The organism is Shewanella sp. Isolate13 (genome assembly GCF_022398325.1).
In the GTDB taxonomy this organism is placed as follows: domain Bacteria; phylum Pseudomonadota; class Gammaproteobacteria; order Enterobacterales; family Shewanellaceae; genus Shewanella.
Genome location: NZ_JAKEVD010000027.1, coordinates 1 through 57,671 on the forward strand (window position 1 = coordinate 1; position 57,671 = coordinate 57,671).

The 57,671-nt window shown below is 45.1% G+C and carries 41 protein-coding genes; 21 read left to right on the forward strand and 20 right to left on the reverse strand.

What is annotated here, in order from left to right; all coding sequences use genetic code 11:
* Positions 1–546 precede the first annotated feature (546 nt).
* The 3 genes from L1D44_RS15760 to ackA all read right to left on the reverse strand — a co-directional run bounded on the left by L1D44_RS15760 (position 547) and on the right by ackA (position 5,289).
* On the reverse strand, positions 547–1,011 hold the full coding sequence (locus L1D44_RS15760; protein WP_239892147.1) for a hypothetical protein: 465 nt from the start codon (positions 1,009–1,011) through the stop codon (positions 547–549).
* Between the two features lie 827 nt (positions 1,012–1,838).
* Positions 1,839–3,986, reverse strand: a complete 2,148-nt coding sequence (gene pta / locus L1D44_RS15765; protein ID WP_239892149.1) for a phosphate acetyltransferase — start codon at positions 3,984–3,986, stop codon at positions 1,839–1,841.
* A gap of 106 nt (positions 3,987–4,092) precedes the next feature.
* Positions 4,093–5,289, reverse strand: a complete 1,197-nt coding sequence (ackA, locus tag L1D44_RS15770; protein WP_239892150.1) for an acetate kinase — start codon at positions 5,287–5,289, stop codon at positions 4,093–4,095.
* A gap of 195 nt (positions 5,290–5,484) precedes the next feature.
* On the opposite strand from ackA, the gene yfbV reads away from it, so the two are divergent.
* On the forward strand, positions 5,485–5,928 hold the full coding sequence (gene yfbV, locus L1D44_RS15775; RefSeq protein ID WP_220770092.1) for a terminus macrodomain insulation protein YfbV: 444 nt from the start codon (positions 5,485–5,487) through the stop codon (positions 5,926–5,928).
* A 28-nt stretch (positions 5,929–5,956) separates the two neighbouring features.
* Here the strand turns inward: yfbV and pflA are convergent, their stop codons facing one another.
* The 3 genes from pflA to L1D44_RS15790 form a co-directional block, all read right to left on the reverse strand.
* Positions 5,957–6,697, reverse strand: a complete 741-nt coding sequence (gene pflA, locus L1D44_RS15780; RefSeq protein ID WP_239892152.1) for a pyruvate formate lyase 1-activating protein — start codon at positions 6,695–6,697, stop codon at positions 5,957–5,959.
* A 64-nt stretch (positions 6,698–6,761) separates the two neighbouring features.
* Complete coding sequence (pflB, locus tag L1D44_RS15785; protein WP_239892154.1) at positions 6,762–9,044, reverse strand: formate C-acetyltransferase; 2,283 nt, start codon at positions 9,042–9,044, stop codon at positions 6,762–6,764.
* Between the two features lie 557 nt (positions 9,045–9,601).
* Positions 9,602–11,134: a DUF3360 family protein gene (locus tag L1D44_RS15790; RefSeq protein ID WP_220770089.1), complete on the reverse strand. Its 1,533-nt coding sequence runs from the start codon at positions 11,132–11,134 to the stop codon at positions 9,602–9,604.
* 952 nt (positions 11,135–12,086) lie between these two features.
* On the opposite strand from L1D44_RS15790, the gene focA reads away from it, so the two are divergent.
* On the forward strand, positions 12,087–13,538 hold the full coding sequence (gene focA, locus L1D44_RS15795) for a formate transporter FocA (RefSeq protein WP_239892228.1): 1,452 nt from the start codon (positions 12,087–12,089) through the stop codon (positions 13,536–13,538).
* 47 nt (positions 13,539–13,585) lie between these two features.
* Here the strand turns inward: focA and L1D44_RS15800 are convergent, their stop codons facing one another.
* Entirely contained in the window at positions 13,586–14,491 is a 906-nt protein-coding gene (locus tag L1D44_RS15800; RefSeq protein WP_220770087.1) for a LysR substrate-binding domain-containing protein, read from the reverse strand.
* Between the two features lie 615 nt (positions 14,492–15,106).
* On the opposite strand from L1D44_RS15800, the gene panF reads away from it, so the two are divergent.
* Together panF and yfcC are read left to right on the forward strand one after the other, a co-directional pair.
* Positions 15,107–16,549 carry a sodium/pantothenate symporter gene (gene panF / locus L1D44_RS15810; RefSeq protein WP_239892158.1) on the forward strand — a complete coding sequence of 481 codons (1,443 nt, stop codon included), beginning with the start codon at positions 15,107–15,109 and terminating at the stop codon, positions 16,547–16,549.
* A gap of 79 nt (positions 16,550–16,628) precedes the next feature.
* Complete coding sequence (gene yfcC, locus L1D44_RS15815; RefSeq protein WP_239892160.1) at positions 16,629–18,173, forward strand: putative basic amino acid antiporter YfcC; 1,545 nt, start codon at positions 16,629–16,631, stop codon at positions 18,171–18,173.
* Between the two features lie 73 nt (positions 18,174–18,246).
* Here yfcC and L1D44_RS15820 read toward each other — a convergent pair whose 3' ends face one another.
* The 3 genes from L1D44_RS15820 to L1D44_RS15830 form a co-directional block, all read right to left on the reverse strand.
* Positions 18,247–20,970, reverse strand: a complete 2,724-nt coding sequence (locus tag L1D44_RS15820) for a TonB-dependent receptor (protein ID WP_239892162.1) — start codon at positions 20,968–20,970, stop codon at positions 18,247–18,249.
* 504 nt (positions 20,971–21,474) lie between these two features.
* Complete coding sequence (locus tag L1D44_RS15825; protein WP_239892164.1) at positions 21,475–22,470, reverse strand: TDT family transporter; 996 nt, start codon at positions 22,468–22,470, stop codon at positions 21,475–21,477.
* Between the two features lie 130 nt (positions 22,471–22,600).
* The gene (locus tag L1D44_RS15830) at positions 22,601–23,674 is read right to left on the reverse strand and encodes a methyltransferase (protein ID WP_239892166.1); all 1,074 of its coding nucleotides are present in this window, start codon (positions 23,672–23,674) and stop codon (positions 22,601–22,603) included.
* Between the two features lie 172 nt (positions 23,675–23,846).
* Between L1D44_RS15830 and L1D44_RS15835 the strand changes: the two genes are divergently transcribed.
* Entirely contained in the window at positions 23,847–24,512 is a 666-nt protein-coding gene (locus tag L1D44_RS15835; RefSeq protein WP_239892168.1) for a TetR family transcriptional regulator, read from the forward strand.
* A 66-nt stretch (positions 24,513–24,578) separates the two neighbouring features.
* On the opposite strand, the gene cysK is transcribed toward L1D44_RS15835, so the two are convergent.
* A complete protein-coding gene (gene cysK, locus L1D44_RS15840; protein WP_220770080.1) occupies positions 24,579–25,547 on the reverse strand; it encodes a cysteine synthase A in 969 nt (322 codons plus the stop codon).
* 237 nt (positions 25,548–25,784) lie between these two features.
* Here cysK and L1D44_RS15845 point away from each other — a divergent pair, with 237 nt between their 5' ends.
* A complete protein-coding gene (locus tag L1D44_RS15845; protein ID WP_239892170.1) occupies positions 25,785–27,029 on the forward strand; it encodes an RDD family protein in 1,245 nt (414 codons plus the stop codon).
* A 189-nt stretch (positions 27,030–27,218) separates the two neighbouring features.
* Positions 27,219–28,466, forward strand: a complete 1,248-nt coding sequence (locus L1D44_RS15850; RefSeq protein WP_239892172.1) for a diguanylate cyclase — start codon at positions 27,219–27,221, stop codon at positions 28,464–28,466.
* Positions 28,467–28,559: 93 nt separating this feature from the next.
* On the opposite strand, the gene L1D44_RS15855 is transcribed toward L1D44_RS15850, so the two are convergent.
* Positions 28,560–30,896, reverse strand: a complete 2,337-nt coding sequence (locus L1D44_RS15855) for a DUF5916 domain-containing protein (RefSeq protein ID WP_239892174.1) — start codon at positions 30,894–30,896, stop codon at positions 28,560–28,562.
* A gap of 240 nt (positions 30,897–31,136) precedes the next feature.
* Entirely contained in the window at positions 31,137–31,910 is a 774-nt protein-coding gene (gene cysZ / locus L1D44_RS15860; protein WP_239892176.1) for a sulfate transporter CysZ, read from the reverse strand.
* Between the two features lie 192 nt (positions 31,911–32,102).
* Between cysZ and L1D44_RS15865 the strand changes: the two genes are divergently transcribed.
* The 13 genes from L1D44_RS15865 to L1D44_RS15925 all read left to right on the forward strand — a co-directional run bounded on the left by L1D44_RS15865 (position 32,103) and on the right by L1D44_RS15925 (position 49,443).
* Complete coding sequence (locus L1D44_RS15865; RefSeq protein WP_239892178.1) at positions 32,103–35,525, forward strand: chromosome segregation protein SMC; 3,423 nt, start codon at positions 32,103–32,105, stop codon at positions 35,523–35,525.
* 23 nt (positions 35,526–35,548) lie between these two features.
* Positions 35,549–36,508 carry a cell division protein ZipA gene (gene zipA / locus L1D44_RS15870; protein WP_239892180.1) on the forward strand — a complete coding sequence of 320 codons (960 nt, stop codon included), beginning with the start codon at positions 35,549–35,551 and terminating at the stop codon, positions 36,506–36,508.
* A 100-nt stretch (positions 36,509–36,608) separates the two neighbouring features.
* Entirely contained in the window at positions 36,609–38,615 is a 2,007-nt protein-coding gene (ligA, locus tag L1D44_RS15875; RefSeq protein WP_239892230.1) for an NAD-dependent DNA ligase LigA, read from the forward strand.
* Positions 38,616–38,778: 163 nt separating this feature from the next.
* Complete coding sequence (locus tag L1D44_RS15880) at positions 38,779–39,261, forward strand: DUF2919 domain-containing protein (RefSeq protein WP_239892182.1); 483 nt, start codon at positions 38,779–38,781, stop codon at positions 39,259–39,261.
* A gap of 560 nt (positions 39,262–39,821) precedes the next feature.
* A complete protein-coding gene (locus tag L1D44_RS15885; RefSeq protein WP_239892184.1) occupies positions 39,822–41,018 on the forward strand; it encodes an HD-GYP domain-containing protein in 1,197 nt (398 codons plus the stop codon).
* A gap of 103 nt (positions 41,019–41,121) precedes the next feature.
* On the forward strand, positions 41,122–41,976 hold the full coding sequence (locus L1D44_RS15890; protein ID WP_239892186.1) for an SDR family oxidoreductase: 855 nt from the start codon (positions 41,122–41,124) through the stop codon (positions 41,974–41,976).
* Between the two features lie 106 nt (positions 41,977–42,082).
* Positions 42,083–42,661, forward strand: a complete 579-nt coding sequence (locus L1D44_RS15895) for a thiol:disulfide interchange protein DsbA/DsbL (protein WP_239892232.1) — start codon at positions 42,083–42,085, stop codon at positions 42,659–42,661.
* Between the two features lie 133 nt (positions 42,662–42,794).
* A complete protein-coding gene (locus tag L1D44_RS15900) occupies positions 42,795–43,697 on the forward strand; it encodes a serine/threonine protein phosphatase (protein WP_239892189.1) in 903 nt (300 codons plus the stop codon).
* Positions 43,698–43,885: 188 nt separating this feature from the next.
* Positions 43,886–44,269 (forward strand): hypothetical protein, encoded by a 384-nt coding sequence (locus L1D44_RS15905; RefSeq protein ID WP_239892191.1) that lies wholly within the window; start codon positions 43,886–43,888, stop codon positions 44,267–44,269.
* 421 nt (positions 44,270–44,690) lie between these two features.
* Positions 44,691–44,957 carry a DUF4212 domain-containing protein gene (locus tag L1D44_RS15910; RefSeq protein ID WP_220770866.1) on the forward strand — a complete coding sequence of 89 codons (267 nt, stop codon included), beginning with the start codon at positions 44,691–44,693 and terminating at the stop codon, positions 44,955–44,957.
* A gap of 29 nt (positions 44,958–44,986) precedes the next feature.
* Positions 44,987–46,705, forward strand: a complete 1,719-nt coding sequence (locus L1D44_RS15915; RefSeq protein WP_239892193.1) for a sodium:solute symporter family protein — start codon at positions 44,987–44,989, stop codon at positions 46,703–46,705.
* Between the two features lie 156 nt (positions 46,706–46,861).
* Complete coding sequence (locus L1D44_RS15920) at positions 46,862–48,709, forward strand: DUF294 nucleotidyltransferase-like domain-containing protein (protein WP_239892195.1); 1,848 nt, start codon at positions 46,862–46,864, stop codon at positions 48,707–48,709.
* Between the two features lie 56 nt (positions 48,710–48,765).
* Positions 48,766–49,443, forward strand: coding sequence for an exonuclease domain-containing protein (locus tag L1D44_RS15925; protein ID WP_239892197.1), 678 nt, complete (start codon positions 48,766–48,768; stop codon positions 49,441–49,443).
* 20 nt (positions 49,444–49,463) lie between these two features.
* Here the strand turns inward: L1D44_RS15925 and L1D44_RS15930 are convergent, their stop codons facing one another.
* Positions 49,464–51,203, reverse strand: a complete 1,740-nt coding sequence (locus L1D44_RS15930) for an ATP-binding protein (protein ID WP_239892199.1) — start codon at positions 51,201–51,203, stop codon at positions 49,464–49,466.
* A gap of 14 nt (positions 51,204–51,217) precedes the next feature.
* Positions 51,218–51,754, reverse strand: coding sequence for a heme NO-binding domain-containing protein (locus L1D44_RS15935; protein ID WP_239892201.1), 537 nt, complete (start codon positions 51,752–51,754; stop codon positions 51,218–51,220).
* Positions 51,755–52,028: 274 nt separating this feature from the next.
* Here L1D44_RS15935 and L1D44_RS15940 point away from each other — a divergent pair, with 274 nt between their 5' ends.
* A complete protein-coding gene (locus L1D44_RS15940) occupies positions 52,029–52,613 on the forward strand; it encodes a lecithin retinol acyltransferase family protein (RefSeq protein ID WP_239892203.1) in 585 nt (194 codons plus the stop codon).
* Between the two features lie 92 nt (positions 52,614–52,705).
* Here the strand turns inward: L1D44_RS15940 and L1D44_RS15945 are convergent, their stop codons facing one another.
* The 5 genes from L1D44_RS15945 to L1D44_RS15965 form a co-directional block, all read right to left on the reverse strand.
* Positions 52,706–53,770 carry a ketoacyl-ACP synthase III gene (locus L1D44_RS15945; protein ID WP_220770859.1) on the reverse strand — a complete coding sequence of 355 codons (1,065 nt, stop codon included), beginning with the start codon at positions 53,768–53,770 and terminating at the stop codon, positions 52,706–52,708.
* A 100-nt stretch (positions 53,771–53,870) separates the two neighbouring features.
* Positions 53,871–54,542: a GntR family transcriptional regulator gene (locus L1D44_RS15950; RefSeq protein ID WP_239892205.1), complete on the reverse strand. Its 672-nt coding sequence runs from the start codon at positions 54,540–54,542 to the stop codon at positions 53,871–53,873.
* Between the two features lie 108 nt (positions 54,543–54,650).
* On the reverse strand, positions 54,651–56,216 hold the full coding sequence (locus L1D44_RS15955; protein ID WP_239892207.1) for an aldehyde dehydrogenase (NADP(+)): 1,566 nt from the start codon (positions 56,214–56,216) through the stop codon (positions 54,651–54,653).
* Between the two features lie 42 nt (positions 56,217–56,258).
* Positions 56,259–57,260, reverse strand: coding sequence for a 4-hydroxyproline epimerase (locus tag L1D44_RS15960; protein WP_239892209.1), 1,002 nt, complete (start codon positions 57,258–57,260; stop codon positions 56,259–56,261).
* Between the two features lie 112 nt (positions 57,261–57,372).
* Positions 57,373–57,633: a hypothetical protein gene (locus L1D44_RS15965; protein WP_239892210.1), complete on the reverse strand. Its 261-nt coding sequence runs from the start codon at positions 57,631–57,633 to the stop codon at positions 57,373–57,375.
* Positions 57,634–57,671: the final 38 nt, after the last annotated feature.

The following is a 57,671-nucleotide window of genomic DNA, read 5'->3' on the forward strand; positions in this document are numbered from 1 at the left end:
GGTTAACTAAAAGCCTTGTCTGCTGTGGTGCACTTTCGCTAAACATACTTTTTAGATATATAAAAATAGCGGTTAAGCTAATTTTTGAATTAAAAACTGAAAGCCTTTCAGTTTTTGCGACCTATTTTGGCTGTGATTTATGATTTTTTGTGGTTTTAGGCCGGTTTCGGCATCTAATTCTGAAAGTTTTCTGTAAGTGGTGTGCCTAAGCTGTTATACTCGCCCCATAAAGACAATGCATAATTGGCATGTTTTTAAAAAAGGCGAAATGTCACATATTGATGACATGCCTTTGCACCCTACACCTTAATCAAAGATCTGGAGTCGTTATGGAAGTTCAGGAATACGAAGGCGCATATTATCAACTACAAGATGAGATGTTAGAGTCTCTACCAGTTGAAATGGACGAAGAAGCGTTTTTGGATTAAGGAAAATCGCTTAAAGCCCGTTACAGAGCTTTAATAGTAAAATAGCAACCATAAGGTTGCTATTTTTTGTTTTGGAGGAGCATTTAGCGTAAACAAGTCAGTTTCTGCTCGAAAGTCACTAGCCGTTCACTTGACGTTTTTCAGGCATGATCTCCACGATTATCCAGTTACCATTGCGTTTATGTAGACGTAAGGTTCTATCATCGATCCACTCCTGTCCACCTCGCAGCCCTTTTATTTTCACTATAACGGTTACATCATCGGTAAACTTGCGAAAGAAATCGATATCCACCTCATCAACTTCTAGCTCGACATCCGTCATTGATAAGTTTAATACATAACGTTGCACCGAAGAGGCAATGTAATAGTGGCCTAAGATCTCTTTAAGCGATTCATCAACATATAATTTGGCTTTATCTACATCTCTATCAACGTAAATCGCACTTAAAAAGCCTAGAGACGTTAACTCAGGGCTGCGAAGGGAAGCACTCTCTGAGCTGTTAATATTGCTGCTATGCTCTTGTGAGGGGCTGCAAGCCACGATGGAGATAAGTGCGGCGATGAGTAGAAGAGGTTTAATCATAATTTTAGGAATGAAGAATTTAGTGCAGTATTACGATTCTTAGGCGTTAACGCAAGATTTTCGTTTTGATCGAATGAAAAGCTTGACCTGAGTAGCGATCTGAGGCATATCTGTATGAATGACTTATTTAGGTTATCCACAGAATCTGTGGACAAGTATGTTGAAGACTATTTTTAACGTGCTTAAGCTATTAATATATAAGCATTAAATCTGCTGGTTGTTTTTTGACTCATTCCCGTGTAACTCCGTTTTTCTCTCAAAATGATATATCGAATCCCCTCAAGATTTATTCCATTAACGATCTAGCGATCATTTTCTGAACACTTGTTGATAACTGATATTAAGCCATGATTATTGTGGTCATTATATTACCCAAGTTGAGCCGTTCGTCCTTGCAGATGATAACTGCTTTCATTACTCCTCTTTCACTGATAACTCTCTCTGCTATTATTAGGTTATTGAATAAAAAGTAATTTGTTTGGGTATGTTGGGCTAAGTTTAAAGGCGAAGACAGGGGGGGAGAGGTATTTCATCGTTGTTGACCCACAAAATGACTCCCCCAGTGTGAGAGCTGATGATTAGCTAGCAGTGTTTAATCAGAATTACGAGGCTAAGGTCTGTGAGGGCATTTAACTAAAGCAAGTTCAACACTTCTGTGTAACCACCTCTTAGGGAAATGCGGTGTAGTGGAGGAGGTGATGAACGCAGCTTTATAGCTATGGTGCTCATCATTATGGCCGTTCAACCTATTAGTAATGAATAAGTTTACGATAGATACAAAAAAGCCTGCAAATGCAGGCTTTTTATTGGGGTTAAAACGAGGCTAATTAAGCTTGTTCGTTTTGAGCCGCTTGAATCGCAGTTAGAGCGATGGTGTAAACGATATCGTCTACTAGCGCGCCGCGTGATAGGTCGTTCACTGGCTTACGCATACCTTGAAGCATTGGACCAATAGAGATCAAATCAGCACTACGTTGTACCGCTTTGTATGTTGTATTACCCGTGTTTAGATCTGGGAATACGAATACAGTTGCTTGACCAGCAACAGGGCTGTTCGGCGCTTTTGAACGTGCAACGTTTGGCATAACTGCAGCATCGTACTGTAGTGGACCATCGATCATAAGATCTGGACGCTTCTCTTTTGCGATACGTGTAGCTTCACGTACTTTATCAACATCAGAACCCGTACCTGAGCTACCTGTTGAGTAACTGATCATAGCTACGCGTGGCTCAATACCGAATGCAATTGCAGATTCTGCAGATTGGATTGCGATATCAGCTAGCTGCTCTGCATTTGGATCTGGGTTAATCGCACAGTCACCGTAGATGTAAACTTGATCTGGCATCAACATGAAGAAGATTGAAGATACAAGGCTTGAACCTGGTGCAGTTTTGATTAACTGTAGTGGCGGACGAATGGTGTTCGCTGTGGTGTTTACTGCACCAGAAACGATACCGTCAACTTCGCCTTGAGCTAGCATCATAGTACCGAGTACCATGTTGTCTTCTAGCTGCTCTTTAGCAACAACTTCAGTTAGGCCTTTGCCGCGGCGTAGTTCAACCATAGCTTCAACATAACGGCTACGTGATGCTTCTGGATCAACGATTTCAACGCCTTCGCCTAATACAACGCCTTGCTGGTTTGCAATACGCTCAATCTCTTCACGGTTACCTAGAAGTACACAACGTGCAATACCACGTTCAGCACAAATAGCTGCCGCTTCGATGGTTCTTGGCTCATCACCTTCTGGTAGAACAACGGTCTTACGCGCAGCACGAGCAAGTTCTGTTAGCTTGTAACGGAATGCTGGTGGCGATAGACGGTGTTCGCGTGGTGAATTTTTAGTGATGCTTTCAACCCAGCTTTGATCGATGTGGCTAGCAACAAACTCTTGAACTTGTTCAATACGTACTGCGTCATCAACAGGCACTTCGTGATCGAAACGCTGGATGTTTAGGGCTGTCTGCCAAGTGTTAGTATCGATTAGGAATACAGGAAGACCCGTTTCGAATGCTTGTTCACAAAGCTCCATGATCTGTGGCTCTGGCTCATAGCCACCAGTTAGCAGCAAGGCACCGACTTTAACACCGTTCATTGATGCAAGACATGCAGATACGATAACGTCAGAGCGATCGCCAGAAGTCACAAGTAGCGAATCAGTTTTAATATGGGTAACCATATTTGGAATGCTGCGAGCACAGAAAGTCACTTTACGCATACGACGAGTGTTCATCTCACCAGCGTTGATGATCTTAGCGCTTAAGTGCTTAGCAAGATCTGATGCACGTGGGGCAACAAGATCTAGGTTGTAAGGCACGCTACCTAAAATACGTAGTGGGCTCTTACCTGGAAGTTGGAACATGCTTGCTGCATCTGGACGTGGCATTTCGTCATGATCAAAAACTTCTGATAGGTCTGGACGCGCACGGCCTTCGTCATCAACTGGAGCGCCGATCTTGTTGATAATGGCGCCAATTAGACGTTTGTTTTCGCTGCCACCCCAAGAGTTATGAGAAATCTCTAGGCGGTTCATCAATGCTGTTGGGCTTTCATTGCCAGGAGTTGCAACAAAAATGATATCAGCATCGAGTGCTTTAGCGATAGCATGGTTAACATCATCAGAGAATGGGTGATTACGAGTCTGAACCAAACCTTCCACAATTAAAGTTTCAGTATCGTCAGCACACTCAGTTGCGCGAGCAATGATCTGTTCCATTAACACGTCAGTTTGATCCGCACGGATCAGCTTTTCTGCGTGCTCCATCTCGAAAGGCTCGAGAGGATTAACCGTTGGAGACTTGCTCAGAATCGTTGTTGAACGCTCTGGGCCAGTATCAGTTGGACGCTGTTGGGCGATAGGCTTGAAAAAGCGTACTTTAACGCCGTGACGCTCTAGTGCACGAACCATACCTAGGCTTATAGAAGTTAAACCAACTCCTGTGCCTACTGGAATGAGCATGATGTTACGAGACATAATGACCTCTTAAAACTCGATGATGTCATACATTGTATGACTAAAAACTAAACTGCGCTAACAGCAGCTAATACAAAGTATTAGCTGCATCGATGTTAAGCGTCAGTTACTTGATCAACTCGATTGCGTCTTGTGCAATAACCCACTCTTCGTTAGTAGGAATTACCAAAGCAACAGTACCTTCGTCAGATGTGATCTGGCCACCGTTACCAAAACGTGCAGCAGCGTTACGCTCTTTGTCTACGTTGAAGTTGAAGATAGCTAGAGAGTTAAGTACTTTCTCACGGATTAGGTCTGAGTTTTCACCGATACCACCAGTGAATACTACAGCGTCAAGACGCTCTAGTGGCACAGTGTAAGAAGCGATGTACTTAGCTAGGCGGTAGCAGAAGATCTCAAGTGCTAGAGTAGCGCCTTTATGACCTTTTTCGAAACCTTCTTCGATGCCACGGCAATCGTTAGTTAGTTCAGAAATACCTAGCAGACCACTTTGTTTGTTCAGTACAGACTCAACTTCATCCAATGTGTAACCTAAACGGTTAACTAGGTGGAAGATAACTGAAGGATCAACGTCACCACAACGCGTACCCATTACCAGACCTTCTAGTGGGGTTAGACCCATAGAAGTATCAACACTCTTACCGCCTTTAATAGCAGTAACAGATGCGCCGTTACCTAAGTGAGCACAAATGATGTTTGTGTCAGCTTCGTCTTTACCTAGTGCAGCAGCAGCTTCACGGCTGATGAATAGGTGGCTAGTACCGTGCATGCCGTAACGACGGATTGCGTTTTCGCGGTATAGCTTGTATGGAAGCGCATAGATGTACGCTTTTTCTGGCATAGTTTGGTGGAACGCAGTATCAAACACAGCAACTTGTGGTAGTGATGGGAAAGATGCTTGTGCAGCACGAATACCGATCAAGTGAGCTGGGTTGTGAAGCGGTGCTAAAGTGGCACAATCTTCAATACCTTGAACAACAGTTTCGTCAATAATTACTGAGTGAGTGAACTTTTCACCACCGTGAACAACACGGTGACCAACAGCTTGGATCTCTGCAGCGATTTCTGGGTAAGCACCTAGAATGTCGTTAACAATGTATTCAACAGCTTCTCTGTGAGCGGTAAAAGCACCTAGGCTAGCTTCACTCTTTTGGCCGTTAACTTTCCACTTGATTCTTGAATCTTCAAGACCAAAACACTCAGCTAGACCTGAAATTTGATCATCGCCAGTTAGCGCATCAATTACTGCAAACTTTAGAGATGAACTACCACAGTTAAGCACCAATACCAGTTTGTTTGACATGTTTAAACCTTTCGCAATAAATGGTGAAGCCGTTTGACTCACCGGATAACAAAACTTCATATGGCAACTATAGCCGAAGTCGTAAAGTATGCTCTTTAAAAGAGCAAAATGGTGTCATACTCAGTGCTAGCCCTTGGGGCAGACTGAGTGTTTATGCTAAAGTTAGGCTGTTAATTTTATTTATAGGTGCCATCGTTGAGCATTCAAGTTCTCAAAACATTGGGCGAGGGTCGACGTTATATGAAGACCTGGCCTATGGTTCGACAACTCAGTTATTACTTTCCTGAGTATCGCGTTATGCGAGCCACTAAACTAGCATTGCCGCTAATGCCATTACTGGCGCTTTTGGCTGCAGCGAGTCAGTTGTATTTGCATGGCTGGAGCTATCTGCCCCAGGCGATAACTATCGCATTGTTCTTTATGAGCTTGCCTGTTCAAGGCTTACTCTGGCTCGGTTGGCGTTCTCGCCATCCCTTACCACTCTCATTACTTGACTGGGGTAACCAGTTATCGACTAAGTTAATGCAATTGGGCGTTAATTGTCGGCCCCTTGGCGCTAAAGCGTGTTACTTCGATATGGCACTCATATTAAAAGCGGCTTTCGAACGCTTAGACGCCAGTTACTGGGAAGAGCTTTAGCTTATAGGCTATAAGCATTACAACGCGGTTAATAAACCGCGTTTATTCCCATATCAGTAAAGACTTTCTTAATTTGTTCCATGGTTTCGGTGCTTGGTGGAGAGATATTATTTAACTCATAGTCCACACCCATAGCTTCCCATTTGTGCTTACCTAGTTCGTGGTAGGGTAATAGTTCGACTTTTTCCACGTTAGTCATAGGTTTGACAAATTCGGCTAGTGCCTGTGCTGATGGGATATCATCGGTATATCCGCCAACAACCACATATCTAATCCATGTTTTTTGCCCACGCTTATGCAAGTGTTCTGCAAACTGTAGCGTACGCTGGTTACTGACATTGGTAAGATCGATATGCTTTGCATCATCAATCTGTTTGATATCCAGTAACACTAAATCTGTGTTATCGAGTAATTCATCGATAATGGGTGTGTGCTTTCTAACAAAGCCGTTGGTATCAAGACAGGTATGAATACCTTCTTTCTTACAGGCTTTAAAAAGTTCAGCAACGAATTCAGCTTGTAGTATCGCTTCTCCGCCGCTTGCGGTTACACCACCGCCACTGGCTTCGAGAAAAGGTCGATAACCGATGATTTGAGTCATCAGGTCATCGACTTTCATTTCTTTACCACCGTGTAAGTCCCAAGTGTCGCGGTTATGACAGTAGAGACAGCGCATTAAGCAGCCTTGCATAAAGGTGATAAACCGGATGCCTGGCCCATCTACTGTTCCGAAGGATTCAATTGAATGAATACGACCGATTACTGCCATTTTTACTCCTGTGAGGCTGATGAACGCTTAGCGTTGCATCAGCCGAATCGACACTTAAATTAACTTACAGACCTTTAGTGAAGGTACGTGTGATAACGTCTTGCTGCTGCTCTGGTGTTAGCGAGTTAAAGCGTACTGCATAACCTGAAACACGAATCGTTAGCTGTGGGTACTTATCTGGGTTAACCACTGCATCTTCAAGCATTTCGCGGTTCATAACGTTAACGTTTAAGTGTTGACCACCTTCACGGTTATCGTTGTGAGCGAAGTAACCATCCATAAGCGCTGCTAGGTTAGCCTTACGTGCATCATCATCTTTACCTAGTGCGTTAGGTACGATAGAGAAGGTGTAAGAAATACCGTCTTGTGCGTGAGCAAATGGTAGTTTAGCAACAGATGTTAAAGAAGCAATTGCGCCTTTTTCATCACGACCGTGCATTGGGTTAGCACCTGGAGCGAATGGAGCACCAGCGCGACGACCGTCAGGTGTATTACCTGTCTTCTTACCGTAAACAACGTTAGAAGTAATAGTAAGAATAGACTGAGTTGGGATCGCATCACGGTACATCTTCATCTTGCGGATCTTCGCCATGAAGCGCTCAACCAATTCAGTTGCGATATCGTCAACACGTGGGTCGTTGTTACCGAACTTTGGATAGTCGCCTTCGATGTCGAAGTCTACAGCAATGCCGTTTTCATCACGGATTGGCTTAACTGTTGCGTACTTAATCGCAGCTAGTGAGTCAGCAGTGATAGAAAGACCTGCGATACCACACGCCATAGTACGACGTACGTCTCTGTCATGAAGCGCCATTAGAGCTGATTCATAAGAGTACTTGTCGTGCATGAAGTGGATAGCGTTTAGTGCAGACACATACTGTGTTGCTAACCAGTCCATCATAGTGTCTAAACGACCCATAACGTCATCGTAGTTCAGAACTTCGTCTGTGATTGGAGCAGACTTAGGACCGATTTGAGCGTTAAGTTTTTCGTCAACACCACCGTTGATAGCGTAAAGCATTGTCTTGGCAAGGTTTGCACGCGCGCCGAAGAACTGCATGTGCTTACCAACAACCATTGGGCTTACACAACAAGCGATAGCGTAATCGTCAGATTCGAAATCTGGACGCATTAGGTCATCGTTTTCGTACTGGATAGAGCTAGTATCGATAGATACTTTAGCCGCGTACTTCTTGAAGTTTAGCGGTAACTGCTCAGACCAAAGAACTGTGATGTTTGGCTCTGGGCTAGGACCCATGTTGTACAATGTGTGTAGGAAACGGAAGCTAGACTTAGTTACAAGTGTACGACCGTCAAGACCCATACCAGCGATAGACTCAGTAGCCCAGATTGGGTCGCCAGAGAATAGCTCATCGTATTCTGGAGTACGTAGGAAACGAACCATACGTAGTTTCATTACGAAATGGTCAACCATTTCTTGAGCTTGTTGCTCAGTGATCACGCCATTCTTGATGTCGCGTTCAATGAAGATATCTAGGAAGCTAGAAGTACGGCCTAAAGACATCGCCGCACCGTTTTGGCTCTTAACAGCAGCTAGGTAGCCGAAGTAAGTCCACTGAATAGCTTCTTGAGCGTTAGTCGCAGGTAGAGAGATGTCGAAGCCGTAGCTTGCTGCCATCTTCTTCATTTGACCTAGTGCTTTGTGCTGCTCTGCAATTTCTTCACGAAGTTGCATAGTGTAAGACAAGTTTTCGCCAGATTCGAAATCAGACTGAAGAGAAGTGAACTGAGCAAACTTGTCTTGCATTAGGTAGTCGATACCGTATAGCGCAACACGACGGTAGTCACCAATGATACGACCACGACCGTATGCATCTGGTAAACCAGTCAATACGCCAGACTTACGACAACGCATGATTTCTGGAGTGTAGATATCGAACACGCCTTGGTTGTGCGTCTTACGTAGTTCTGAGTATACGTATTTAACGTCAGCATCTAGTTCACGGCCGTATGCAGCGCAAGAACCTTCAACCATACGAATACCACCGTTTGGCAACATAGCGCGCTTAAGCGGAGCTTCTGTTTGTAGACCAACGATAGTTTCTAGATCTTTAGTGATGTAACCGGCTTCGTGAGAAGTGATAGTTGATACACGTTTGGTATCAAAATCAACTGGTGCGTGAGTGCTGTTCTCTTGCTTAATACCAACCATAACTTTGTCCCAAAGTTCGGTTGTAGCGTCAGTAGCACCAGCTAGGAAAGACTCGTCGCCTTCATAAGGAGTGTAGTTTTTTTGAATAAAGTCACGCACATTGACTTCAGTTTTCCAATCGCCAGCGGTGAAACCTTCCCACGCGGCTGCAAACTGTTCAGTTTTTTCGGTCATCGTACTATTACCTTCTGTTTGAGATAAGGTTATTGGGTATCGATATAGGCTCAAAAACGAGGCGTGCGATACACCAATAGTTAAGTCTTAAAAAGTCCCCTCAAAACAAATCTGCTGAGGAAACTGGTCCCGAGTTTTATCTCTCGGAATGTTCTGTCCATTTGATACCGATATGAGAAATGATCCGTTTACGATGAATATCGGTTATCAATAAATTGGTAAGACCAATTTACCGTAAGTATATTAACATAAGCAGAGATAAGCTGCATCTTAATACGCTTACTTTGGACTGCAAATTTTAAAAACTGTCGTCCATGCATCAGTTTTTAACCAAAATCATATTTAGATCTAACACTAACGTCAGTTGTTGGAACTGTGATAACCAAATAAGTCTGCAACATTTAAACATTTGTATAAACTCGCCAACAATTACACTTTAAGTGGCTCGCTGGCTGTTTGATGACAGAGTGCTTATCTTTAGTGCTGCTTACCTATCATAGGTAGAATTGATGTTAGTGTTAGCAAGCGAGAAGAAGTCATTCTTCTCGCTATTTCTCTTATAAAAGAGCTGGGATACCAGGGATCATACCAACTGCAAGCATAGCAGCTAAACAGATCACGAAGGCAAGACCTGGAATAACGATACGGTCAACGACAGATAGTGTTTTAGGACGCTCTTTGTCACCGATCAGTCCGTTATTGTCTAGGAACATAGTTAATGCCCAAGCCAGTACTGGGTTGGCAACAAAAGAGGCAAAAATACAGATACCAGCAGACTGGCTGCTTTGAGTGTCTTTTACCATCTGCATACCTGCTTCAAGTAGAGGCAAGAATACGCCAACAAGCAGTGCGATAGACATTACTGGTTGCCATACCGCGATATCCATAGGATAGCCAATGATAGCAACGATGATACATAGGAGACCCAGTAGGATTGCACCTGCAGGGATTGGACGTTTTGCTGTTGCAGCAGGGATCATATAAGTGCCCCAAGATGAAGTGATGTTACCACCACCCACTGCTGTACCAACGATTTGACGTAGTGAACAAGTCGTCATAGTGTCATCAACATCCATTAACACCTTGTCAGCACCTTTAGGGTAGTTAAGCTCTTGGAAAATGCGGTGACCTAAGAAATCAGGAGACCACATAGCTACAGCTAAGATTGCAAAAGGCAGAGAAGCAATGAAATGTTGCAGGTTAGGTAGTCCTAACTGCCAACCGTGTTCCGTTGAACCCCACCAGTACACAGGGTTTAGGTTTGGAATGCCAGGCTCTGTCACAAATTGTAAATCTAGTCCTGCACCTAGGCCGAACGCCATTGCAACCGCAGCAATAGAGCATAATGGAATTGCTAACCAACGCTTACCAATCTTTGCCAGTACGGCATATAAGATCACATTGGCAAGAAGGATGAAGAAGGCGACATAACCTAGGCTGTAATCAAGGTTATGTTTAGACTGCAAATTACCAGCCCATTCAAACAGTGAACTAATTTGACCTTCAGCTCCCATGAAGCCAAGGAAGACTAATAGACCACCGGCAACGCCGCTACTGGTTAAGTTGACTAAGCGAGAGCCACCTTTTACGTAGCTTAATATGAGACCGAACATCCCCAATAAGATCGCAAGAGCTAATGGGTGAGCGCCAGCCAAGGCAATCGCACCGATAAGTGGGATCATTGGACCATGGTTACCGGCTAAGTTAGCTTTTGGGTTGAAAAAGCCTGAGCTGAGGATACAGAATAGAAGTGCTGGAATAAGCATCTCAACGCGAACAACCTGAGTCGCAAACTCTGCGCCTAGGTTAATATGATCCCATCTTTCGCTTAGGCCTGCGGCCCATGCAGCCATAACGGCTGAGTACATTACGGTAATACCAATTGTACCTGCGATAGCTGGGACGAAATCTTCCCATTCAAAACGGAAATCACGACCGGGAAGGTTTAGGCCCCAACGTCTAGGCTTCATGATTTTCAGTTCATTGTCTAAGTACTCTTCACGAGTTTCAAACTCAGACGCTGGACGGTGAAGCTCTCGATAAGATTTTGCCGAGTCTTCCATTTGTTCGTTTTTCACTGTTTCTGACATAGTTTCTCATTCTCCGAGAAGAACATAGTGATTCATCTAATTCGATGACAACTTTTAGTGGTCCTTGAGTATTAACTTAAGTATTCGGAGCTCACTTAGCTGCACTGTTTACAGAGTTAACTTAGCTGCACGATATAACAAAACAGAATTCCTATTTTTGTCTACTATACAGTTGTCTTCCTTTACAATTTTATTTTCTAATTGGTAAGACCAATTTACCCCTGAAATATTAACACATAGCAGTGCGGTCTTCATTAAGTATCAATATTCTTGAATGAGGTGATTAAGCTATTTGAGATCCAGTTAACAACTTATACAGGGATCGCTAAACAAATAAGGGTACGGCATATTTATTGCGTTGGTCGCTGATCACTATTTTATAATATGTGTGAGTCGTGGCGCGATAACACGTCGTTGTTTGCTCTTTGTTGCACATCTTATTGTAGTGTGATCGGGGTGGGGTGGTTAATTATTTATTTTGTGCTGCGGATCTCATGTTTTGGCTTTGCTGAGTTAAAATGGTGCGGACGCTAGTCGGTTTTTTCAGTCTTGCTTTCACCCGTCTTTTAGTTTCAGGAATCTTGATACCTAAGGCCAACCTCTCCTGGTTATGTTAAAGATTTTAGTTGTCCCCTTGTCCTCTATTGTCGCTTTTTAGTTTGTTGTTCATTTATGGGGGTTACCTACTTAATGTTAAATCCTGCAATAACAATGCATTAGCTACTCCAAGTCTATTTCCTGAATATTTCAAACTTCCCGTGTTGTATCAGCAAATTTGATACTGATTATGATTATTATCAAATTTTATTACGTTATCTTACTCACTATAGTTGTAGCTACAAAACAACAACTTAGTAGATAAATATGGGCAATAGAGTAATGAAAATGACAAATTTCTTCATTTCCATTTGGAGTGGAATGAATGTCTTCTAATCATGCGGCTAAAGGGCCGATGTTAGTTAACCCGATACAACAAAGTGTTGCGTCTCCCAAGCCGGAATTACAGAGTTTGTACCAACAGGCCGAGCAATATGGTAAGGCGAAGGTGATTAAATCTGCATGGCAGTCGTTCGGTTTAGCGGCCTTTGCAGGTGCTTTTATTGCGCTGGCATTTGTTTTTTATATCACGGTGACAACTGGAAGCGATGGCGCTTGGGGGTTAGTTCGTCTTGCAGGGGGATTAGCATTTAGTTTAGGCCTGATGTTAGTCGTTATTTGTGGTGGGGAGCTCTTTACCAGTACCGTTCTTAGTAGCGTTGCCTGGGCTCAGAAGCTTGTTACTACAGGGGAACTCATTAAATGTTGGGGCCGAGTATACCTAGGTAACTTAATTGGGGCCGTCATCATGTTGAGCTTGATTATGTCAGCTCGAATGCACGAACTCGATGGCGGGCTGTGGGGACTAAATGCGCTACAAATTGCACAGCATAAGTTGCACCACAGCTGGGGGCAGGCCTTCGTTCTAGGCATATTGTGCAATATGTTGGTTTGCTTAGGAGTGTGGATGACTTTTTCGAGTCGTGACGCTCTTACCAAGGCGATCTTACTTATGCTGCCTGTTGCGATGTTCGTCAGTAGCGGCTTTGAGCACAGCATTGCAAACCTGTTTATGGTGCCTTTAGGGATCACCATACACCAATTTGCCGATCCTAGCTGGTTTGACGCCTTGAATATCAGTCGCGATAAATTCGCTGATCTGACTCTTAGCAATTTTATTTTTAATAACCTCATTCCCGTGACCTTAGGAAATATCGTCGGTGGTGGGCTTTTTGTTGGCTTGGGTTACTGGCTTATCGAAAAGTCGGCTCAAAGCGTCAATGCTTGCTCAGTCCATAGCGCCCCACAACGTGAAATATCTGCCCAAATACATCAAATCCCAACTTCTGGAGTACTTGCTAAAATGCCTAAAATAATTAAGAAACTATCTGTAAAAGACCTTATGAACCCAACTCCATTGACGCTTTCTTCAGATTTATCTGTATATGCCGCCTTGAGCTTACTTGCTGATAATGAGTGTCGAAGTGCACCAGTTCTTGATGAAAGTAAACGTTTGCTTGGTTTTATCTCACAGCAAGATCTACTGCGCAGCCTTTGGTCTGAGGAGTTTGCTAGAGGAGTGTCATATAAGGTTAGTGATCTGATGCAAACTGAAGTCATGACGCTATCGCCACAAGACTCGGTCGCTGAGCTAATCGAGTTAATGGTTGTTGATCGTAATAAGCTATTCCCGGTAAATGAGTATGGGATCTTAACGGGTAACACCTTTAAGAGTTATGAAGAACGTTTACGCAACGCGTCAGCCGATAAGCCAAGCGTCTTTCCTGTTTTGGATAACGGGTTACTATGTGGTGTGATCACCCGAGAAGCGATAGCTAAAAAAGTATGTGATGTTTACAGAGTCTAAATTTATCATTTAGCAATATGAAACGGGACGATATCGTCCCGTTTTTTTTAGCTTTTCATTTGCCGAATACGGCTTAGTCTCTTGGCTTCTGTAATAATACAGTCCCGTAAAGGGTTTTCACCTGAGTCTGCGCGCCAGATGAAAGATAGGTGGCGTTGCATATTAATTTGAGGGGTAGGTAGGATCACCAACTCACCATTAGCAACCTCCTTCTCCACATCTAGGTAGGGTAGACTGCTAATATACTGTCCATTTTTAACTAAAGCTTTTAAGACCGATACCTGCTCGTATTCTTTCCAGACATTAAGCTTTTCAATAATGCCGTGAATTGCTCCTTCGAATATTCTTCTTGTTCCAGCACCTTGTTCTCGTAAAACCCATTTTGCTTGCTCAAGTTGAGATAAGCTGGCGCTTTCATATTTTGCATAGGGATGATTGGGAGATGAAATAACGACTAGATGATCGTCAATCCATCGCTCTTTATGCAATCTGGAGTCATCGTTGCGACCCTCAATAATTCCAAGATCAAACTCATAGTTGAGTAAGCCTTCAATGACATTTTCGGTGTTTTCTACCGACAGATCGATTCGTAACTCGGGAAAATCAGTATCAATTTTACTGATAAGTTCAGGGAGCAAGTGTTCTGCAGCAGTCTGGCTAGAGCACAACCTGAACTGACCACTGATAAGGTGTTGTTCGTGAAGGCCAAATTCAATATGTTGCGCCTCTTGCAGCAAGCGTCTTGCTTTAGGGCGTAACCAGTTTCCCCAATGGCTTAATGTTAACCGGTTTCCTTGGCGGATAAAAAGTGGACGCCCTAGCAGATTTTCCAATTGTGCGAGTGACATACTGACTGCCGATTGGGTCATCGATAATTTTCTTGCTGCAGCGCTAACACTTTCTAGGCTTGCTACGGCGTCAAAAACGGTGATTTGCTTGAGTGAATACTTCATTTGTTACCTGCGGCTTCCCTATATGAAAATAACGATAACTGAAACTATCAATAAAATTGATGGTTCAAGACTCGATTTTAGAGTGTGTATAGAGACGTAACAAGTAGGGCTATGGGTTGCTGTAGTAGAATTTAGAGGCACCTCACCCTTTTTAGGTATATCGAGAGATATTTAAGTTTATATTAAGTTTTTCCCCTTTTATCCTATGGTTACATGCTTTCTCTGTTTTAAATTACGTAAGAGAAATAAGTCGAGCGTATAGCCCGTTAGCGGTTAACTGTGACTTTAAGTAATTATCTCTGCGTTATTTTGAACTCAGTTCCTGGTCTCTTAAGCTGTGTCTAGCATCCAGAGCTATTATTGATTAAAATTGCGCGCTTAAAAATTTCTTAGCTGTGGCCTTCACACTTATGCGCTTGCTTACGAAAACCTCATTAATACTCACATCGAGTTACTTTCTTCTTTGGTGCTCCGGTCCATTATGGTTCAGCGAACTAGGGAACTGGTATGGCTTGCCACTTTGGTTTTGGTTTTCTTGTGTCGCAGCACCGCTCTTATTAGTTGTGAGTCTTAGCTTTTTACTTACCAAGGTTATTGGGGCGGCGGAAGCAGACCATGACTAGCCTATTACCTGTATTAATTTATCTAGCGTTAAGCTTAGTGATCACCCGAGTTTGGAGTGCACGCCAAGCTAACCTGTCTCAGCAGTTTTGTGATGATAAAGCTAAACGCTTCTTTATTGGTGGTGCCTTTCTTAGTGGCCCACTGTTAGCATTGACTCTGGTCGCGACGTACACAAGTGCGGGCTCATTTATTGGTGGGCCCGGCGCCGCTTATAAATTTGGACTCGGCTGGGTATGGCTTGCCGTGATTCAGGTTCCAGTGGTTATTCTTACTTTAGGGGTTTTAGGGCCGAAATTTCTCGCGCAAAAGAAGCAGTACAGCACGATTATTGAATGGCTTGACGAACGTTATAACAATAGTTGGTTGAGCACGCTTGCCATGTTGAGTTTGGTCGTTGGCTTTATCGCTATGATCTCTGTGCAATTTATCGGTGGAGCACGGCTGTTATCTGGCGTTACGGGGATCAGTTATGAGTTAGGTTTAGGCGTATTTGTGTTAACTGTCTTAGCCTATACTTTAACCGGAGGATTCAGAGCGGTAGTGCTCACCGATGCGCTTCAAGGGGTTGTGATGCTGCTCGGGGTCATCATCTTGCTGATTGTACTATTAAGTCAGCCGGACTTAAGTGCTAAGTTGATGATAGAAACAGCTAAAACTCCTGAACTACTGAGTCCTCATGGGGTGGATGACTTTTTAGGCTGGCCTATGATGTTGTCGTTTTGGGTTCTGATCTGTTTTGGCACCATGGGCTTACCTCATACGATTGTGAGGCTGCTTGCTGTTAAAGATCCGCAGTCGTTAAAGCGCGGTATGCTTTGGGGAACGATTATCTGTTTCTTGATGACGCTGATCCCACATCTATGCGGCTTTCTTGGCCGCGCACTATTTCCAAACCTTACGGTACCGGATCAGATCATGCCCACCTTAATTGGGCAGCTGATGAATCCATTTTGGGCTGGGGTGTTGCTTGCAGCGCCAATAGCGGCTGTGATGTCATCGGTGGACTCAATGTTGCTGCAATCGGCGGTCAGTATCGTTCGTGATGGTGTGGTCAAAGCGAGGCCTGCAATGAGTGCTACAACCCAAGTACGAATGACTCAAGTGGTAATGCTGGTTATTACCGCGTTAGCCTGCTTTTGGGCTGTAAAACCACCAGATATGATAGTTTGGATCAACCTTGCAGCCTTTGGCGCTTTGCAGGCTGTATTCCTATGGCCGATTATCGCTGGGATGTTTTGGCCTTCGGTGAGTGGCCACACAGCCTTAGTCGCTATGTGCAGTGGTATGGTGAGTTACCTAATGCTGCAGTGGCAGGTGCCCTTGATTTTAAACATTCACCCCATTGTTCCAGCATTACTATTTTCCTTGTTAATGTTGGTAATAAGTCACTTTATTAGTCAAGCCTATGTTAAGCGCTCTGTTGCGAGTCGTTAATGTAGATGGTTAACTTGGCTAGCTAATCGTTAGCCATTGGTTTATATTTGCCGCCATATAATAATAAAATGGTGGCAAAATGGACCCTGTTAGCAGCTCTAATACATTAGATAATCAGGCGGTTACTAAAAAAGTAACCTGGCAAATGCCCGACACTCTGGTCATTATCTTCTTCGTCGCAATCGCTGCGGCAATTCTTACTTACTTTGTGCCTATTGGCTCGTTTCAAACTGAAGACGTAAGCTACGTCGTTGATGGTGTAGAGAAGAGTCGTAGCGTCATCGACCCTGACTCCTTTACCTATGAAGTCGATGAGAAGGGCGAGCCGATCCTAAAGCCTGTGGCATTATTTGAAGGTCACGGCGGGGCGGGCTTCTTTAACTTTGCCTTCGAAGGCTTGGTTTCCGGTTCTAAATGGGGCAGCGCCATTGGCGTCATCATGTTTATGTTAGTTATCGGTGGTGCCTTCGGGATTGTGATGGCAACGGGCACCATAGATAACGGAATTTTAAAGCTTATCGATCGCACCCGCGGTAACGAAGTGTTGTTTATCCCGGTGATTTTCATTCTTTTTTCTCTGGGTGGCGCGGTTTTTGGTATGGGGGAGGAGGCGATTGCGTTTGCCATTATCATCTGCCCTTTGATGATCCGCTTAGGCTATGATGGCATTACTACTGTGATGGTAACCTACGTGGCAACGCAAATTGGTTTCGCTTCTTCTTGGATGAACCCTTTTAGCGTGGCTATTGCCCAAGGTATCGCAGGAGTTCCTGTGTTATCGGGCTCTGGAATGCGCTTTGTGATGTGGTCTGCTTTTACCCTGATGGGTCTTGTCTTCACCATGCGTTATGCGGCCAAAGTGAAAGCGCTGCCGACACACTCTTTTAGTTATCAAAGTGATAGTTACTTTAGAGACAACCTAAAAGAATCCAACCTCGAAAGTCGCTTCAATCTCGGCGATATCTTGGTATTACTCACTATCTTCGCAACAGTTGCATGGATCATTTGGGGAGTGATAGCTAAAGCGTGGTTTATCCCTGAGATTGCAAGCCAGTTCTTCACTATGGGAATTGTTGTAGGCATTATTGGCGTGGTTTTTAAGCTTAATAAGATGAATATCAATACCGTTGCTGTAAGTTTTAAGCAGGGCGCAGCGACAATGCTAGAGCCTGCTGTGCTTGTAGGCTGTGCATCGGGTATTTTGCTGTTGCTAGGTGGTGGTGATGCATCAACGCCAAGTGTACTCAATACCATATTGAGTAAGGCGGGGGAGTTTATAGGTCAGCTTCCTAGTGTAATGTCTGCCTGGTTTATGTACCTGTTTCAGTCCGTATTTAACTTCTTTGTCACCTCGGGTTCAGGTCAAGCCGCATTGACCATGCCGTTAATGGCACCACTTGCAGATCTTGTCGGCGTCACTCGTCAAGTTGCAGTGTTAGCCTTTCAGTTGGGAGATGGCTTTACCAATATATTAGTACCTACATCAGCATCATTAATGGCGACATTGGGCGTGTGCCGCGTTGATTGGGGCCAATGGTTAAAGTTTATTTGGCGTTTTATGCTGGTACTGTTTGTAGTTTCAAGTGCAATCGTGGTTGGTGCTCACTATATGGGCTTTAGTTAATCACTGAATTAATATGTTTTACTCACAAAAAAACGGCATCCTAGGATGCCGTTTTTATTAACTCAATAAAGGTTTAGAACTTAACTTCACCTTCAACAAACCACTCACGTCCACGTGCGTTATACACGCTGCGTGGGTAGTGAGGCCATGATGTTGCAGTTGGGTCGAAGTTCGGGCCCGCGTCAAAGAGGTTAATAACACCAGCTTTCACTTTAATCGAGTCAGAGATGGTGTAACCTGCAGTTAGGTTCCACTTAGTCTGTGATGCGACTTCATGATCTTCTTCAATAAACTCTTCACCTGCTTCAATAGCAGCTTCTTTGAATGACTTATACTGAATACCGTGCATACGCGCAGTATGGTAAGCGCCAAGTGTCGCTTCGAAGTCCTCAATGAAGTAACCAATGATCAAGTTCGCGCGGTACTGAGGTAAGCCACCGTTGTCGATATCATCTTCAACAGGATCGGTCTCGGTTAGCTGGTACTCAGAGTTGAGAATATAAGTACCGCTAAAGTTAAGCTTTAACTCACCAAATTTGTTGAGATCCCATGTGTAGCCCGCTGTTAAGTCTAAACCGCGGACTTTTTGATAGGCGAGGTTCTGTGCAACAGCGTTAATGTGGGTAATGGTGCCATCGTCATCACGGGTGATCATGTCTTCATAGAGTTCATAGTCACGTGCCGCTTGTTGAGCGCTGATATCGCTCACCATGTCGTCAAGTTTCCACTCCCATAGATCGAATGAAGCATCGAATGCATCACCGCCCCATACAGCACCTAGGTTGGCTGTGTAGCCTGTTTCTGCTTCTAGGTCTTTGTTTGAACCTGTAGTGGTATCGATATGTAATTCATTACAGATCTCATCTAAGGTTTTATTATCTGGGTACTTAGTACCTGGTGTTCCGCCCATAGCCTGACACTGTTTAAAGTCAATAACGGTGTTGAAGCCGTTAGTCGGGTCGCCATATACGCGGTGCATGTCTGGTGCACGGAATACAGAACTCCAAGAACCACGAACGAGTAATTCTCTCACTGGACGATATTCAACCGCGATCTGTGGTGATAGATTGCCACCAAAGTTATCGTAGTGGTCATAACGAAGCGCCGCATCGATAGTTAGGTCATCAAGTACTGGAATGCTAACTTCTGCATAAGTTGCCCAGTTTTTACGTTCACCAGCACCAGAAGAACCGCCTTTGCCTAAGATATTGCCATTTTTAGATTCTGAGTCTGAATCTGTCTCATAGCTTTGAATTGTATACTCAGCACCAAAAGCGAACATGGCATCGCCTGCATCCATCTCAAATAGTGAGCCTGTGATGTTAGCCTGTACGTTCTTCTGAGTAGACTGCGCTCGCTCAAATGAACTGTACGCTGTTTTTTCAGCATCTTCAGCCGAGATATTTTCGAGTAGAGAGTTACCATTTTCGCCAGCGGTGATGTAGTCAAACATGCCGCCAACGGTTGCGTTACCGCCACCAAATACGTCGACACTGGTACGGCCATAGTTAACCGATGCATCCCAGTTATATTCGTCGGCAATTAAGCCCTCAAGGCCTGCAGTGAAGAAATAGTTGCGGGTCTTAGTTTCAGTAGTACGATTGCCAAGCTCGTGTAAACGACGGGCGTAGTAATATGAGCCATCTTCAGCGTTGGCAAAGTCACCATTTAGTGCTGTCGACTTATCAGCAAATACCTTGCTCATATAGTTGTCTGCACCTTCTTGACCGTAACTTACGGTGAGCTGATCACCGTCGACTGTGATGTCGTAATCATCGAACGCCGATGGCTCGATGTTAGTCACAGATTTAGCTTCAGAATAGTCTAAACGGCCCACGAAGCTTGTGTCATCATTAAGCTCATAGTTGAAATTAGTCGAGCTGATAAAGCGTGAGCTTTCTGGTTGAAGATCACGCCATGCAGAGCGATCGAAGCCACAAGTACTGCCTGTCCATAGGAAGCCACCTGCTTCACATTCTTCAGCCGTGAGTACGCGTTGGCCAGTAGGTGCTACGCCATCGACTGCGACACCCGCAATTCTCGCACCGTAAGAGCTGTATCCTGAGAAGTCGCTATGAGGTACATTGTCGGTGTGAAGACCAAAGTTCTCTCTGTCAGTTGCTTTTAGAGATTCAGTATCTTGGAATTCGATAAAGGTCGATACGTTACCTCTGTCAGATGATGCACCAAGAGATAGGGCTACGCGGTCATTGGCGCCACCGCCGTTTGTTGTGTCGCCATGACGATATTTAATTGCCACGCCTTCAAAATCTTTTTTCAAGATGATGTTAATTACACCACCCACAGCATCGGCACCGTAAATTGCCGAACCACCAGATTGTAGAATTTCAATACGCTGTACAGCTTCCATAGGAAGGTTTGCAGTATCAACGAAGTTATCTGTACCGCCTGCTGGCTTTGGATATTGGTTTAGGCGTTTACCATTAATTAGGGTAAGAGTACGGTTTGCGCCAGCGCCGCGAAGGCTGATTGAAGACGCTGCCGGTGTAAAGCCGTGAACCGACTGTGTAGTCATCGCGCCAGTTGTTGAGGTTAAGCTTTCCAACGCATCTTGAACGTTAGTGAAACCCTGTTTCGCCATTTCGTCAGCACTTAATACGGTAACAGGTGTAGCAGTTTCCATATCACTGCGTTGTATACGCGAACCCGTTACTTGGATACGTTCAACATTCTCTTCATCTGCTGCAAGAACAACTGGCGAGCTAAGCGCTGCAGATGCGGCGCCTGTAGCTAACGCAAAGCGCACGGCTTTGGCCAATCTTGAGTTAAACTGCATATTATTACTCCCTTGGAACTTATATTTGTTTTATGTTTTTTTGTTAAGTAACGTCTTCTTAAGGTGTTGCGAATGTATGTAAAAAGATGTCCTTCGGCAGAATGTAAGCACAACTCAATAACTGGAGCAACATGCTGTTTACAGGTGTTTTATTTGCCTGTTTAGTTGTTGAATATCTTCTTGTTAACAGTTGCGCATCCTTGTTGCAACATCGAGTCGCTGAATGTGTTTGTGGTGTTGCGGTTGTTGTGATTTTGTGGGCTTGATGTTTTCGTTGTTAGTGCTGTGTGTTGTGGTGGTTTTAGTGTGCTGTGGTGTTTTTGTTTGTTTTTATCAGTGTGTACAGGTGGGTATACTGCGGGCTGTGATGGTGTACAAAAAACCTTAAATGTGATAGTTATCACACTTAAGGCTCTGGGGCGGCACCTAATTTGAGGAATGTTGCTAATAGGTTGGCTATTTCTTACCAAGTGTTTGTACAAAAATTGATGTGCATAATAGCCATTAACTTTTCAATACCTTTCTCCGATTAAGGAAACTTGCCCTGTAATGGTGTAGGTATCGAGTTGCAACATAAGTGACTACCAAGGTTGCCACAATTAACTCAACCTTAGCGGTGATAAGTAAGTCAAAGGAAAGCACACTTGAGCCGTAGGTTGCTATCAGCCAATGTACCGTTTTAAATAGCGCCGTTGCGCCGATAACCATGGGAAAGGTAAAAGCGGCATAGCCTGGTGAAAAGGGCAGTCTAAGTAAATGAAAGAAAGCGAGATAAATAACACTTGTCATCAGTAGTGCAAGTGTGAGTAAAGCACCAACAACAATGAGTGATGGCTCAGTGGATATCGTTAAGTAACCTGCGAGTGAAAGACTGGCTGGGGCTGCTAAAATCGCAATTGTGGGCTTTGCGGCATCGGCAATCGGTGCGCAGAAAATCAAGCGATAGAGCATTATTGGCAGCATCACCAGATAACTGGTTATTCCGAAAGTGAGAATTGCATTAGCTAGCCATTGATATTGCATTTCAGAACCATGAGGGAAAGACACTGCCGCGACAATGATCCCAATGGGTGGAACGAACCAGCTGGGCACCATATGTTCGAGCTTAAAATCGATGGCGCGGTAGTAGACAAACATAGTTAGAAATACAATATGGATGGCGATAGCTAACAGCCAAAGTCCAACCCCTACGGCGTGATTAAATTTTCCTAAAGATGCTGATACCACCATTAATCCCATTGCAAAAGTTGGGATCACACTGCCAACGACAGGGTGGGTGAGTTCTTCAATAAGTACCTGTGGATGAAGTACAAATTTAGCGACTAACATAAGTAAAAGAACAGCTGCAATGGATGCGCCAACCAATTGTCCTCGACCATCCATATTCGGTACCATGCTCTCCCATGCCCAACCTAAGCTGGCGATAGCTAATGCTAGCCCCGCCATAGGGCTAGGGAGACGTGATACTCTGTGCCTGAGTTTGTCGTTTGTGGTGATCATTACATTATCCTCAATCCAGTTTTTATGGCATGAGTTTAGAATGAACCCGGGTTAAATTAAATTGAACTCCACTTAACCTTTGGTTAAGTTTTTCTTACTTTTAATATTACCCTTAAAGTCTAACTTATCCTTAAGGTTTGAGTTTGCAACGCAGCAAAGTATGGCCAAGACCTATGTTGTCGATGTCTTCATCGACAAACAAGCCTGCTTGGCTGATCAGTTTTAGCAGGGTTTTACTGTGATACATGCGGCTATTACCGTTGGCAATGGCGGTGAAATACAGTGAAGTGGCATTAACGCAATAAGCACCAGCTTCGAAAGGCTGACGATCCCAGAAGGTCTCTAGGATGCACAGTTCGCTGTTAGCGGTCATTACTGACGCTGCACGCTTTAAGATGCTAAGGATCTCAGCTTCAGAGAAGCAGTCTAAAAACTGGCTCATCCAATACAGGTCGCCATGCTCACAAAATGGTTTGCTCTCATCGAGCAGATCGGTAACGAAAGGGCTGACTCGTGCTGATACACCCGCAGCCTCAGCGTTTTTCATCGCGACTTGTAGTTGCCCTGGTAGATCCATAATCGTGACCTTGACTTGATTGTCGAAGCTTGTACAGGCTAATGCCCATTTACCGGTATTGCCACCCACATCAACGATATGCTTGGGTTTAGCTTGAAAGATCAGTGGAAGTAAAGACTCAAACGCATGATCTGAGTAGTAGTGATCGAACTCAAACCAGCTTTTCTTAATTTCTTCAGGTAGTTGACTTAAACCGGGATAGATTGTTTGCCAATCGCCTAATGAGGCCAAGCCTTTGGGTTTGCCTTCGATAAGTGAAGCCTCTAATTCAAATAGGCCTTGATAGCAGACATCGTGGGTGAAGTTGAGGTTGGTCTTTGCCATATCATCATGCAGCAAGAAATGGCCGATTTTATCGAGCACATAGTTTTCATCATTTAGATATAACAGCCCCATGCTCAGTCCCATATCGACTAATACACCTACGGCATATTCGGACAGTGTTGTTTGTTGTGCTAATTGCTTAAGACTGCTTCCGCTGTTGCCGCTGTCGGAGATGAGTTGTAATAAGTTAAACTTTAAAAGGCAGCGTGCAACCTGAAAACTAATGGGAGCAAAAGCGATTTTTTGTGCTTCAAATTTGGCATTGAAGGCACTGATAGAAAGCGGGGAGCGATAAAAAGACATAAGTTAAACCAAGATAAGCTTCGAGAGTATTAGTGGAGCGAAATTTTACATGTTACAGTTTGTTAATTGTTTGAGCTTGATCCTAATTCATAGGGTTAAGTGTGCATTTGAACCAATGTAAAGTGGTTTTGTCTGTTTAACCAGCATATTTATTAGTCTATAGGGAGCAGATATGCTTGTACCTTTGACCTATGTGGGCCGTCAATCAAACCGTAGCGATGGTCAAGCGCGGCGCATTGAAATATTAGAAGCAACCTTACGCTTAATCGTTAAAGAGGGGATCCGCGGCGTTCGACATCGCGCCGTTGCAACAGAAGCCAATGTCCCCTTGTCCTCAACGACTTATTATTTCGATGATATTAAAGATCTGATCAGTGACTCGTTAACTTATTTTGCCGAGAAAACGCTGTGGATGAATAAGGCATTGGAGCAGAAGAGTTATGCTTTGGTCGAGAGTGTAAGGTTAGAGCAAGAGACTGCCGATGAGCCACAAATGAAAAGCATTATTGTCGAGAATTTGAGTCTGTTTATCTGTGAGCATATTAAAGACCAGTTAGCTCACCGAGACGATAGAGTGCTCGAGATGGCATTTCATGAAGAAGCCTTGCGTAACCCGCAGTTAGCGGCCGCGATTAGTGCACTAGATGAAACCTTTCTAACGAGTATCAAGCAGTTCTTTGCGGGAATGGGCTCAACGACGGCCAACGAAGATGCCCATCAGGTGTTAGCCATCATTAAATTGCTTGAGTCACAGTATCTTCTTCGGGGCGTGTTTGATGATAAGCAGGTATTCGCGATTGTCAGTTCGACAGTTAGCCATATAGTCAAAGCGATTTAAACTCAGACAAAAGCAACAATAAAAAACCCAAGCTATTGCTTGGGTTTTCTTTTGCTCTGAATGAGCTTATTGAACGTTTTCAGCATCGCTAAATTGGCCTTGGAACAGTACCGATGATAGGTAACGTTCTGCTGCCGATGGTAAAATAACCACGATGTTTTTACCTTCAAATTCAGGTAGCGCGGCAATACGGTTAGCTGCTACAACAGCTGCGCCCGATGAAATACCGACTAAAATACCTTCCTCTTTCATTAAACGTTGAGCCATCTCAATGGACTCTTCATTGGTTACCGCCTCGACGCGGTCAATAAGAGTAAGGTCTAAGTTGCCAGGAATAAAACCTGCGCCAATACCTTGGATTTTGTGAGGCCCCGGTTGTACGGTTTGACCCGCGAGTGTTTGCGCGATAACGGGCGAGTCCGTTGGCTCAACTGCGACAGAGGTAATAGCCTTACCTTGAGTGTTCTTAATATAACGGCTAACACCGGTAATCGTGCCACCAGTACCCACACCAGCAACCACTACGTCAACCTCGCCATCGGTATCGTTCCAAATTTCTGGACCAGTGGTCTTTTCATGGATTTCTGGGTTCGCAGGGTTATTGAACTGCTGCAACAATACATACTTTTCAGGGTTTGATAGTCTGATCTCTTCAGCCTTGTCAATTGCGCCCTTCATACCTTTAGCACCTTCGGTCAGAACCAAGTTAGCACCAAGGGCTTTGAGTAGTTTTCTACGCTCTAAACTCATGGTATTTGGCATAGTCAGGGTTAATTTATAACCACGAGCGGCTGCAACATAAGCCAGAGCGATACCTGTGTTACCCGAGGTTGGCTCGATAAGCTCTTGCTCCTGCGTTAGAAGGCCTTTTTTCTCAGCATCCCAAATCATATTGGCACCGATTCGGCATTTCACGCTAAAGCTTGGGTTGCGAGCTTCAACTTTGGCAAGTACTCGACCATTGCTTACACGGTTTAGGCGGACAAGAGGGGTGTTACCGATTGTTTGTGAATTATCTTCAAAAATTTTGCTCATGGCTTGCTTGCTCCTTTATATGCACAGCTAAATCATAATAGGCTTTTGCCGCAATAGAAGTGATAGTTTGTTCTTCGTTATTCCTTTTAGTTATTAAAGCGTTTGCTGTTATTCATAAAGAGCGGTTTGGCTGCGGAAATGACATGTTAACATGTTGTTATTTTGAATGGTTTTGTCAGTTTTACCTCAGCGATATGAGGATAAGCCTGTCGTTTCCAAGATTTATGAGGACGCTTGATGAGCCAGCAGCAGATAACTAAACAGGATGATCCCAAGACTTGGGTTACGCCTTTTGCTTTCGATGTCGCGCCTAATATTTTGTATCTACCATTAGCCAGCCCATTAAAAAGAGGCCTATCGATGTTGATTGATGGCCTATTGGTTGCTGTTCTAGCTGAAAGTGCGGGTTGGCTCTTTATCTTGTTGGTATTAGGAACGCTGCTGGTGCAGAAGCAGAGTAAAGCTGTGGGGAAGGCGTTTAAGTGGGGCTTATACCTACTGATGCTGGTTGTGTTGATCTCATCGTTGGTCGGCTATTTTAGCGATGTGACAGTTAAGGCACCTCAAGACACTGATTTGGACTCTAATAACAACCTAGTCTTATCTGAAAATAGTCAAGGCGGTTTAGCAACATTGGCAGAAATGGCCGGTTACATCCCAGCTGTGATTGCTGCTAGCCAATGTGAAGATTTTGCCTGTGCGCAAAAGAGTATTGCCGAGGTGAAGAGTGCGCTAGCCAACACCAGCCTCAATACTGAAGCGCAGAGTAATATTATTAATGATCTAGTTACTGATCTGCCATTAACTTCGGCTGAAAAGCAGCAGCTGCATGAGCCTTATACTGAGGTCGCAGCTAGTGAAGAGTCCCCCGTTGCCACTGCTAACCCCAAAGCTGAGCTCAACGAACAAACCGTAGGCAAAAACGGTGTCACCGAATCAAGTTCAAGTGCGGGCCCGGTTGTCTCTGAATTAGAAGCGCGGATACAAGAACTTGAAACTATAGCGGCTAAATTAGAGCTGCAGGCGAAAGAGCAAAGTGCTGCCCACGAGCAGCGGGTTAGAGATATCAGTAATAATAGTGATGAGAGCAGCAGTCCGTTGGCATGGATAAATGGCTTACTCAATGATCTGGGCTTAGGTTTTGGTTGGGCTGCCTTCTATTTTACGGTATTTACTGCGTGGTTTGATGGTCAAACTTTAGGTAAAAAATTATTTGGGATCCGTGTTATTCAGCTTGATGGCACCAAAATTTCACTATGGGATGCTTTTGGTCGCTACGGTGGTTATGCGGCAGGCTTTACCACAGGTTTGTTAGGTTTCTTTCAGATTTACTGGGATGCCAATAGACAGGCAATACAAGATAAAATTTCCGCAACAGTAGTGATAGATGTGCGTAAAACACGTCATGAAGTAGCGTTAGAACATGCACCAATTGATAACAAATCCAATCAACTAGCCATTGATAATGGCTCAAATATTTGACATTTACGCTACCGTTTTATCTCAACAGGCGTTAAGCTGCGCGGTATTAACCAATCAGCATAAAAAGCGCATAGGCTGATTATGGAACAGGATTATATTTCCCTTTTAATTGCGAATAGTTAATTGATTTAGAGCCTAATATAAAGCTCGTTAACTGAGTATAAAAGGAGTAGGGGAAAGGAGAGCAGGTTGCGAATTTTAGTGGTTGAAGATAGCCAAATGGTATCAAGGGTCATGCGACATCTGCTTACCCAAGAACTCCGTTGTGAGGTGGATGTCGCACCGGATATGGCAAGCGCAAAGGTGCTGTTGGCGCAAAATGAATATTTTGTCGCAATCACAGACTTAAACTTACCCGATGCCCAAGAAGGAGAGATAGTTAAGTTTGTACTGGCAAAACAGATCCCCTGCATCGTACTGACAGGGAGCTGGGATGCTGAGCAGCGTGAGCGTCTGCTGCAGCTTGGGATCGTCGATTACGTGTTTAAAGAAAACCGTTTTAGCTACGAATATACCGCCAAGCTGGTTAAGCGTTTGCGCCGCAATCAAAGCGTGAAAGTGTTAGTCGCCGACGACTCTCTGGTGAGCCGTAAATTTATCCGTAGTTTACTGGAGCAGCATCTGTTTCAAGTGATCGAGGCTGACGATGGTATTTCCGCGTTAGGTACCCTGAATGATAACCCCGATATTAAGTTATTGATCACAGATTATAATATGCCTGGACTCGATGGATTTGGGCTGATCATCAAAGTTCGTGAACAGTTCAGTCGTGAAGAGCTGGCGATTATTGGACTGTCGAGTGACAGCGATGAAAGCCTTTCAGCACGCTTTATCAAAAATGGGGCTAACGATTTCCTGCAGAAGCCTTTCGTTCATGAAGAGTTTCACTGCCGAGTGTTAAACACTCTCGATGCGCTGGATATGGTGACACGGCTTTGGGAGCAGGCCAATCTTGACTATCTAACTAATGTCTATAACCGACGTTATTTCTTTAACTTATATGAAGAAAAACTGACTGCACTCGCTCAAAAACAAGGCTCACTGTCAGTGGCACTGCTGGATATCGATTTTTTTAAGAAGGTTAACGATACTTACGGCCATGATGTGGGTGATGAAATCTTGATTGAGTTTGCTAACAGGTTACAGCAATCATTCTCTGCACACTTCACGGTTGCGCGTATTGGTGGCGAAGAGTTTGTGGTCGGGTTTAGGGGTCTTAATGTTGATAAGGCCTACGCGCTTTTAGATAGTTTCAGGATACAGCTGGAATCAACCCCTTTTGAGACCTCAAAGGGAGCGTTAAACATCAGCGTGAGCACCGGGGTTGCCGAGTTTAGCCATGATGAAACAGTCGATGAACTATTAAATCGAGCGGATCAGGGCTTGTATAAAGCGAAGGAGGGCGGACGTAACTTAGTCTGTATCGTAGAGAGTTAACTTGATTTCCTATCTGATTACAGAGATAAAAATCAGCCAAAAGGCTAGTTTTTATCTCTATGTATCAATTCTTCGACTCCTCCTTATGAGCCACTAAAGTAGCCAAGCGTAACTGACTTTCATAAAGTAGCTTTCTTCGGTTTTCATGAGCGAGTCTATGGTGTCATCGGCCTTTATACCATCGGAGTAACCTAGATAGAATACGCTCTGAGGGTTGAGTTTATAGCCGTAGAGGATCTCATTACCTAGCTGTTGGTAGTGCTCATTTGGCGTACTGTACTGATACAAACTGGCATCGCGTTCGATATCGGTGTAGACACTCGATATGCGAATAAAGTTATGAATATCGATATACCAGCTAAGACGCAGATCGCTTAAGTTAGCTGTAAACAGACGTCCATCATCCACATCCATAGTGCGATAAACATGAGACAATTCGAACTCTATTGCGTCAGTGACTTTCCAATTGATGCCAGGATTAAACATCACCTTAGTGCCTAATTGGTCGTTGGCAAAATCGATATCATCGCCATAGTTGATATCTAACTCAAGAAACAGTGTACGGGTAGGTTTTATATTGGTGTATAGCCAGCCCATGGTCTCGCTGAACATTTGGGTGTTACCATCGATGGCGAGAGACGCGCCATTATGGCGACGCCCAACTCGGTCACGGTTTACCACTCCAAAGGCGGTGTAGCTTTGCCACTGGCCTTGGAGTTCCATTTTCGCCTCGATTTCTTGCTCAAGCTTTTCACCTGCCTGATTATGGCTAATATCCCAATCGCCACGAAGTTCTACTTGGTTGAAGAATCCCTGCTGTGGATACCAAGTATAACCGCCGCCAGTGACAAATTTGCTAAAATCGACTCTTTCGATAAAACCCAAATCCGCTCTAAAGTCTTCACCAATGGATTGGTATTGAGCAAAGAGATCCCAGCTTCGGGTTTCCCGTTGATATTTCACTAGGTACATATCATCACTAAAGTCTCCCTGCTTCTTGGTTCGCAGCACGCGCTCGTTTATTCCGCATTCAAAAAGGTCGCAGTTACTTTGCGGTAAACAATCGTCGCTACTACAAAAAGACTTATAAAGATCAACTGGGTACTCAGTATTAGACAACACATATTGCGCCGTGAACGTATCGTGCTCGGTAGGCTGGTATTTGGCATCTAGGCTGGTGACGTAGTTATGGTAGTCATCGCTCTTCTTTGCGGTGACTAACGCACCAATGGATAATGGTTTGCCAAGATCTAAGCGATAGCGGCCTGCGAAGTTTTGGCTTTTCTTATCTATGCTAGCGATATCTGAGCTTAAGTTGCCCGGTACTAGAAAGTTGGTACTGGTGTCATCGGTGATCAATGTCGCGAAAGTGTGGTCACCCACTTTGCTGGTCAGTTTAAGGCCGTAATCGGGGGCGCCAATATTACGCGTGTGCAGCAAGTTAAGCTGGGTATCGAAATAATCCTTATTGTCGAGAAAAAACGCCCGTTTCTCCGGATAGAAGAGGGCAAAGGTACTGTTAATATCTAGCTGTCCCGCATCGGCTTCCACCTGGGAGAAATCGGGGTTAATCGTGGCACTAAGCAGGGTACTTGGGGTGATCCCCCATCGCAGATCCAAGCTAGGCTCGATCTTGTTCTCACTATTCCAGTCACTGTTCTCTTTATGGGGGCGCTTGCTATTACGGTTAAGCACAACAGATGGGGTAATTTGTAAATCGCTCCCTTGCTCGATATTGGCAAGCCCAGTGGCGATGCCAAGCTGACAGAGCTGACAGTTGTTGTTTCTATCGATTTGATGGCTCGAGATGCGGTGCTCTTCGTTTCGAGGGTAGAAGCGGATAAACTCAATCCCCCATTTTTGCTCGGCATTATGATCAAAGTTTAACAGCCTAAAGGGCAATTCTATCTCGACTTGGTAGCCCGACTCGGTGCGCTTGGCCGCGCTGTACCAGATCCCATCCCATGCATCACTCTCGCTGCCCGTTAACTCATTCTCGATTGAGTCCATCTGTACGCCATAGGCATTGACGAAGAATTGATAGGCTAATCTAGCATCGTTAAAGGTATCGAGCTTTATCCCTACAAGGTCATCGCCCCAAACACTGTCTCTGTCGCTTAAGTTCGCGCGGATCTGCTCAGGAGCTGGATCTTGTGCGCTAAAGGCTAAGAATAGACTAGATTGGGTGGCGTAGACTCTAACTTCAGTTTGCACCGGGGCGGCAATGTTCTCACCTGGTCGAGTCTCAAATTTAAGGTTTGCAATCGCAGCTTGTTGCCACTGGGGCTCATCAAATTCGCCATCTATTTCAATAGCGGCCTCAAGCGTTGGGATCTGAATATTGAATTGCGATGATAATCCTGCTTGGCTAGGAGTCGCGGTAAAGGCACTTAAGAGAAGTGCTAAGGGTAAAAAGCTTTTCTTTGTCATTTGTTATAATTGTTATTGCACTGTTATTTGTTGAGATTGTGCCAGATTTAGCCCTCGAATTGGACAGCAAAAGTTGCAAGATATTGTTACAAAGCTTGTCTTGTCGTCTTGCCCTCGTATTGTGGTGGGAAGTGTGACGCTAGACGAGCAGGGTCTGAGAAGCTGGGTGGGTGTTATAGCGTTAACAAAAAAGCCATGTCGAGACATGGCTTTTTAGATGTAATCAGATGCTAGCGAGATTTACTCAGGCGCTATGACATCATTCTTATAGGCGCTGCGGTACTTATCGACCCACATGGCGGTTGCACCACAAATCGCTACTGGCATTACTACGAAGTTCAAAATTGGGATCATTGAGAACAAGGTGACCGAAGCACCAAAACTAAAGCTACTGCCCTTGGTTTGATTGAGGGCAAACTTCATGTCTTGAAACGGGACTTTGTGGTTATCAAATGGATAATCGCAGTACTGAATCGCCATCATCCAAGCACTGAATAGAAACCATAATACAGGTGCTATGGTCTGCCCGACAAAGGGGATCCAAAACAGCAGTAAAAAAACGATGGCTCTTGGCAGGTAGTATTTCAGCTTCATCCATTCTCGGCCCATGATCCGTGGCAGATCTTTTATCAGGTCGATACCGCCACCCGTATTAAGCGGCTTGCCTGTGAGTTGTTGCTCAACCTTTTCAGCAAGCAAACCGTTAAAGGGGGCGGCGAGCCAGTTCATGACGGAGCTAAAGATAAACGACAGCACAACCAGTAGCGTAAGGACAGCCAGAGGCCATAGTATGAAGTTAAGCCAGCTTAAATAATCCGGGAGCTGCGTCGATAGCCAGGCAAACACGTTTTCTAGTTGGCCAATGGCAAAATAGATAAGACCCGAAAACAGCAGTAAGTTGATTGAGAGCGGAATAAAGACGAATCTTCTCAATCCTGGTTGTTTGATGAGGCTGAAGCCATCGAGGAAGTAATTTACACCGCTTTTTTTTTGTACTTGTTTGGTTTTATTCATAGATAGATGTAGGTTATTAAAATTGCGCATTAGTACGATTGTGAGTCAGTCGGTATTTAATCACAAGTTAAAAGCGCTTAATGCACGATAAAAGCGTTACAAAATACAGCGAGCTTTGGTAAAGTTAACCACTAAGTAATCCCCTCAAACTCAGTCGCTATTTACCTAGCGAGGAAATGACTACACGGCACAATGAGACTTAAACAGATTAAACTTGCCGGATTCAAGTCATTCGTCGATCCAACTAAAATCCCTTTACTTAATCCCTTAAGCGCCATTATTGGGCCAAATGGTTGCGGCAAATCGAATGTAATCGATGCCGTGCGCTGGGTGTTGGGGGAAAGCTCGGCTAAACACCTGCGCGGTGACTCCATGGCCGATGTGATCTTTAATGGCTCGACGGCGAGACGCCCGGTATCCGTTGCCAGTGTCGAGTTATTATTCGATAACCAAGACGGCCGCCTTGCTGGTCAGTATTCCAGTTATCAAGAGATCGCCGTTAAGCGCCAAGTTAGCCGTGACGGTGACTCAAGCTATTTTCTCAATAACCAAAAGTGCCGCCGTAAAGATATTACCGACCTGTTTATGGGCACTGGTCTCGGGCCTCGCAGCTACGCAATTATTGAGCAGGGTACGATTTCAAGGTTAATTGAGTCTAAGCCTCAAGAACTGCGGGTCTTCATCGAAGAGGCCGCAGGGATCTCGCGTTATAAAGAGCGCCGCCGTGAAACGGAAAACCGAATTCGACACACGCGGGAAAATTTGGCCAGACTAGGTGACATTCGCTCCGAGTTGACCAAGCAACTCGATAAGCTCGCGGAGCAAGCCGAAACGGCGCGTAAATATCGTGAGCTTAAGCAATCCGAGCGTAAATATGATGCCGAGCTGTCGGTGTCACGCTTCGATGAGCTGCAACAGCAAATCGCTAAAATTGATGAGCAGCTGAGTAAACTCGAGCTGCAACAAACAGAGCTGTTGGCTAAGAAGCAAACCATTGAATTAAGCCTGACAGAGCTTAGCTTGAAGTTAAGTGAGCTAGAAACTCAAGAAGCGCATCAAGTTGAAGATTTTTATCTTACTAAGACGCATATTGCCAAGCTTGAACAGTCACTTAAGCATCGTCAGCAGCAAGATGAGAGCTTGACTCAGCGCCTTCAGGAAATCGATGAACAGATTGGCCTCTATCGGGCTCGATTAGCCGAAGCGCAGCTCAAGCAAACCCAGCTGACTGCGCAGCAAGCGTTGGCGCTACCCGATGTTACCCTAATCCGACAGCAGTTGACGGCCCATGATGCCGAGCTGTCATTAGCCAATGAGCAACTGGATCAACTCAGTGAACAATTGCATGGCTTGAATGAAGCCTATAGCCAAGCGCACCACGCGTTTGAGATGAACCGTAATCAGCTTAGCCATAATGAATCTGATATTGGTAACAAGCAGAGGTTGGTGGAGCGTTTACAGGAGCAAGTCGTTTCGACCTCAGCTGAGCTTGAAAAGATAAATGCACAAGACTTCGCTACACAGGTCAGCGAGCTTTCCTTGGTGATTGAGCAAGAGCAAGAGGTGCTCGATGAACTCAACTTTCAACTGCAAAGTAAGCAGCTCTCCGAGCAGGAGCTATTTGCCGAGCAAGATAGCCTAAAGGTCAGACTCGCCGATGAGCAGGGGCGCTTATCTGTGGTGACTCAGCTATTGCCAACCGATAAGGTGGGCGATACCGAAGAGCTCTGGCAAGTCATCGAAGTCAGCCCAGGCTGGGAAGCGGCTGTGGATATGCTGCTATCGGGACTGTTAAATACGCCGGTATTGTCCAAGCCAGATCTGGATAGCAACCCTGAGCAACTTGGCTTTGAGTCCGGCGTTACAGAGCTGGGGGTGATTAAAGCGCCGGTGAATCTTGCACCTTGGCTGCAGCATGTGACTTGGCTCGAGACCAAAGAGCAGGCCATTGTCCAAAGGGCCTCTTTGAAACAGGACCAGCTAATCGCTACCGCCGACGGATACCTAGTTGGCGTCGACTTTATTATCGAGAAGACTCAGGCTGCGGGCTCCATTGTTGAGCTTAAAAATGAGCAGTTAGCGTTGCAGCAAAGCGTCATGACGAATCGGTCGGCTCTGGAGACACTGAGTGAGTCATTGACTCAAGTAAAGCAGGTCATGGCGCCGCTTGTTAGCCAGATCCAGCAAAAGCAGCAATTTATTCAGAGTCAGCAGATAACCTTGGCAAGCTTAAGGTCTCAGCTGGAGTCACAGCAGCAATCGGTGACACAGACTGCCTCAAGGTTAGCCAAGGTCGAGCAAGACTTACTCGAGGCTAAGCAAGAGCGACAGGCGTTGCAACATAGCGTCGAGAAGCGAACGCGACAGCATCAGCAACTGAGTGATGCTCTTGAGAAAGCGCAAATCGCGAAAGCCGATGGTCAAGCGCAGAAAGCGCAAGCGCTGGATAAGCTTGCTAAGCTTAAACCGCTTCGCCAGCAGTTAGACGCTAAGATGGCGCAAGCATCGGCGAGTGAGCAGAATTTGCATACTCAGCTGATGCTGATCGAGCAACAGGTCAATCAGCACCAGTTGCGATTATCGGAGCTTGAGCAGAGTGAAGCTGTGCTCAAGCAGCAGTTAGCGCTCAAAGACAGTGAACTGCAAGACGGGGAGTCGCAGCCGCTTAAGACCCAGTTAGAGCAAGCCTTGCAAGCACAGCAGATTAAGCAGGATGCATTGACGGCGTTAAGGCAGCAGCAAGCAGAGCTTCAGGAACTGTGCGATAGTGCAGGAACGAATAAAAAACAACAGCTTGCGAGTTTAGAGGGCTTGACTCAATCCACAAGCACGTTAAAGTTACGCCGTGAAGGATTAAAAGGTCAAATTGACAGTCAGCAACGATTGCTACTTGAGCAAAATATTGATGTTAAGCAGGTTTTATTATCATTAGATGAAAATAAGACCTTGGTTTGGCGTCAAAAAGAACTTGAGCGATTACGGTCACAGATAGAGGATTTAGGCGCGATTAACTTAGCCGCGATTGAGGAGTTTGATCTTCAAAACCAGCGCAAGTTATATTTAGACAGCCAAGATGACGATCTGAACGCCGCGCTTTCGAGCTTAGAAGAGGCGATTCGTAAGATTGATAAAGAGACCAAGAGCCGCTTTAAGGACACGTTTGATAAAGTGAATGCCGATCTTGGGCTGTTGTTTCCTAAGGTGTTCGGCGGTGGTAGTGCCTATTTAGCCTTGACCGACGATGATCTTTTAGAAACAGGCGTCACCATTATGGCGAGGCCGCCGGGCAAGAAGAATAGTACGATTCATCTTCTTTCTGGTGGAGAAAAGGCGTTAACCGCTTTATCATTGGTATTTGCTATTTTTAGGTTAAATCCGGCACCATTTTGTATGCTGGATGAAGTCGATGCGCCTTTGGACGATGCCAATGTCGAACGTTTTTGTCGTTTGGTAAAAGAGATGTCCCAAAGCGTTCAATTTATATATATTAGTCACAACAAGATCACCATGGAATTGGCCGATCAACTTATCGGTGTGACTATGCATGAGCCCGGTGTATCACGCATCGTGGCAGTTGACATAGATGAAGCGGTGGCATTAGCCGACGCAGGATGAACATAAGAAATACAGGGTAACCAATGGAAAATTTTCAACTGGTATTGCTTCTTATCGGTGTAATAGCCATTATCGCCGTACTTGTACACGGATTTTGGTCCATTAGAAAACAGCAACCTAAGGGATATAAGCAAAGCCCCATGGCCGATATTAGCCGTGAACGTCGCGATGCAGATGGTTTCGATAACGATGGCATTGGCGAGGTACGAGTTGTTAAAAATAGTGCTTTTGAAAACGAAACTAAAGCCGTCGAAGATAATCATCGAGAGGTTCAGTTAAATGGCACTACGGCCGAATCGTTTGAGTTGACTGACGCTCCTGCTCCTAAGGTGGCTAAGACCCGCGTTGAACCTTCTCTAATGACTCAGGAGCCAGTATTGGCTGCAGAAGCGCCTGTCCAAGAATCACTGTTTGCCACTGAAGAGCCAGTGATAGCAGAGCCAACGATTGTCGAGCCTACTCTTGAGGCTGCCCCGAAGGTAGTTAAACAAGAGGCTATCGAGCCAGAGGCAGTTGAAACAAAGCCTGAACCGGCCTCAGAGCCTAAACAAGAGCAAGTTGAAGAGTTAGGTGAGCCACAAGATGTATTAGTACTGCATGTGGTGGCGAAAGAGGGCGAAGCGCTCAGCGGCGCAGAGCTTTTACCGTGTTTATTGACGCTTAACTTTAAGTTTGGCGATATGAATATTTTCCACCGTCATGAAGACAACGCAGGTACAGGCAAAGTCTTATTCTCGATGGCGAACATGGTTAAGCCGGGCGTATTCGATCCCGACAACATGGAGCAGTTTAGTACCCAAGGTGTGGTGTTGTTTATGACACTACCTTGTTATGGCGATGCCTTAATGAACTTTTCCATCATGCTAAATTCTGCTCATCAAATCGCCGATGATTTAGGCGGCGAGGTACTCGATGGTGGCAGAGGCGAGTGGTCAGAAAGCACTAAGCAAAGCTATATTCAGCGGATAAGGGCGTTGGCTTAAGCTTAGATTGAGCCTAAATCAGCACCTAGCTTTAGGTGCTGATACGTAATTACATTTGAAAGGCCGCAGCAGCGGCCTTTGTTATTATTCGGATATTATGATGCAAGATGTTCAAAATGAAATTGCTCAGCTAACCGCTGAACTTAATCAACATAACTATCGCTATTACGTTGACGATAGCCCTTCAATTCCAGATGCCGAATACGATCGTTTATTGAAAAGGCTTAAATCCTTAGAGACGCAGCACCCAGAATTTTGTTTAGCGGATTCGCCAACCCAAAGGGTAGGTGGGGAAGCGCTTGCTAAGTTTGAACAAATAAAGCATTTAAAGCCGATGCTGAGCCTAGATAACGTGTTTGATGAGCAGGAGTTCACGGCATTCAATCAACGTATCGTTGATAAGACAGGTAAAGATTTAAGCTACTGCTGCGAGCCTAAATTAGATGGACTCGCGGTGAGCATCGTTTATCGTGATGGCGTATTTGAGCGCGCCGCCACCCGTGGTGATGGCCAAACCGGTGAAGATATCACTGAGAACGTGCGCACCATTAAGTCTATTCCGCTTAAGCTGCGTGGCGAGCACTTTCCACCGCTGGTTGAGGTGCGTGGTGAGGTGATCATGCCCCATAAAGCATTCGATGCTCTTAATGAGCGTGCTCGAACTAAAGGTGAGAAGCTGTTTGTTAACCCTCGTAATGCCGCAGCCGGTAGCCTACGTCAGTTAGACAGTAAGATCACCGCCAGTCGCGCGCTTGGTTTTTATGCCTATGCCCTTGGCGTAGTCGAGCCTGAAACATGGGAGCTTGCCGACAGTCACTACGGTCAGCTTGAGCAGTTACGCTCATGGGGCGTCCCTGTGAGCCAAGAAGTTAAGGTGTGTGAGTCAGTTGCCGACGTGATGGCTTACTACAATGATATTCAGCAGCGCCGTAGCAGCCTAGAGTTTGAAATTGACGGTGTGGTGGTGAAAGTCAACCAGATTGCTCATCAGCTGAGTCTTGGCTTTGTAGCGAAAGCGCCGCGCTGGGCGACTGCGTTTAAGTTTCCGGCTCAAGAAGAGATGACCCTGTTGGAAGGTGTCGATTTTCAGGTAGGCCGCACAGGAGCAGTAACCCCTGTCGCTAGATTAAAACCTGTGTTTGTAGGCGGGGTTACCGTATCGAATGCAACCTTACATAACGCCGATGAAATCGCGCGACTCGGCGTAAAGGTTGGCGATACCATTATTATTCGCCGTGCTGGTGATGTGATCCCGCAGATTGTTGCTGTGGTAGCCGAAAAACGTCCAGATGATGCTAAAGAGATCACTTTCCCTGCGCTGTGCCCCGTGTGCGACAGCGAAGTTGAGCGCGTTGAAGGTGAAGCCGTGGCTCGCTGTACTGGCGGCCTATTTTGCGAAGCCCAGCGCAAAGAAGCCATTAAACACTTTGCTTCACGCAAAGCGCTGGATATCGATGGCATGGGCGACAAGGTCGTCGAACAACTTATTGATAAAGAGTTGGTAGAGAGCCCTGCCGATCTGTTTAAGCTGACGGCATCGGCCATGACCATGCTTGAGCGCATGGGGATGAAGTCGGCAACTAAATTGGTGGCGGCAATCGAAGTAGCGAAGCAGACGACGTTTGCTCGTTTCCTTTATGCCCTCGGCATTCGGGAAGTGGGGGAGGCAACTGCAGCAAATCTTGCAGCCTATTTTAAAACTTTAGATGCATTGAAGGTGGCTAAAGAGGAAGAATTTATTAAGGTCGATGATGTAGGCACTATCGTCGCGGCGCATTTGGCGCACTTCTTCGCTCAACCCCATAACCTTGAGGTGATCGATAAACTTATCGAAGCGGGTATACATTGGCCTGCAATCGAAGAAGTAGCCGATGAAGACTTGTCTCTCAAGGGACAGACTTGGGTATTAACTGGCACCTTAACTCAACTTAACCGTAATGACGCCAAAGCAAAATTGCAGGCTCTAGGAGCCAAAGTGGCTGGCAGTGTTTCTAAAAATACTGACTGTCTCGTTGCAGGTGCTGCAGCAGGCTCGAAATTGGCTAAGGCGCAAGAGTTAGGGGTAAAGGTTATCGATGAAGAAGCGCTTATTGCGATTCTGTCGTAAGCAAAAGCATAAGCCTGCTTAATTTAAAAGCTCCTACGCTATTTGGCGAGGAGCTTTTTTATTGGCTGTAATTGGTATTAATGCTTGAAAACTGTTGATTTGTCGCCATATCTAATTCATCCCGTTCGACATTAGTCTGAATCAGTTAATTAAAGGAATTGGTTTGAATTTTAGTCATATCACTTGGCTTGACGATAAAGGTCATGTAAAGCCGCCGTTAATGCTCTATCTATTGCTAGTGTTTATCGCACGAGGTTGGTGTGTGTTTGTGGCGTCATTGACTCAGGCTAGCGATAGAGCCGCTTTGGTCGAACTGTTTTACCCGCAAAAGGCCGATTTTTTGATGGCCTTAGCTGCAGGTTTTGGTGCGTTAATCGTCTATGGTGCGGTTATTGCCGAGAGAAAACGCTCACCTAATTGGGTAAGGCCACTATTCCCCTATTTGAAATGGCTATTGGTGTTGCTGCTCATCATCGATGGTGGCTTGCTGCTGCAGCGAGTCTTACACTCCTATTATATGTATAGCTGGAGTATTGGCCTTGATGCACTGCTGCTATTTTGGAGTAGTTTATACCTGTATAAGTCTAAGCGCTTGAAACTGTACTTTAGTGATTGGAAAGAAAACGAACTCAAGACAGAAGAGTAAAAAAAAGACGCTGCAAGCAGCGTCAAATGAACCTTCATACAGAGAGTCACTCTGTATTCGTGATCCGTAGATTTACGATAAAAACCTTCTAAGGCTCGGCAATAATCAAACCGCGATTATGGCTTAACCTTGTTAAAGGACAATTGACAGTATTGCTTCCTAAACATCATCTTCGGGGCGACCGATCTTAAGAAACAGTTTTAGTATAGAGCGGTTGGATATTGTATGCAATTTTAAGTTGTACTTATTTGGCCTAAAAAAGATACAAATAGGGAATAACTTATTCTATATCGACTATATTGAAACCGTATAGATGGCTTTCACGTCTTGTTTTTCATTTAGGCGTGTCATTTTTTCTTCTTTTGTCATAAAGTTGACGCTACTGATTAGCCTACTTACTCTGTAGGGATACTGGCTTTATGGCCGAGTAGACTATTATTGACGGTAAAAAATGTCGACAGGTTTACTGACAAGAAGAGTCAGTTTGTATGACGCAAGGGTGTAGCTAACAGGATTAGTACTAAACGATAAGCTTAAAAGATAATGTTGGAGTGACATAAATGTCAAAGGCGGCAGAGTTGCAAATACCTTTGTCAGAGTTGAAAGTGGGTATGACAGTGAAGTTACCGCTTTCATGGACGGATCATCCTTTTCTATTTAATCAAATAGAGATCGAAAAAACGGCTCATATAGAGCTCATTAAGACCTTAAATGTGTCTCATGTTACCTTGATTGGCGGCAGTGAGCTGTTAACCGATGAGGTGACTCCTGTCGTTGAAGAGGTCCCAACCACGCCGAAGCAGTTAGCTGCAGACTCCAACGCCTTAGTCAGAAAATCCATTCGGTTAGGTCAGCAAAGATTTACCAAAGGCGCCAGTGATTGCCGGGCGGCGTTTTCAAAACTCGGCGCCGATCCCCAAGGTGCTTATCGCAGCGCTGCGAGCTTAGTCGAAGAGCTGATGGACCATCTTAAGGAAACAGACACTCCCCATTTAGCACTGGTCAACCCTGGTGAAGATATCTCGGTAAATCAACATGGTGTATCGATTGCGGTGTTATCTATGATGATAGGCCAAGCCTTATCCATGAACCATTCTCAGTTACGTGATATCGCCATGGGCTCATTGTTTCATGATATAGGTAAAGTGAAGGTGCCCGATGTGATACGGCGTAAGAAAAATAACTTGTCAGAACATGAAGTTAATTTTCTAAATATGCATCCAAACTTTGGCTATGACATGCTCGATAAAACGGGGCTGTTCTCTAGTGAGGCCTTAGATATAGTCCTGCATCACCATGAGTGGGCTGATGGCAGTGGTTATCCTCATGGTTTAAAGGGAAAGCAGATCGCTATAACCACGCAAGTTGTTAGTTTAGTAAATGATTTTGATCGTCTGCTTAGAGGTGGTGAAGGCCGCTCTCCACAGGTGGCACTGGGTTACTTATTTAAGAATCGGGCCGGCAAGCATGAGGCCGAGTTGATCTCTACCTTAGTTAAAGTATTAGGGATCTATCCTCCAGGTACTATGGTGCAGCTTAGCGACGGTGAGATGGCGAAGGTTATGGTGACCACTTCACAGGTTCAAAAACCTATAGTGTGGAGTTGTACACTTGACGGACAGAATGCAAGACTCCGCTTTTTGGCCGAAGAGTCTGAAGATATTATCGGGGTACTTAAAGTTGAAGAACTCTCATCTTCGGCGCTCAAAACCCTAGATGGCAACTCGACTGTTAGCTTTTACTTTAGTAGTTTGTAGCCAAGTCATAAATAAGCCCGAAACCCGAGTTTACTTCTTCCTCGATGCACTTCACTATGCTGCATACGAATATCGTTAGATGAATGAGCGAAAGAGCAAAAGCATGATTAAAACTGTCTGTATTGTTGGCTGTGGTTGGTTTGGGTTGCCCTTGGCGCAAGCGCTTGTTGCTGGTGGGGTGAAGGTGTTTGGCAGTAAGCGGCTGCAAACAGAAGCGCTATCTTTACAGAAGCTGGGGATTAATGGTTTTAGGCTAGATTTAGACGATGAGCTCCCGCTCTCACAAGAGCACACCGAAGTAGAGGAAGCTTTAGCTGCAGATTGCCTAGTGATCAATATTCCTCCTGGGCTGCGTAACGCTCCCGATGCCTATTTGCAACGGCTGGCTAAATTAAAACAGCTTATCGCCGCAAATAGCTATAAGAAGATAGTCTTCGTTAGTACCACAGGTGTTTATCCTCAACAGGATAAAGTGCTTAGTGAACAAGATGCATGTGCTCATTCAGAGGTAAGCGATAAGTTATTGCAAGCCGAAGCACTATTCTCCGATTTGGCTAATAGCGTTACAGTGCGTTTTGCTGGGCTTGTCGGTCCTAACAGGCACCCAGGGCGATTCCTTGCTGGCAAAACGGGTCTGCCAGAGGCTAGCGCAGCGGTCAATCTGGTCCATCTCAATGACTGTATCCTTGCGGTTTCCACACTATTATTTAATGAGGCGTCACGTGGTGTTTATAATGTTTGCGCACCGCTTCACCCTACACGACAGGCCTTTTATCGTCAGGCTGCGAGGGAGTTAGGTTTAGTCGAGCCGCAATTTTTAGCAAGTGAACAGACTACAGACTCCAGTGCTGAAGGCATAGTCGTTACCGGCAAACAGATCAGCGGTGAAAGACTCGTCTCAGAGCTTAACTTCGAGTATCAATTTAGTGATCCAATGGATATGCTGTTAGCCTGTTAACGGATTAAGTTATGTTTGGCTTATGCATTCATTTAACCAAGAGAGGAGCGATATGAAGCTTTTCAAACAATCAGTTAGTCAGATTTTTATTTTGTTTGCTGTGCTAATGCTGCCTATGCACAGTGTTTGGGCTGCACAATATAAAGAGGGCGTAGATTACGTCAAGATCGCTGGGATCCCAGAGAGTAAAAAACCTGTGGTAAGAGAGTTTTTCTCCTACAACTGTAGTTATTGTTACCGTCAAGATCCTTTCTTTGAGCAGACCGCTCAGCTATTAGAGGGCGATATTCAGTTTGAGCGAACCCCTGTCGGTGCTGGACGCTCCAGTTGGATTTTAAGCCAAGAAGCTTACTATCTGGCGCAAAAGTTCAATGTCACTAAGCAGGTGCACGGTAATATTTTCACTCGTATTCATGAGAAGGGAAATGCCTTTACTCGCCCAGAGCAGTTGAAAGACTTTTTTGTGAGCCAAGGACTTAATGTTGAAGAGGTTGAGGCCGCAATGAATTCAACTGACGCCAAACTAGCGTTAATGAACTATGACACTCAGGCGCAACTTGCCGAAATTCGCGGTGTGCCATCACTTGTGGTGAATGGACAATACCTCATTAAGGAGCAAGGAAAGACACCTAAGGAGCTAGCCGAACTGGTACGCTACTTGAGTGAGCTTGAGGCGCCTAAGTAACTTAAATAACGTAAATAGCTTAAGTAAATTAAATAACGTAAGTCATTTAAGCCATTGTCATTGATATATGATAATGGCTAGTGGCACGTTATATTGGCAACATTGAATTAATCACGGGCTTGTTAGAAAAAAAATGGCTATGCACCAAGACGCTATAAAAGAACATATCCAGCTATGGTTATCTCGGACAGTTGAAAATGGCGCTGTTAGGGAGTCGTTTGAATCTTCAATCGCAATGGGCTGTGACATTGGCAATATAAGGCCGGAAAATCAAGATAGAGTGGTATGCGTACAGGTACAAGTTACCGCTTGCGACGCTTTTGTCATGGGAATTTTATGTGACGGCATGGGCGGAATGGCCTCAGGCGCAAATTGTGCCAGCCTGAGTATTGCCTCATTTATAAGTAGTTGTGTCAACAATCTAGACTTACCTGTGGCGGAGCGCTTGTTAGGGGCAGCTGAAGAGGCGAATACCGATGTTTATTCCATGTATAACAGCAATGGTGGCGCGACCCTATCGGCTTTTCTTTACGATACAGCTGGACAATTTGAAGCGATAAATGTCGGCGATAGCCGAATATACGCAAATTTTGCTCATGGTATTAAGCAGTATTCGATAGATGATACTTTTGCAGGGCAGAATGCGGATGCCGCAGGCGTACATTTAAGTAAAGGCTTGTTGCAATATATTGGAGTTGGACCTGATCTAAAAACGCAACTCGTAAAGTTGCCAAAGTTTCGCAACATCAAGCGACTCATTTTGACCTCTGATGGTGCCCATTACATTGAAGCCAATACTTTTAAGCAAATACTCAATCAGAAGTTATCTGCATCTGAGCTTTGTAACCGGCTTATTCAAGTGTCAAAGTGGTGTGGTGGCTATGACAACACCTCAATATTAATTGCTAATGATCTGCTGAAGGTTTTTGCCCAGCCAGAAAAAACATCTCTACCGCCAGGTACGGTTAAGCTTTGGGACTCGTTTGGTGAGATACAATTCATCGGAGCGATAGCCCCAGCTAGCATTGGTTTATAATGACTAAAAACGGCTAATATTCTGCCGCTTAGGCTGACCACTATGGAGCTCTTGTTGATTTTGCTGTGGCTGGTCTAGCTACAGCTTTATCTAGTGCTTACTTGTCTAGTATTCGGTTTGCCTAGTATGAGCTTTTTAGCTTGCTGTTAGGTTAATGAAACCACTGTTTTTGATGTGATATTTAAAGCATGAAGCTACTCTTAAAGAAATGGTTGTTATTGGGACTCTGGGTTCTATTAAGTTTTACTCTGAGTGCCGATGCCGGAAATACAGGCGTATATGGTTCTTTAATACCTGTTGGGCCATCATTTATGGCTGGTGACTATGTCAGTCATGGTTTTTGGTCTAATGATATTGAGTTTTACATGTTCCTTTTTTGGTTCTTGGGATTAATCACTTTTTTATTGAGCCGAAAATTATTAGTTTTATACATGTCAGGATTAATTTTTGCTCAAATGCTGTTCATTGAAACGGTTAATGATGAGCTATTAACTTTGTCTGGCTATCTATTGCTTATTCCTGTTGAGCTCTGCTATTTAATGGCATCATGGTTTGTCCTCAAAAAGCATTAAGGAGATAAACATAAGGCTATTGCAACATAAGTTTGACTCGCCCAGCCGTTCGTCTCTCCGTCCTATTTTTCCCTATTCAACTTTCAAAATTTCTATCGAATTATAATTAGGTTCTTTACCTGCATATCACAGCAAGCTATAGCCTTCTCTTAACCCGTGTATATTCGATTTCACTTTATATTTTGATTTGTTCAACATGATTTCTCGCCTTTCTCTATTACTACCTTGGTCTAAGGTTTTGTTTGAAAAATGCTCAAGGTTTACGTTGGCGTCAACATGTAACTGTCTGTTAATAAGTTGTTTTTGTGTTATCGGCTTGAAAGTTTCCGTTGGCGTTAGACTAAGGTCTTGATTGTTGTTCCGTCAGTGCTTGTTAGATTAACTCATGACTTAATATAAAAATCAGCACATGGGAGTCACTATGAGTTTTGAAAGCAACGAGAAGGCAGAGGGATATTGGCGCGAGAATTTGCGTCTAGTACTTGGCTTACTAGCCATATGGGCTGCGGTGTCATTTGGCTGCGGCATTTTATTAGTAGATGTGCTCAATGAGATCCATTTCATGGGGTTCAAGTTGGGGTTCTGGTTTGCACAACAGGGTTCTATGTATGTGTTTGTGGCGCTTATTTTTGTCTATGTCGCTAAGGCGAACGCATTAGATAAGAAATACGATGTTCACGAAGATTAAGCCCAAGCCATTAAATAAGGAATCATGAGATGGATGTACAAACATTAACCTATCTGATTGTCGGGTTTACTTTTGCCCTATATATCGGAATCGCGATCTGGTCTAGAGCTGGGTCTACTAAAGAGTTTTATGTTGCAGGTGGCGGTGTGCCTCCTGTGATGAATGGCATGGCGACTGCTGCGGATTGGATGTCAGCGGCATCATTTATTTCGTTGGCTGGTATCGTTTCTTTCGTCGGTTATGACGGCTCAGTATACCTAATGGGTTGGACGGGCGGTTATGTACTGTTAGCCCTGTGTATGGCGCCATACCTACGTAAGTTTGGTAAGTTTACCGTGCCTGACTTTATTGGTGATCGTTACTACTCACAGGCTGCTCGTACTGTGGCGGTAGTATGTGCCATCTTTATCTGTTTCACCTATATCGCTGGGCAGATGCGTGGTGTGGGCGTAGTGTTCTCACGATTCCTTGAGGTGGACGTGGATACTGGCGTTTATATTGGTATGGCAGTGGTGTTCTTCTATGCCGTGCTTGGTGGCATGAAGGGAATTACCTACACTCAGGTTGCACAGTACTGTGTGCTTATTTTTGCATTCATGGTGCCAGCTATCTTTATCTCAGTGATGATGACGGGTCATATCATACCGCAAATTGGCTTTGGAGCTGAATTAGTCGACGCCGCGGGTAATGGTACGGGTGAGTATCTGCTAGATAAACTCGATGGCTTATCGAACGAACTTGGATTTGCCCAGTACACCGAAGGTTCTAAGAGCATGACTGATGTGTTCTTTATTACAGGCGCTTTGATGTTTGGTACTGCGGGTCTACCACATGTTATTGTACGCTTCTTCACTGTACCTAAGGTGAAAGATGCACGTGTATCTGCTGGTTGGGCATTGGTATTTATTGCCATCATGTACACCACTATTCCAGCACTATCAGCGTTCTCTCGTGTAAACATGATTGAGACCATTAACGGTCCAGAGTCTACAGGTGTAGCTTATGAAACAGCACCTGAGTGGATTAAAAACTGGGAGAAGACCGGTCTAATTTCATGGGATGATAAGAACGACGACGGCAAGATCTACTATGCCAAAGGCGCTGAAAATGAAATGAAAATTGACCGCGATATCATGGTGCTTGCGACCCCTGAGATTGCTAACCTCCCTGCATGGGTGATTGCGCTGGTTGCTGCTGGTGGTTTAGCGGCGGCGCTATCAACGTCTGCAGGCCTGCTGTTGGTGATTTCAACCTCAGTGTCTCATGATTTATTGAAGAAAAACTTTATGCCAGATATCTCCGATAAGAAGGAGCTTATGTATGCACGTATTGCAGCTGCGGCGGGTATTGTTATGGCGGGCTACTTCGGTATTAATCCTCCTGGCTTTGTTGCTGCGGTAGTTGCAATTGCATTCGGTCTCGCGGCATCGTCGCTATTCCCAGCAATTATTATGGGGATCTTCTCTAAGACGGTAAACAAAGAAGGTGCAATTGCGGGTATGGTGACTGGTCTGCTATTTAGTGCCTCTTATATCGTTTACTTTAAGTTTGTAAACCCAAGCGCTAACACGGCTGACAACTGGTTATTCGGTATTTCACCTGAGGGTATTGGCCTTATGGGGATGGTTGTTAACTTTGGTGTTGCTTTTGCGGTAAGTAAAGTCACTGCGGCTGTGCCACAAGATGTTGTCGATATGGTTGAGTCTATTCGTTTCCCTAAAGGGGCGGGTGAAGCACAAGATCACTAGTGACTGGCAACGGAAAACAAATAAGAGCGCTTAGGCGCTCTTTTTTTTGGCAGGATGAGTCGCTACCAAGTTAACGTATTGACCTTTAGTCGAATAGAGTGAGGCAGTAAAACCACGATATAGTGTTCCATTATTGTTTGGTTATGGGGTGGCTTAATGGATGCCAGTGAACTACAGCCCATCTTGCAGTTCCTGCAGGAAAGAGTGCCGTTTGGGTCTTTAGAGGGAGACGCTTTATCTCGCTGTTGTCATGCATTAACTATAGGTTATTACAGCAAAGCTTCAGGTTTTGTCCCGCTTGACCCAGCTAATCCCCAGCTTTATATCGTCCGCAGTGGTGCATTTGAGGTGCGTGATAAAAATGGCGAGTTACTCGATAGGCTAGGCGAGGGGGATTACTTCGGCTTCCCTTCACTGTTGTCTGGTGAGGACGCCAGCAACCGCGTCGCTATTCTAGAAGATGGCTTGGTGTATCACCTGCCGCCGGATATGTTTGACTTCCTTCGCCAAGAGAGTCGTGAGTTCGATCGTTTCTTTAACCGGGCTTTTGCTAAGCGGTTACGGCATCAGGGACGGTTTAAGGCAAAGGAGCTCACGACGACTAGCAGAGTCAGCACCTTAATGTCTCATTCGCCACTGACGATAGATATGAAAGCCAGTGTGGCAGAGGCGAGCCGATTGATGCGCTCATCCCGAGTCTCGTCAGTATTAGTCATCGACAATAACAAGCTCGTTGGCATTTTAACCGATAAAGATCTGCGTAATCGTGTACTCGCCGAAAATCTCGATGGAAGTTTACCTGTGCATCAGGCAATGACGACTACGCCAGTATCGATAGAGTCCAACTCTTTGGTATTCGAAGCCATGTTACTGATGAGCGAGCACAATATTCATCATCTGCCTGTGGTTGATAATGGCGTAACAACCGGAGTGGTGACCAGTACAGATATACTGCGGGGCCAGAGCTCTCAGCCTTTGTTGCTTATTGGTGAGATAGAGCGGCAGCAAGATCTGCAAAGTCTAATTCAGGTGAGTAAACAGATCCCGCTACTGCTGCAAAACTTGATCAGCGCCGATGCCAGAGCCGAAGAGATTGGTCGCGTGTTGACCTCGGTAACCGATGCGTTGACGAGACGTCTAATCGTACTCAATCAGCAGATCCTCGGTGAGGCCCCCATGGCTTTTTGTTGGTTGGCTTTTGGCTCTCAAGGTCGGCAAGATCAAGCCGCCTGCTCAGATCAAGATAACGGCTTGCTACTTGCCCATGAACCCGATGAGGCGGCCCAAGGTTACTTTGAAGCCTTGTCGCATGCCGTGTGTAAAGGCTTAGATGAGTGCGGCTATATTTATTGTCCCGGCGACATCATGGCGCAAAACCCAAAGTGGCGTATGTCTCTGGATAAATGGAAGCAGGTTTTCGACAAGTGGGTCAATACGCCTGAGCCCAAAGCGTTGATGCATGCCAGTATCTTCTTTGATATGCGCAGTGTTTATGGTCCGCAAACACTGTTTGATGGCCTGCAAGATGCCGTACTGAGTAACACCAAAGGTAATGATATCTTTCTAGCTGGCTTAACCAGTAACTCACTGACAAGCTCGCCACCGCTAGGTTTTTTTAGAAAGTTTGTGCTTGAGCGTGACGGCAGCGAAGTTAAAGGAATCGACTTGAAACATAAAGGCAATGCCTTGATTAACGATATCGCACGGGTGTATGCCTTATCTGCAGGGATTAAAGAGGTCAATACTGCCAAGCGTATACGTGCGTTGATGGACCAAAGTATCATCAACCGCAAAGATGCGCTCAACCTTGCCGATGCCCATGAGTTTATTGCTCATATGCGCCTTTCAAATCAAGGCTACCAGTATACTCAGTCTCTGCCGGTGACCAACTATCTTATGCCTCAGAACCTTTCCTCTTTAGTTCGTCACCAATTGCGGGACGCCTTCAAAGTGGTTCACGACGGCCAAGTTGGGCTAAAACTTAAGATGATGCGCAGTTATTAAGCTCGTTGACTGTGTAAAATAGAGTCGGTAGAGGCTGTTAAATTGAGAGTGCTCATTTGAGAAATTTGTATTTAAAGACACGATTGCAGCTTAATGCCTTGCTTTGCAAAGATGCGGTTATTAGTGATTATAATCGAGCATTGGTCGCGCAACTCGCTAAGCCGTTGTCGCAGTTGCCCTTGATGGCTGTGGATCTTGAGATGACAGGCTTAGATTGTCAGTTCGATCAGATCTTGAGTATCGGTCTCATTCCAATTCATGACGGTTTACTGCAAGTTGCGAAATCTCAGCACCAGCTAGTGAGTATCGATGGTAGCGTTGGCGACAGCGCCGTTATCCATGGGATCCTTGATAATCAACTGGCCAAAGCGGTGAGCGCCAAGCAGGCCATGGCGTGGTTTTTAGAGCAGACTAAGGGGCATGTGCTGGTGGCTCATCATGCGCCGTTAGATCTTTGTTTTTTAAAGGCTGAAATTCAACGTTGTTACGGCCAGACAATACAGTTTGTGGCAATCGATACCATGGCGGTAGAGAAAAAGCGCTTGCTGAGGCAGCACGATGTGATTAAAGAGGGCACCTTAAGGCTCGACGCCTGTCGCCGCCGTTATGGCTTACCTGTATACGCAGCCCATAATGCAGCCGTTGATGCGCTTGCCTGCGGTGAGCTGCTATTGGCGCAGATGGCTGGGATAGCGGGCAATGATGAGTTGAGCTTGTTCGACTTGTTGGGTTAACTCTATGTGCGCTCGTGATGCTATTTGATCTTTGTCCACCATTCTATCAGGACATTTTTAATCTCTTGTTTCTGGTATGGCTTATTAATAATGCCATTCATACCGCATAGATAACACTGCTCAGTTTCGGTGGAGGTCGTGCTCGCCGTTAAGGCGATAATGGGTTTGTTGTAGCCGCGGTTTCGCAATCGTTTAGTGGCTTCAAATCCATCGACTACAGGCATGCGACAGTCCATAAAGACCACATCAACCTCATGAGAGTCAAGATACTCTATCGCTTCAAGACCGTTATTCACAATGGCTGGCTTGATATCAAATTTTGCTAAGATCATCTCTATTAAGACTTGGTTTACAGGGCTGTCTTCCACAACGAGCACTGTCATTGCATCGATTGCAATATCGACTTCGGTAGTATGGTTTGGCTTTTGGCTGGTGGGAGCGAGCTTTAACGGCAGTCGAATGGTAAATTGTGTCCCCTTGTTAAGTTCAGAGGTTAGCGTAAGCTCACCGTGCATCTCATCGACTAAGTGTTTACAGATCGCTAGCCCAAGACCCGTTCCCTCGTGGGCGCGATTGCTCGAGTTATTGACCTGAGTAAAAGGGTCAAACAAGGTATCAATTTTTTCGGCAGGGATCCCACATCCGGTATCTGTTACCGAAAAGCAGAATTGGCCATCTTGCCACGCTATATCAACGGTGATTTTCCCTGACTGAGTAAACTTAATGGAGTTGCCGATAAGGTTGACAAATAACTGCTTAATTCTATCGGGATCGCCGAGCAACTTATCTGGTAGCTCCGTGTGATAGTTAAACGCAAAGGTAAGCCCAAACTCTGCGGTTCGTTGCTTAAATATATCGTAAATCATGGTACAAACTTGCCTAGGAGAGAAGTCTATTTCCACTATTTGCAGCATTCCAGCACTCATTTTACTCAAATCCAGCAGGTCATTGATGATCACGCGTAACAGTTCACCGGATTGGTGCATGGTGTTTAGCAGTTGCCGCTGATGCGGTGTTAACTGGGTATCGCTCATTAGCTCTGCTGAACCTAAAAGTCCATTTAACGGTGTTCTAAGTTCATGGTTAATCATGGCAACGAAATCTCTGGTGGAACGTTCAGAGCTCTCGGCGCGCTGCTTCTCCTCTATGGTTTTCGCGAGTAACTGTTGGCGTTTATGCGCGGCGCTTATCATTTCACAGAACAGTAGTAGCTGTTTTTCAATCGTATGTTGCCATGAGCGAGGGGCGTCTATGACTAAGGTTAATCCCCCTAAAATGTTAGCTTCGGCATTGATAATAATGTTGAGCTGTTGGTGGTCTTCACTCCAGTAGAGTGCAGAGTTTGCTTTGACTTTAGACCGGAATAACAGTCTGTTACCCGCGTAAAACGTCTTGGCTTTTTTTTCGGATGTGAGTGCATTGAAGCTGATTTTACAGGCTTTAATTTCATCGATGCCAATGAGGTCGTCGAGCAGTCGTTGTAGTAATAGATCTGAAATCGGCTTTTGTAAAAACAGCTGGTTGAAATCAAGCAGGATAGACTCTAGATAGCTCTTAAAGTGCAACAGGGCGATATCCTGTTCTGACTTCTCTTTTATATTCATTAAAGAGTCTTCAACAAGCTGTTTAGCCGTATAAAGTTCACGACTTTTTTCTTCGAGCAGCTTTTCGGCCGCTTTTTTAGCGGCCTTTTCTCGCTCAATTTTCCGAGAAAGTAAGTTAACTTTTTCAGTTAATCTATTGAACTCATCATTTGGCATAATTCACACTCAAACTATTCTAGGCAAGTGATGGTAAACCGAACTTGAGACTCATCGGCGGTAATAGGCTCCATTTCAATGTTGATATTTTCACCGAAGTGCTCAGCGCAGCCTTGAATGAGCCCGAGGCACACATGTGACATGCAGCGAGCAGACTGGTAGTCCATAATAAGTTGTGTCTTGCTGGTAGAGATAAAGTCAAAGCTGGGTGGGTTGGCATTAGGGTAGAGCTTTTTCACTTCAACATGGATGTACTCTTCGACACTTTCAATAAAACTAAAGGTGGAGTCAGCCTTACCATCGAGGCCTGGTAAGCTGTTATATAAGGTATTAAAGACGGATTGCCCATAGATCCGTTGTAGCTCCTTAACCGATATTCCTGTTAGTTTACTTAAACTGATAATGAGCTTGACTAAATCTTTATGATCATAGGTTCCAACACTGGTGTAGACACCGTCGTTTTTATTCTCGTCTAACATTTTCTGGCAGACATCAAGCCCGAAAGTATTCTCTACTAACTCTAGAAACTCTGCAAAAATAATTCCTTTCATTTATTGCTCCCTTATAGAACCACTAATATTTAAGGTAGTGTATTAAAAGGGTTTATTCAATGTGTTAGCGCGTATTCTAGTTAGGGTTACGAGGTTTTTATAAGCTAATTTTACTCGCGTAAAATGGGGGACCTGCTAGAACTGCTCATCTGGCGAAAGGGTTCGTTACACTTTTATGCTTCATGGGCTGAAAGGCATTCCCTATATTATCCTATAGTTAGCTTAATTTGAGTCTTTAAATCTAATTTGGGTTCAGTGGGAATAGGAAGAGCAGATGGCATTTCCGTTAATTTGGTTAGGTGCGGCGGCCGTAGGAGCCGCAATTGTTGCCGAAGAGCGAGAGAAGCAAAAGTCTATTGCGTTAAAGCGTCGGCAAGGAAGGGCAAATACCGATCATCGCCAAGGACAATCGGCAGAGCTTGCCCCAAGCCTGTGGAAAACGGGGAATAAGATGGTCTTGCCTGAACCTGGTGGCATTGTCTGTTGTTTCGTATTTGGTGTGATTGAGCACACAGGGATCTGGTTAGGCGATAATACACTGGTGGAGTTGCATGGCAGCGGTTTAGTGCGAGCTGTATCTGTCGAGCGTTTTTTGGCAGGACGTACGGGAAGTCGGATCTATCAGGCCTGTAATCATCGGCACCAAGCCTTAGTTGGCGAGCAAGTGCTTGATAGAGCTAAGCAGTCTATATTTAATTATCGGGAGTATGACTTGTTCGATAACAACTGTCATCGCTTTGTCTGGCATTGCTTAAGCGGTGAGGAGATGGCCTTGTCTAGCTTTAGTAAGCTTAACGATCGAATTGGTACCCACTTTTCAGAGGCGGTTTACTGGGACGAATTGGATTTACCGTCCTAGCTTGCATTAAAGGCTCATAAAAAAACACCGAACTGGGTTCGGTGTTTTTTCTATCTACGGCCAATGACTATTGCCAATGAGTAAGGATTAGCTTAGCCGCAGAAATGCTTAACCGCTTTAGCGACTAGCTCAATACCTGTCTTATCGCAAGGTGGTAGCTCTGCATCGCTAGTGTTGATCGGTGTGACTCTGTCACCCCATTTGATCAATGCCGCAGCAGAAGTCAGGCCTGCGCCAAACGCACAAGACAAAATGGTTTGGTTAGGCTGGATCTTACCTTGCTCTAGGGCATCACAAATTGCAATTGGGATCGTTGCTGCAGAGGTGTTACCGTAGTTAGCAATGTTAACGACCGCTTTTTCTTTCGGGATCTTCATGCGGTTAATAAGCGTATCGATGATACGCTCATTCGCCTGATGAGGAATAACCCAATCGATCTCATCTTTATCGATGCCGCACTTCTCAACCACTTTTGTGCTGAGTTTACCCATGCCAGCAATCGCGCGCTTGAAGATCTCTTGACCATTAAACTCGATGTAGAAATCTAAAGATGATGCTTCAAATCTGTCCATCGCAGTACCAAAGCCAGCCTTTAGAATATCGCGGCCATCGGGATCGTTATTAAGCTCGTAGCCTAATACACCAATAGCTTCGTCAGTGGCTTCAAGTACAACGGCACCAGCACCGTCACCAAATAGTACGGCAGTGTCACGGCGAGACCAGTCTAGGAAAAATGACAGGCGTTCGGCACCAATCACTAGCACCTTTTTACACTGACCACTTCTGATCTGTGAGCTACCTAGGCCTAGACCGTATAAAAAACCGCTACATGCAGCATTGATATCGAACGCCGCGCACGTTGCGCCCACTTCAGCTTGTACAGTTGAAGCGATATTTGGAATTAGGGTGTCGGGTGTTGCTGTGGCGAGAATAATCATATCTAGCTCGCTACCATCGATCCCTGCGGCGGCCAGCGCACGCTTGGCGGCAACAGAGGCTAGCGCAGACGTATCAACGTGGCTGATATGTCTTTGGCTAATACCCGTTCGTGGTTTAATCCACTCATCAGAGGTGTCGATAAATGTTGCAAGATCATGGTTTGTTAGGGTGGCAGGCGGAACACACTTTCCCCAACCAGTAATAGTGGCGTACTGCATCTAGGTATTCTCTATAGCTTAAAAAGGCAGAACCTTAGCTCTGCCTTATGGGATCTGTATAAGTGAAGCTTAGCAAGGATTATGCTAATCAAACAGTGAGCTAGTCGTCTTGTTGACTAACTAATACGCGAATCGCTTCGGCTGCATGTAAGATATGTGCACGTAATAATTCAACGGCCTTCTCAATATCTTTCTTCTTACAGTATTCAAGTAGTTCACGATGATCTTGTTGAGCCTTAGGTACACCGCTTGCTAAAAATAGCTGTAAGCGAATATATCGGTCGCAGCTAGTGTTGAGACCTTGAACAACTTCAAGTGTATGAGGGCGGTTTGCCGCACTATAAAGACAAGTATGGAATTGCGCGTTTAATCCGCTCCAATTTTCGACTTGATCTTCGTCTTGGAAGGCTGTGTCCATCTCTTCAAGGATATGCTCAGCTTGATTTAGATCTTCTTCACTTAAGTTTGGTATCGACTTCGCAAGTAAGTCGCCTTCTATCAGTGCTCGTAATTCAAAAAGTTCGGTGACATGTTCAGCAGATAACAGTGTCGCTGTCGCGCCTTTATGAGCTTCAAACTTAACTAAGCCTTCGGCCTCTAATTGCAGTAAGGCTTCTCTTACTGGAATTCTGCTAACATTCAATTCATCGGCTAAGGCGCTTTGACGTAAGGGTTTACCTGCCGCGATTTCTCCGGAGAGGATTTTTTCCCTAAGCACCTCGACCACAATTTGTGTGCGAGTTTTATGGACGATAGGTGTTGTTCTGCTCATAGTTCCCGATATTTTTGTTATTTATACAAGTTGATCCGTCCTAGGGTACCGCTAATGCCAATATAATGAAAGGGGAACCGATGGTTTCCCCTTCATATTTTGACGTTTTTAGAAAGTTTTAACGCCAGTATTTCCTTCTTGAACACGAACAGGAAGCAGCGCTTTCGGCATGTTTTGATAGCAGATTGGACGCTCAAAACGTGCCATCGCTGCCGAGCCTACAGAAGTGGTACGGCTGTCGGTGCTAGCTGGGTACGGACCACCATGATTCATCGAATGACAAACCTCAACGCCAGTTGGCATCTGATTAAAAATCAAGCGGCCAACATTGAAGGCAATGGCTTCGATGAGAGTTGTGCTTTCAACCAGTTCCGCCTCTAGGCCATGTACTGTGGCCGTTAATTGTCCTTCAAGCTGCTCGGCAATGGATTGCATCTGCGCGCTATCATCACACTCGACCAATACCGCACATGGACCAAATACCTCCTGCTGGATTGCATTCGAAGCAATAAAATCTGCAGCCGTTACTTTTAACGCCGTTGGGCGGGTAAAGTGGTTGGCAGGGGACGACTCACCTTGGGCGATAAGCTCCACTTTAGGGTCTGCCAGTAGTGCTTCAATCTGTGCTTGGTAGGTGCTGGCGATGCCTGCACTAAGCATGCTGGCTGCGCTTTGAGATGCAATATCTTGAGCCAGTGTTGCCTTGTAACGGTTTAAGGCGTCGCCTTTTACTGCCACGATTACGCCAGGGCTTGTGCAGAACTGACCGTGGCCCATTAGCATTGACTGTACTTGAGTCGTTGCTAGGCTTTCAGCTTGCTGCTCCAAGATGTTAGCCAAGATAAACTGTGGGTTGATTGAGCCAAGCTCACCATAAAATGGGATAGGTTCTGCGCGTGCTGCACAGAGATCCGCTAAGATGCGACCCACCTTGAGTGAGCCGGTAAAGCCTACGGCTTTAATCGCTGGATCGGTGACGAGCGCGGTCGATACCTCAGGGGCAAAACCTTGTACCAAGTTAAATACACCGTTTGGCATATCACACTTAACAACTGCGCGCTCGATTGCGCGGCTCACCAGCTCACTGGTTGCAGCGTGTGCCGGGTGGCCCTTTACGACAATGGTGCAGCCAGCGGCGAGTGCCGATGCTGTGTCGCCGCCAGCCGTAGAGAATGCTAATGGAAAATTAGACGCGCCGAATACGGCTACAGGGCCGAGTGGAAGGGTTGTCAGTCTGGTATCAGGCTTTGGCAGTGGTTGTCTTTCAGGATTAGCGAGATCCACGTAGCGGCTGTCGATAGGGTTTCGTAAGTTGCCAGCAAATAAACGCAGCTGACCACATGTCCGCCCGGTCTCACCTTGTAGGCGCGCCATCGGTAAACCTGTTTCTAAATGGGCTGTTTCGGTAATCGCTGCAATATCCGCTTGGATCTCATCGGCAATCGCTTCTAAAAACTCGGCGCGACGTGTCGGTGCAAGGCTGCGGTATTGAACAAAAGCCTGCTTAGCAGCAGCTGTTGCACTGGCAACTATGTCTTTATCGGCATTAGCGAAGCGAAACGAGAGTGCTTCGTTTGTCACTGGGTTGGTACTGTTAAAGTCGGTTGACTCGTTAGTCCATCTACCGTTTATAAAGTGCTGACCTGTAATCGCAACTTGGGTTAAATCTGTCATGTTTGCTCCTGAGTTGTAAGGCTCAATTAAAAATATATAGGGTTACACTACTTGGAAGCCGAAGGCATACGGGTCGCTATCATCGACGGTAATAGCGTTTTTGCCGATGATCCTTGCCCAGCCTTTAATGCTCGGCATTATGGCTCTGTGCTCACCGACTGTGGTTTCGGCTTCGATGCGGCCGACAAACTGGCTGCCGATAATGCTTTCGTGGGTGTATTCATCGCCAACACTGAGTAAGCCTTTGGTAAATAGCTGCGCAAGACGTGCGCTGGTACCTGTGCCACAAGGAGAGCGGTCAATGGCTTTATCGCCATAGAAAACTGCGTTGGCACCGTCGGAGCCGTCACTGATGGTGTCTCCGGTCCAAAGCACGTGGCTGACGCCGTTGACGGTTGGGTCATCAGGATGAATACAAGTGAGTTGCTCTTGGGCGATCTCTCTAACGATTGGGCTCCACTTTAAGATGTCTCCCGCGCTCCAGTGGCGAAGGCCTGGAAAATTTTCTTGCGGGTCAACAATCACGTAGTAGTTACCACCATAAGAGACATCAACCTTAAGTTGACCTAGCCCTGGAATATCAAGGATTTTGTCTCTATGGGCGAGGTATGCGGCAACGTTATAAATTTTAACCCAATCGACTTTCTGCTCAGTTTGTTGATAGTCGATGCTAATTTGTCCTGCAGGGACATCGATGATTAATTGGCCCGGCGTCTTGGCGGTCAGCAGGCCAGACTCAATGGCTGCGGTGATTGTGCCTATGGTGCCGTGGCCGCACATAGGTAAACAGCCACTGGTTTCAATAAAGAGAATCGATGCATCGGCGTTGTCAGAGCAAGGGGGATATAGAAAGGCTCCTGACATCATATCGTGGCCTCGGGGTTCAAACATTAAGGCTTTACGGATCCAGTCATATTCACGAAGGAAATGTTGGCGTTTATCACTCATGGTATCGCCAAGCAGATGAGGGTGACCGCTAGTGACTAATCTAACTGGGTTGCCACAGGTATGAGCATCAACGCAAAAAAACGTGCCCTTTAGCATGTAAAACACTCCATTGTTATCGTTATTACTTTCGTTATTGTTATCGAGATAGTGATCAAAGCCAGGCGTTTTAATTGCATTAAACGACTGGTTTATGAACATCAAACTTTAATTAACCGATGTTGTATTTGTCCAAATCGATGCGAGTTTCTAGTGCATGAGCAATTACTTGCTCAACGTAGGCACGCTCTTCACCGATAACTGTTAGACGTGGTAAACGTACGTTTTCGCTACCACGGTCAGCAATTCGCTCTGCAAACTTGATACATTGAACTAGCATCGGGATAGCATCTAGGCGTAGTCGTGGCATGAACCAGCGGTAGATTTCACGCGCCTCTTCAATAGGACGAGCACGAGATTGCTGGAAAAACACCTTGCCAATTCACTTTCATATTAAGCCTCTATTACTGC

Bases quoted from the DNA above. Each gene is read 5' to 3' on its own strand.
- L1D44_RS15920 (WP_239892195.1), top strand. From the start codon at position 46,862: ATGGATGCCAGTGAACTACAGCCCATCTTGCAGTTCCTGCAGGAAAGA.
- cysZ (WP_239892176.1), bottom strand. From the start codon at position 31,910: ATGAATAAAACCAAACAAGTACAAAAAAAAAGCGGTGTAAATTACTTC.
- yfcC (WP_239892160.1), top strand. From the start codon at position 16,629: ATGGACCCTGTTAGCAGCTCTAATACATTAGATAATCAGGCGGTTACT.
- L1D44_RS15820 (WP_239892162.1), bottom strand. From the start codon at position 20,970: ATGCAGTTTAACTCAAGATTGGCCAAAGCCGTGCGCTTTGCGTTAGCT.
- L1D44_RS15835 (WP_239892168.1), top strand. From the start codon at position 23,847: ATGCTTGTACCTTTGACCTATGTGGGCCGTCAATCAAACCGTAGCGAT.
- L1D44_RS15940 (WP_239892203.1), top strand. From the start codon at position 52,029: ATGGCATTTCCGTTAATTTGGTTAGGTGCGGCGGCCGTAGGAGCCGCA.
- L1D44_RS15930 (WP_239892199.1), bottom strand. From the start codon at position 51,203: ATGCCAAATGATGAGTTCAATAGATTAACTGAAAAAGTTAACTTACTT.
- ligA (WP_239892230.1), top strand. From the start codon at position 36,609: ATGCAAGATGTTCAAAATGAAATTGCTCAGCTAACCGCTGAACTTAAT.
- cysK (WP_220770080.1), bottom strand. From the start codon at position 25,547: ATGAGCAAAATTTTTGAAGATAATTCACAAACAATCGGTAACACCCCT.
- L1D44_RS15845 (WP_239892170.1), top strand. From the start codon at position 25,785: ATGAGCCAGCAGCAGATAACTAAACAGGATGATCCCAAGACTTGGGTT.
- pflB (WP_239892154.1), bottom strand. From the start codon at position 9,044: ATGACCGAAAAAACTGAACAGTTTGCAGCCGCGTGGGAAGGTTTCACC.
- L1D44_RS15955 (WP_239892207.1), bottom strand. From the start codon at position 56,216: ATGACAGATTTAACCCAAGTTGCGATTACAGGTCAGCACTTTATAAAC.
- L1D44_RS15905 (WP_239892191.1), top strand. From the start codon at position 43,886: ATGAAGCTACTCTTAAAGAAATGGTTGTTATTGGGACTCTGGGTTCTA.
- panF (WP_239892158.1), top strand. From the start codon at position 15,107: ATGACTAGCCTATTACCTGTATTAATTTATCTAGCGTTAAGCTTAGTG.
- L1D44_RS15890 (WP_239892186.1), top strand. From the start codon at position 41,122: ATGATTAAAACTGTCTGTATTGTTGGCTGTGGTTGGTTTGGGTTGCCC.
- pflA (WP_239892152.1), bottom strand. From the start codon at position 6,697: ATGGCAGTAATCGGTCGTATTCATTCAATTGAATCCTTCGGAACAGTA.
- L1D44_RS15900 (WP_239892189.1), top strand. From the start codon at position 42,795: ATGGCTATGCACCAAGACGCTATAAAAGAACATATCCAGCTATGGTTA.
- L1D44_RS15760 (WP_239892147.1), bottom strand. From the start codon at position 1,011: ATGATTAAACCTCTTCTACTCATCGCCGCACTTATCTCCATCGTGGCT.
- L1D44_RS15945 (WP_220770859.1), bottom strand. From the start codon at position 53,770: ATGCAGTACGCCACTATTACTGGTTGGGGAAAGTGTGTTCCGCCTGCC.
- ackA (WP_239892150.1), bottom strand. From the start codon at position 5,289: ATGTCAAACAAACTGGTATTGGTGCTTAACTGTGGTAGTTCATCTCTA.
- L1D44_RS15915 (WP_239892193.1), top strand. From the start codon at position 44,987: ATGGATGTACAAACATTAACCTATCTGATTGTCGGGTTTACTTTTGCC.
- L1D44_RS15950 (WP_239892205.1), bottom strand. From the start codon at position 54,542: ATGAGCAGAACAACACCTATCGTCCATAAAACTCGCACACAAATTGTG.
- L1D44_RS15960 (WP_239892209.1), bottom strand. From the start codon at position 57,260: ATGCTAAAGGGCACGTTTTTTTGCGTTGATGCTCATACCTGTGGCAAC.
- L1D44_RS15865 (WP_239892178.1), top strand. From the start codon at position 32,103: ATGAGACTTAAACAGATTAAACTTGCCGGATTCAAGTCATTCGTCGAT.
- L1D44_RS15800 (WP_220770087.1), bottom strand. From the start codon at position 14,491: ATGAAGTATTCACTCAAGCAAATCACCGTTTTTGACGCCGTAGCAAGC.
- L1D44_RS15935 (WP_239892201.1), bottom strand. From the start codon at position 51,754: ATGAAAGGAATTATTTTTGCAGAGTTTCTAGAGTTAGTAGAGAATACT.
- L1D44_RS15825 (WP_239892164.1), bottom strand. From the start codon at position 22,470: ATGATCACCACAAACGACAAACTCAGGCACAGAGTATCACGTCTCCCT.
- L1D44_RS15910 (WP_220770866.1), top strand. From the start codon at position 44,691: ATGAGTTTTGAAAGCAACGAGAAGGCAGAGGGATATTGGCGCGAGAAT.
- L1D44_RS15830 (WP_239892166.1), bottom strand. From the start codon at position 23,674: ATGTCTTTTTATCGCTCCCCGCTTTCTATCAGTGCCTTCAATGCCAAA.
- L1D44_RS15855 (WP_239892174.1), bottom strand. From the start codon at position 30,896: ATGACAAAGAAAAGCTTTTTACCCTTAGCACTTCTCTTAAGTGCCTTT.
- L1D44_RS15885 (WP_239892184.1), top strand. From the start codon at position 39,822: ATGTCAAAGGCGGCAGAGTTGCAAATACCTTTGTCAGAGTTGAAAGTG.
- L1D44_RS15895 (WP_239892232.1), top strand. From the start codon at position 42,083: ATGCTGCCTATGCACAGTGTTTGGGCTGCACAATATAAAGAGGGCGTA.
- focA (WP_239892228.1), top strand. From the start codon at position 12,087: ATGTTAGTTAACCCGATACAACAAAGTGTTGCGTCTCCCAAGCCGGAA.
- pta (WP_239892149.1), bottom strand. From the start codon at position 3,986: ATGTCTCGTAACATCATGCTCATTCCAGTAGGCACAGGAGTTGGTTTA.
- zipA (WP_239892180.1), top strand. From the start codon at position 35,549: ATGGAAAATTTTCAACTGGTATTGCTTCTTATCGGTGTAATAGCCATT.
- L1D44_RS15790 (WP_220770089.1), bottom strand. From the start codon at position 11,134: ATGTCAGAAACAGTGAAAAACGAACAAATGGAAGACTCGGCAAAATCT.